The sequence below is a fragment of the Paenisporosarcina macmurdoensis genome (assembly GCF_042658845.1).
Taxonomy (GTDB): Bacteria; Bacillota; Bacilli; order Bacillales_A; family Planococcaceae; genus Paenisporosarcina; species Paenisporosarcina macmurdoensis.
Window position 1 is genome coordinate 56,640 of record NZ_JBHSRI010000009.1, and the last position, 47,710, is coordinate 104,349.

Sequence of the window (47,710 nt, forward strand, 5' to 3'; positions counted from 1 at the left end):
CCCAGTTCAAAGGTGTAGCTAAAAAAATATATACTTTCTTATATTTCGAAAAAAAGTGGCCTGCCATTTCTGGCAGACCACATATATTTAGTTTGAAAGTGCTGTTTCGAATTTCGATCTTTTCACCAACTGAGTTACAATCGGGAAAATAAAGAAAAATGCGATGGAATTCAATGCAACAGTGGGCAGTACAACACCGATTACTAGGCCGCCAAACGGTAAGTCTACACCGAGCACGAAAATCGCAACGGATAAGAAAATAACGCCTGAAAACAATGTGCCGATTGCTGTAAGTACTACTGCAACAGGAAGTTTAGTTGTTAAATGTTTCAACGCCACAACCACTGCAAAAAATACAAATGCTGTAATAAATTTATCGACGACGTTAGGAATAAATCCTGCTGGGAAAGTTGAAAACAGTCCAGATATAACGCCCGTAGTTATTGCTAATAAAAAGACATGTGACGCTTTTGGAAATAGTAAAATCCCGATAAACATCATCGTTAACATAAAGTCGGGTTTCATCCCACCATTAAAACCTGGGATAACTAGGTACAACGCAGCTCCTATACTAACTAATAGGGACATTAAAACTAAATTCTTTGTATTCATTTGCTCATCTCTCCTCAACTATTCTAATGTAATTTTTAGATTCTCCTGGCGTATCCTGTGATCGACAGCGAGAAACTTATTTATGATTTTACAGTCTTATATAGATAAATGCAAGATTACTTGCTTAGATTCAAGCGGATTTGTTCAGCATACTCAGCAAACATTTCACTCGTGTACTGTTTTTCTTTTGTTTGCCACGCAGCTTTAAATCCATCCGTTTGATCGTATCTTGGAATAAAATGAAGATGGAAATGGAAAACACTTTGTCCAGCAGGGGCACCGTTGTTATTTAGTAAATTTAAACCAACTGGTTGGAATGACGCTTTAAGGGAATCAGCAATTTTAGGTGCAACGGAAAATAGTTGTCCAGCCTCCTCCGAAGTCATGTCATAGACATTCTCATGATGTTTCTTGGGAATTAACAATGTATGACCTTTGGTTAGGGGCATAATATCCATAAAGGCTAACACATGTTCATCTTCATACACTTTTGTACTTGGAATCGAACCGTCTACAATTTTACAAAACAAACAATCATTCATTGCGGTCACGTCCTTTCATGATATGGTTCCAAGTTTATCATAAATTGAAGTAGCCAGTCATAAGCCAATCCGTGATTTTTTTGTTAAGATATAGAATAAAAGGGGTGCATCTGATGAACGTATTAGAAGTAAGTGGAGTTACAGGTGGTTATACACGTAAACCAATCATTCATGATTTATCTTTTTCCATTGCACCCGGTGAATTAGTCGGTCTCATTGGACTAAATGGGGCAGGGAAAAGTACAACAATCAAACATATCATCGGTTTAATGAATCCTAAAAATGGAGAGATCCGATTAAACGAAGTGACCATGGAAGAAGACATGGACGCTTACCGTTCTGCGTTTTCCTATATTCCTGAAACACCTGTATTGTATGATGAATTAACTTTAAAGGAACATTTGGAACTTACAGCTATGGCGTATGGTTTAGATGAAGCAACATTAGCTGCTCGCTCCGAAGTTCTATTAAAAGAGTTTCGTATGGAGAAACGCTTAAATTGGTTTCCCTCACACTTTTCAAAAGGAATGCGTCAAAAAGTTATGATCATGTGTGCATTCTTAGTAAATCCTTCTTTATATATAATCGATGAGCCATTTGTCGGACTTGATCCACTTGGAATTCAATCATTGCTTGATCAAATGAATGAAAAGAAACTCGCTGGAGCTTCCGTCCTCATGTCAACCCATATTTTATCAACGGCGGAACGGTATTGCGACCGCATTTTGTTATTGCACAATGGTCGAATTCGGGCACAAGGGACAATGAACGATTTACGAGTAGCATTTAACATGCCACTAGCTACTCTTGATGACTTGTACATCGCGATGACTAAGGAGCGAGACAATGAAGAACCTGCATGACGTATGGCGTATACGTTTTCTTCATTACGTAAACGAACTTCAAAAATACTTGAAATATGTATTCACCGGTCATCTTGCAATTGTCATTGTGTTCGTCCTTGGAGCAGGTGGCTATCAATATAGTGAATGGTTGAAAACAGTACCAAGTGATTTTCCAGGTACATGGTTAGTAGCGGCAATTATCGGCGTTTTTCTTGCGTTTAGTATACCTACAACTTTAATTCGTGAACCAGACCAAGTGTACCTACTTCCACTTGAAACGAAATTAATGACATATATGAAAAAAGCATTATCCTGGACGTTTTGGTCACAACTTTTTATCGTGGTCGTGCCATTTATTGTGGCACTCCCTTTATTGAGTCAAGTAAGTAAAGTTCAACCAAAAACACTAGGTTTTGTATTTATCCTTATATTGCTAATGAAATGGTGGAACGTGCAAGTCGAATTTGCATTTAGATGGGCCAATCGTGGACAAGGGATATGGGGCGATCGCATTGTTCGTACTTTAGTATCTATCGCTGTACTTGCTGGTGCGTTCACGATGAATCCGCTTTATATTGTGTTACTGATAATTCCTATTGTATTTTATTACATTTCGTGGACTCGTCAATTAAAAGGACAACCTTTTCCTTATGAACACTTTGTCGAAGTGGAACAAAATCGGATGTTACGTTTTTATCGATTCGCAAATTATTTTACTGATGTTCCTCATATTCAAGGAAGCATTCACCGTCGTGCTTGGCTTAATATCTTATACCGATTAGTGCCAAGTCATCAGAAAAATGCTCAAGACTATTTGGTGTTCAGAACTTTCGTGCGAACGGATGACACGTTTTACTTATGGTTGCGTTTAACTTTACTGTCAGCTTTAGGTGCAGCATTCATTGGTATTCCAATAGTTGTCATGATTTTTGTTGGTGCGTTGTCATTTGCTTCTGCAATTCAAATCAAGCAAGCACTGTCAGCATCCAGTGAATTCAGAATGGATATGCTTTTCCCAATTGATGAAAATGCTAGGAGTAAAGGTATTCTAAAACTGGTACGTGTTGTGCAAGTTTTGCAAGCTTTGATTGTACTAGTGACTGTCGTGATAGTAGGAGTAGAACAAGTGAGTTTATATGCATTGCCGATTGTTGTTTTAATTGTTAGTGAGATTACCTTAAAGATGAGTAAATAAGTAAATGGTCTCATACCCCTGTAGATTTAGGGTTATGAGACCATTTTTAATTGATGGCTTCAAAAAGGCAATAATTTTTCGAGCGGTCCATTTGGTTGGATAATTTCTTGAATGTCGAGGATGGGAATAGGGAAGTATGGGAATCCCCAAACGTATGGTGTAATTTCATACAGTTGGAAATAGATAACCAGTGAATGGTCGGCAAGGTAGAAATCTTGATCAGGTCTTATTGATGTAAACTCTCCAAGGAGTTGGATTTCCCAGTCTTTAATTTTCTGTTCAATAATGGACGATAAAACGGTGACATAATTACTGTCAGGCTTGAATAAGTCCTTTAATTCATACTGTTTGCCTGTTGTAACATCAAACGTTAAAGATTTAACAATGGTCATTCCGTGTGCGCCACCTGTAAAAGCATAAACAGTTAGGGTTAAGCTTAAAATATTTCTTTCATTTGTTTTGATTTCAAATTGTCCAACCATCTCTATAAGGCTTGAATCGTGATATCCAAGCTCAATCATTGTTTTATTTATCGTAGAAACTATAGCAGAGTTTATCTTCATTTCCGCCTGAGGATTAGCTAGACCTATTACAAATGGAAAATAAACGTTAACTTTTGGCTTTTGCTTTTGAAGTGATTTGTAGCCAATTGCAACTGGAAAGTCCATCAAAACATCCTTTCAACCAATTTTTACGTACCTTGATTTTTTGGAGCCTAATCCTTATCTTCCAAAACTTTAACTTCAAATGTACCTAGACCTGAAGAAGTAGAAAGTTGATTCGTTAACTGCTGAATATATTTTTCAGCTTTTTTTCGACTTGTATCGATTCCATGTAGAACGATCGTGAGTTCTTTTTCATCCATACTATAAATCGTGTAGGCAATACTGCCGGTAGGTTTATACCCCTCGTTTTTCAATTCAGTAATGAGCTCCTGTTGAAAGTTTGAATCAATCAGTTTGCTGGTGACAGTTTCAACCTCTTGCACATCACGAAGATAAAGATCCTGGTCAGATTCAGATGACAAAGACGATAGGATAAAAACCAATATGACAATGGCAAACAAGACGAAACCTATTAGTAATACTCCTTTATTAGCCCTTTGCATTTGCATCCCCCGATTACACAGTTGTTTTAAATAATATGCCTAAGTCCATCATTTATTCGGAAATCGATACGATGATTCATTATCCATAAAGAAAAAGCTACTTCTGCAATTGAGAAGTAGCTTAAATAGTAAAAAAACAAAACCCGACACCATATACAGGATGTCGGGTTAATTATTATTTTACTTCTTGATAATCGACAACTGCTGCACCTAACGTTTTCGCTGCGACTAACATAGCGCTTTCGTCAAAATCAAACTTTGGATGATGATGGGGGAAGACTTCGCCTTTAGGCTGTGCTCCTGTAAAGAAGAATGTGCCAGGCACCTTTTCTAAGTAGTAAGCAAAATCTTCGCCACCCATATGTTGTTCAGACTCCCGAACTTCGTTAATGCCTGGAACTTGTTCCGCTACTTCTTTAAGGAACTGTGTTTCAGCTTCATGGTTTACCACTGCGTTATAGCCGCGTTCGAATAAGAACTCATATGTGCAATCATTCGCAAGACATGTACCTTGAATAACACGATCCATTTCTTTTTCAATTAAGTCACGCACTTCAGGGTTGAATGTGCGAACGGTACCGATTAACTTCGCTGAATCTGCAATTACATTAAAGGCGTTTTGTGCTACGAATGATCCAACAGATAATACAGCCGATTCAACAGGACTAACTCTTCGAGATACAATTTGTTGTAAGCTTGTGACGAGCTGAGCACCAATAACGATGGAATCTTTTGTTTGGTGTGGACTAGCGCCGTGGCCACCGCGACCTTGAATGGTGATTTCGAATCGATCAGCTGCAGCCATAACAGGTCCAACGCGATATTCAATAGTTCCTGCAGGGGTTAATGACCACAAATGGGTTCCAAAAATGGCATCGACACCTTCTAAACAACCTGCTTCGATCATCGGTTTTGCCCCACCTGGAGCGTACTCTTCTGCATGTTGATGAATCAGAACATATTCACCAGAAAGTTGTTCTCGCATTTCATGCAATGTTTTTCCAAGCACCAATAACGTAGCGGTATGACCATCGTGCCCACATGCATGCATAACACCGGCAACCGTTGATTTGTACTCTACATCTTTTTCATCTTGGATGGGTAAGGCATCAAAATCTGCGCGCAACGCCACAGTTTTACCTGGTAAAGCACCTTTTACACGTGCAACTACACCATTTCCACCAACATTTGGAGTAAAATCAATGCCTAGTTGTGCGTAATAATCTTGTATATATTTTGCTGTATTGGTTTCTTGAAAGGATACTTCTGGATGCATATGTAGATATCTGCGAATGACTTGCATCTCCTCAAATGCCACATCCAGTTTTTCATATAATTGATTTTTCATAAAAATCTCCTTTCGAATGTCGAAATAGTTTGAATGTTTGTTATTATAACATTAGGAATTCTAGAGAACAATTGAAGTTTTAGAGATTCACAAAACTGAGCAAAATCCGTCTTCAGGCAGAGAACAAAACCACTTACTGAGAGACTGACAAGTTGGATCGTTAATGAAAAGTTCGGTTTAACTGATTTTGCTTCATAGGTTTAAGAGTACTAATACAATGGGATTTTAAGTGTAATACGATTGGAGGAGTGTCACAGGATGCCTATCATCATACTAGAAACTTACGTAAAAGCTCCAATCGGTATGTGTTTCGATTTTGCCCGCAATGTGGAAATACACATAAAAACGACATCTCAAACGCAGGAACGAGCAGTTGGCGGAATTACCACTGGGTTACTCAAGAAAGGTGATGAAGTTACGTGGGAGGCCATTCATTTTGGCGTGAGACAAAGATTAACAGCTAAGATTTCGGAGATGACAAAGCCACATGCATTTACGGATGTCATGGTAAAAGGGGCTTTTCATTCTTTTTCACATACACACGAATTTATTGAACATAGCAGAGGAACCATGATGAAGGATATCTTTGAGTATAAATCTCCATTGGGCATCATCGGACAACTAGCCGATAAGGTGTTTTTGGAAAAGTATATGAAAAATTTTTTAGTATCTCGTGCAAATGAATTGAAGAAAATAGCTGAAATTGAAGCTAATCGAATGTGAATCAATAATTTCCTATTAACTGTTATCCCGAATTGTTGTTTATCGTTCATTTGATCATGTAGCATGTTCCTCCTGAGCCTGTATTGAAAATATGGAAAAAATGATCAAAAGGGAATTGTTTTTGAGGAGTGTACAATTTTAAGACTAGCTTTATAAACAGCACGTGAATGGGAATAAATCACTCGCCAGTGAGAATAAATTAAAATAAATGGGAATACCTACACCCCACAATCCCATATTACAAACTTATAAAAGTAGGTCTCATTCTTCACGCTCATGCGGCATGCTAATCGCAAATGTACTTTTCGTTTGGTTTTAATATAATGAAGCAGAAAGAGGACGAAATAGTATCTTCGGCCGAATATATACTTAAAGAAAACTTCTATTCTCTAGTTAACCAAACTAAAGGTACTGTGTGCGTTCAGGTTGAAAGGGAGCGAAGGACGAATTCCCGCAGCAGGATGATCTATAAAAAGAGTTGGGTGAAGTGACGCAGTCACAAGCCCAACTCTTTTTTCTTTAGATTATTGTGCAGTAAGTAAAGCGTCCGAAGCGGACTGGAAACCGGTTATCCAAAATAATATAAAATAAGTTTTGGTTTGTAATTGTAGTGTTACTTACTTAAATTGAATGGTCCTGCTATTATCGTATATTTCCGCTTACTGCATGTTCTTAACAAGAATGAAAAACACATTACTTGCGAGGCTAAGGCTTGCGATCGCAGGAAGTGCGTTTTTAACCTTCGTTCCTTTGCTTGCAAGGTTTATTTAAAAGGACAATTCAACGAGTTGCCATGCATTCACAATTCTGTTTATTCTTCCATACACTAGGACTATTGATTAGAAGGAGTGTGACAGGAATGAATGATCAACCACAGCAATCGGTAGAGTACGTTAGCAGTTACGATCCATATGTGTATCAAACGTTAACGTCAATTATTGGAGAGAAAATTGTTGTACAGTTATCGAATAATAGTGTAGTGCAAGGGGTTCTTAGTCAGGTGTTGCCAGACCACATTGTGGTCGAAACGAATAAAACTCCATTTTTTATACGTACACAACAAATTATATGGGTATCTCCGTCAACTTATAAAGGTTAAATGATCATATACATTTAATTCCCTTCATAACTATGAAGGGTCAAATTTATTGAGCGATAATAAATGAGAGAAGGAGATTCCATGTTTAAGCGTATAAATAAGTTACAGATTGATCTGCCAATACCTGAGTATGGGGATGCAAATGCCGCTGCGGCGGTGCAGGAACTTCTTGGTGGTAAATTTGGTGAAATGTCGACATTAAATAACTATATGTATCAATCATTCAATTTCCGTCAAAAAACAAAATTTAAGCCCTTTTATGATTTAGTCGCAAGCATTACAGCGGAGGAATTTGGTCATGTCGAACTGGTTTCCAACACCATTAATATTTTGAACAGGGGCATCTCTTTTGCTGGTGATCCGAATGTAACTCCATTACAAAATGGCAAAGATTTACGCAATACGTATGCTCTCATAGCAACCGCACAAACTTCAATGGCGGGGGATTCCATGGGTAATCCTTGGCGCGGAGATCATGTGTTTTCCAGTGGAAACTTAGTGTTGGATCTATTGCATAATTTCTTTTTGGAATGTGGAGCAAGAACACATAAAATGCGTGTCTATGAAATGACCAGTCACGAAACAGCTAGAGAAATGATTGGGTATTTATTGGTACGGGGTGGTACACATGTCCTTGCTTATGCGAAGGCTATAGAAATGGCCACAGGCGTTGATTTGACAAAGATGCTCCCAATTCCAAATTTAGATAACCGTTCATTTGATCACGCACGAAAATTTGAAGATCAAGGTTTAGGCAACGTATTATTTACATGGAATGATGACGGGGAGTATAAAGATATTCGGTCCATCTGGAAAGGCGAAAATCCGAGTAACGGTCAGCCACTTGTGGTGCAAGATGGCACGCCTAAAGGTGGCCCGATTCCTGATCTCGATGATCTTCCAGAAGAATTCGCTCCAGGAATTGGACCAGATGAGTATCAACAAATTGCCAAACGTTTAATGGCGAATATGTAAGAAGGGGGTTGGCGTGAGCTGACCCTCTTTTTTTTCTACTATATAAAGAAAGCCGTGTGTCTCAAGAAGTTAACTTGTTTTTGAACCCTGTTTGAGCGATAAATAGTTCACAAACAAGAATGGAAAGAATTTTGCTTTATTCACACACTATATCCTTAATTAAAAAAGCGCCAATTCCTTTTAAGGAATGGCGCTTTGGCAATTAAAGAGTTTCTTCATTCTTTCGAACAGCCGTATACTTTGTTACATAAGAAGCACTAGAGAAAATATTTGGACGTTTGTCGATGCCTTCATCTGTCCCACGTTTTTCGTGGGCTTTGTTATAGGCTTGCGAAGTTTGCCAAGCTTCAAATGAACTGGATCCAGTCCATTCTGTCAAAATGACATACGTATCAGAATTAACTGGACGTAATACGCGAATGGCAATAAATCCTGGTTCATTTTCAATGGCACGTGCTCGATTATTAAAACGATGTTCAAATATTGGACGTCCTTCATCAGTTACTGGAATGTTGTTCAAGACAAAAAAGCCTTGATCACTAAATTCGCCTGACGAGTCGATCACTTCGTATTTACGTGGTGTTTGAAAAACAGTTTTTCCAGTTGTTTCGTGAAGGAGCGCTGCGTTGCCTTCTCCGTGAAGGACAATCATCTGTTCTCCTGCATGTTTTTCCTTTAAAGAATTCATGAATTCAGGTGTGCCTGATGTTAAGTAAATGTTCATGTATTTTCCCCTCCGTATCTATATGTACAGTATAATCTTCCCCAAGCATAAATGCTTGAAACAAATCTTTGTCAAAAGAGTGTCTCTCAATCTAGACAATTCTATGACATTTGCACCCGAAATCTATACAATAGTGTAGAGAACGTCTATATTTAGAACGAATATACAAGAGCGACAACAAAAATGTGAAGTTGAAGGGCAGGAAAGAAAATCATGACAAAGTTTAACGATACATTTCTACGCGCTGCACGTGGCGAGAAAGTAGATCACACACCGGTATGGTATATGCGTCAAGCAGGACGTTCACAACCGGAATACCGAAAAATCAAAGAGAAGTATTCATTAGAAGAAATCACACATCAACCTGAACTGTGCGCGTATGTTACTCGTTTACCAGTTGAAAATTACAATGTAGATGCAGCAATTCTATACAAAGACATAGTAACGCCACTTCCAGGTATAGGTGTGGATGTGAAAATTAAATCAGGTATCGGTCCTGTTATTTCAAATCCAATTCGCACGGTTCAAGATGTTGAAAAACTTGGAGAACTTTCACCACAAGATCATATCCCATTCGTTCTTGAGACTATCAAGATTTTGACTAAAGAACAATTGAATGTACCATTAATTGGTTTCTCAGGAGCTCCATTTACACTTGCTAGCTATATGATTGAAGGTGGACCTTCAAAAAATTACAATAAAACAAAAGCATTTATGGTATCAGAACCAAAAGCATGGTTTGCATTAATGGACAAGCTTGCAGATATGATCATCGTTTATACGACTGCACAAGTTGATGCAGGAGCAAAAGCTATCCAAATTTTCGATTCATGGGTTGGCGCATTAAATATAGAAGATTATCGTATCTTCATTAAACCGGTGATGACTCGAATCTTTACTGCTATCCAAGAGTTAGGTGTACCTGTAACGACATTTGGTGTGGGTGCGAGTCACTTAGCAAAAGAGTGGCATGACCTTCCAGTAGACGTAGTAGGATTAGATTGGCGTTTATCAATTAAAGATGCTCGTGCCATGGGCTTAACCAAAACACTTCAAGGTAACTTAGATCCGTCGTTATTACTTGCAGATTGGTCGGTAATTGAGGAACGTGCAAAAGACATTGTCGATCAAGGTCTTGCACATCCATCACACATTTTCAATTTAGGTCACGGAGTATTCCCTGAAGTAAACCCGGATATCTTAAAGAAATTGACTGAATTTGTACAAGATTATAGCCGAAAACAAATTAAAGCACATTCATAAGGCATTCATGTTCGCATCAATAAATTGAACATGGCAAAATGAAGAGTGTAAATAAATGAATGAGGTGTTGTAGTTGTCTAAGAAAACAATAGGGCTACTTGTCATGGCTTACGGTACGCCATACAAGGAAGAAGATTTAGAACGTTATTATACACATATTCGTCGTGGCCGTCCGCCAAGTCCAGAAGCTTTAATTGAGTTAAGAGACCGCTATCGTGCGATTGGTGGAATTTCTCCATTAGCTCAAATTACAGACGATCAAGCGTCAGGCTTACGAGACCGTTTGAACGAGGTTCAAGATGACATTGAATTTAAATTATATATTGGCCTAAAACATATCGAACCGTTCGTAGAAGATGCAGTGGAACAAATGCATAAAGATGGAATCACTGAAGCAGTTTCGATTGTATTAGCTCCTCATTTTTCTACGTTCTCTGTTAAATCTTATAATGGACGTGCGAAAGAAACGGCTGAAAAATTAGGCGGATTAGAAATTACTTCTGTTGAGAGTTGGTATGATGAACCTAAGTTCATTCAATATTGGACTGAAAAAGTTTCTGCAACCTTTAACTCAATGTCAGCTGAAGAACGTGCAAAAGCTTGCTTAATTGTTTCTGCGCATTCATTACCAGAAAAAATAATCGCAAATGGCGATCCTTATCCGGACCAGCTTAAAGAAACAGCTGATTTAATAGCACAAGCTGCAGGTGTGGAAAACTATGAAGTAGGTTGGCAAAGTGCTGGGCAAACTCCAGAGCCTTGGATTGGACCTGACGTGCAAGACTTGACTCGTGAATTACACGAACAAAAAGGCTACACTACATTTGTTTATACACCAGTTGGATTTGTAACAGATCACTTGGAAGTACTGTTTGATAATGACTATGAATGTAAAGTAGTTACAGATGAAATCGGGGCTAAGTATTACCGACCTGAAATGCCAAATACACAACCATTATTTATAGATGCTATGTCTGACGTTGTATTAAAACATTTGAATAAATAATAAGTAAACTGAAATCGAAAGTGATGATGACTGTGTCTCAAGAAAAACGAAAAGTAGCAATTATAGGTGGCGGAATTACTGGGTTAGCAGCTGCTTATTACATGCAAAAAGAAGCGAAAGAAAAAGGCTATCCTCTCGAAGTCGTGTTGATTGAAGCAACTCATCGTCTAGGTGGAAAGATTCAAACTGTACGAAAAGATGGATTTATTATAGAGCGTGGGCCAGATTCATTCTTAGCACGTAAAAAAAGCTTTGGCATATTAGCTGAAGACCTTGGCATTAGTGATCAACTTGTCAGTAATGCAACTGGGCAGGCTTATATACTGGTCAATGATGGCCTTTACCCAATTCCGGGAGGCTCTGTCATGGGGATTCCTACACAAATATCGCCTTTCGTTACTTCGGGACTGTTCTCATGGAGCGGTAAATTCCGCGCAGCTGGTGATTTCATTTTACCTAAGTCCTCGGTTAATGGAGATCAGTCGGTAGGACAATTTTTACGCAGACGTTTTGGTGGTGAAGTAGTTGAAAATTTAATTGAACCTTTATTATCAGGAATCTATTCAGGAGACATTGATAAAATGAGCCTCCAGGCAACGTTTCCCCAGTTTTATAAACTGGAACAGGAACATCGCAGTCTGATTATCGGTTCGAAAAAAACTGCTCCAAAACAACCCGTACAAAAGTCCAAAGAAGGTATTTTCCGTACTTTTAAAAATGGCTTAGAAACGATTGTGGAAGCAATAGAAGAACAGCTCGAACCAGGCTCCGTGATGAAAGGTGTCCGTGTAAAAAGGTTCGAACGAGTTGGGGGAAAAGTGAATCTATTCCTCAATAACGATTCTGAAATGCTTCTAGATCAATTGATTATTGCTACGCCACATCTTGCAGCTCTTCCGTTATTCGAAGAGCATGGCTTAATGACTGATTTCCAGGACATGCCTGCTACTTCGGTAGCGACTGTTGCCATGGCTTTTAAAGAAGAAGCGGTTACACAAGAAAGAGAAGGCACAGGATTTTTGGTGTCACGAAATAGTGATTATTCCATCACAGCCTGTACCTGGACTCATCGTAAGTGGCCAACGACCACTCCAGATGGACATGTGTTGATTCGTGGATTTGTGGGTCGACCAGGTGATGAGTCTGCAGTGGAATTATCCGATAGTGAGCTTGAAAAAGTCGTTCTCTCGGATTTGAGAAAAACCATAAAAATTGATCAAAACCCTATATTCTCGGTGGTCACTAGATGGAGAAATGCTTCTCCCCAATACGTGGTTGGGCATAAAGAAAAAGTGGCTAAGGCGAAAAAAGAAATTCAAGAACATTTTCCTATGATTAAACTTGCTGGAAGTTCTTATGAAGGTTTAGGATTACCGGATTGTGTCGATCAAGGTAAAGCCGCTGTAGGTCAAGTATTGGAAGAATTGTTTGTGAATCCAATTAAATAGTATGGTTAATCCAAGTCCCACCATGGGCTTGGATTTTTTTCTTTTTGATTAATAAATGATGTATATTTAAATTAAGATAAAATGAGTTTAGGAGTGAAGAATAGCATGTATGCCATATTAAAATTTTTAATTTTCATGATCTTAATATATGTATTTGATTATCTCTTGAAAATCACCATCTTCCATCCATTAGGTTTTGATGGAATCATGAGCCTTTTTGTGCGATCCATTATCGCAACGGCATTGGCTATTATTAGCTCGTATTATATTTTACGTATGATGGATGATTTATAAAGAAGAAAAGAATGATCCTATTTATTCTTGCATTGTATACACAAAACAAGTAATATAATGACTAAATGACCGATATGGTTTTTTGGTCATTTTTTATTGAAGTGAGGTGACATACTAATGGATCGACGACAGGAAATTTTAGAAGCTGCAACGAAATCATTTTCTTTATTTGGCTACAAAGCGACTACGATGGATCAAGTAGCAAAGCTTGCGAATGTTGGTAAAGGAACAATTTATACGTTTTTTGCCAATAAAGAAGAATTGTTTCATGAAATCGTCTTTGCGATGATTAATGAAATGAAAGTAGAAAAAGATGCGATCATTTCTGACCAGTTTTCGTTCCAGGAAAATGCCCATCTCGTGTTGATGAAAATGCTGGAATTCCGTGAACGACACGCCTTGTTAGCTAAATTGATTGCTGAAGAAAAAGATATGCAAACACCAATCGTTCAAGCTGTTCTTGTTAAAGTAGAACAGGAAATTGTAAGCTATATCGCAGAGCATATCGAACGAGCTACCGCTAAGGGAGAAATAAGACAAGTTGATGTCGAACTTGTTGCTTATTTATTATTTAAAGCTTATATGGCTTTTGCAGTAGATTGGCAAGTAACACATGACCATGCTTTATCAGAAGAAAAAATTGTAGCTGTATTTAGCGACACAATTTTTCGCAGTCTCATCAAATGAGACTCTTTTTTTGGAGTGATATGACCAATTGAACGTTTTGGTCAATGAGTTTTAAAGAGATTATATTAGGAGTGGATTTTAATGATAAAACAAGAATTCTTAAATATCTTTAAGAATAAAAAATTACTTATTCCGGTACTAGCTGTGCTTTTTATCCCCGTATTATATGCAGGAATGTTTTTGTGGGCGTTCTGGGATCCTTATGAACAGTTAAATGAGCTACCGGTAGCTATTGTTAATGAAGATGTAGGAGCAGAATTAGACGGTGAGCAATTGTCTGTAGGAAAAGATGTTACAAAGAAACTAATTGAAGGTAAACAATTTCACTTTGTAGAAGTATCAAAAGAGCAAGGTGAAGAAGCACTTGAAAATCAACAGTATTATATGGTGATAGAAATCCCTTCAAACTTTTCACAACACGCAACGACATTGCTCGATGAACATCCTGAAAAATTAATGATTGAATACAAACCAAATGAAGGCTTTAACTTCTTATCAGCACAAATTGGTGATACTGCAATGGAAAGAATTCGTGCAGAGGTAAATAAACAAGTCGTTGCAAGCTACTCAGAAAAACTCTTTGCCTCTATATCGGAAATGGGTGATGGTTACGAGGAAGCTGCAAACGGAGCTGGGAAATTAACTGATGGTGCACATGAAATATCTTCTGGTGCAACAGATTTAAAAGGATATTTAGAACAATTAGCTAGCGGTTCTGTAGATTTAGCAGATGGTTCTACTAAATTAGCGTCAGGTACCGTAAAGGCATCAAACGGAGCGGGTGAACTGAACACAGGGCTTGGCAAGTTAGTTTCAGGAGCAAGTCAACTTCAACAAGGCTCCAGTCATCTATCTACTGGAGCTGGTCAGTTACAAAAAGGTGTTACCACTTATACACAAGGAGTCGCACAAGTATCGTCCGGTATGGCTACTGCCAACGAAAAAGAGCAACAACTTGTAGCTGCGTTAAATCAACTTCAAGAAGGTGCAACCACTGCAAATCACTCAATAGGGCAACTAGCTGGAGGGGCATCCCAAGTAACATCTGGAATCGAAACATTATCACAACAAATGGCACCGATTTTAGCCACTTTACCTGAAGAACAACAAGTGGCTCTCAAAGGAGCATTCGCTCAACTACAACAAGGAAGTTCACAAGTTTCTGAAGGTTTAGGTGCACTTCAAGGTGGAACGGAACAGCTAAGTGGTGGCTTAAACCAAGCTTCGGTGGGAGCTGGGAAATTAGCGGCTGGCCATATAGAAGTAGCAAAAGGGCTTACGACATTAACTCAGTCTTCCTATACATTAAATGAAGGAGCTTCAGCCTTAGCAACTGGAAGTGGCACACTTACAAACAAATTAAGTGATTTTGAAAAAGGTGTACAAAGTGCATCTTCTGGAAGTCAAAAACTTTCTAGCGGTTTACAACAACTTGTAGAAGGATCAAACCAGCTAACTTCAGGTACTTCTGAACTTGCATTAAAGTCGGGTGAACTTGCAGTTGGATCAAGTAAGCTAGTAGATGGAACAGCAAAACTTGAGCAAGGCACAACCACTTTACAAGATAAACTGTCAGATGCTTCAATTAAAGCGAATGATGTAAATCCAACAGATGACACAATTGAGATGGCATCTTCTCCAGTTGAAGTTACAAAATCAGCTATTAATCACGTACCAAACTATGGTACAGGTTTTGCTCCTTACTTCTTGTCACTAGGGCTATTTGTAGGGGCGTTAATGATTTCAATTGTCTTCCCACTTGTCCAATCAGCAATTCCGCCAACCAGTGGATGGGCTTGGGCAACAAGTAAAATGGTCGTCTTAGGTATAGTTGGTGTGGCACAAGCATTGACCGCTGTTGCCATTTTACTATTCGGTTTAGGGTTGGAACCCGTCAATCTTGGGTGGTTTATCGCTACCGCCATCATGACAAGTTTTACGTACTTAGCGATTGTTCAATTACTCGTATCTGTTCTTGGTGATAGTGGGCGTTTCGCTACCATCTTAGTTCTCATCTTGCAGTTAACAACGAGTGCTGGTACATTCCCACTTGAATTGATTCCAAGACCGTTGCAAATCTTTAACCAATGGTTACCGATGACATATTCCGTTCAAGGATTCAAAGCAGCGATATCTTCCACCGATATCAGTTTTATTCAATGGAATGTGGGTATCTTATTTACATTCTTTATGGTCTCTGTAGCATGTACCATTTCTTACTTCCTTGTTCTATTTAAACGACGCTTTTCACATATTCAACAAGCATAAAAACAGCCGTTCAGGAGAAAATCCTGAACGGCTGTTTTTTACGGGTAATAACTTGAGTGGCGCTTTTGGCGTTACTTATAAGTGATTACATTTGTCGCACGTAGTACCATAGCACTCATGTTGCTCTTCGATTTTTTCTCCACATTGTGTACACTTTTTCGGCGGAAGATTTTTAAAAAATTCGATTACGTTTTCAAGCATGTCGTTAACCTCCTTTTTTGTACTGTACTAGTACTGTTATTCTTTATAGTATTGTATTATAACAGTCAGACATTTGTCAACACAAAAAGTGAATTATCATTTATAGTGTATGTAGCACGTTTAAAAGGAGCGATACTCTATGTATTTTATTGATAATAAAGGAATTACAGATCCTCGCATTAATTTAGCGATTGAAGAATACGCATTGAAAACAATGGACGTTGATAAAGATTCATTTTTTCTGTTCTATATCAATGAACCAGCCATTATTATCGGCAAAAACCAGAACTCGATAGAAGAAATAAATACTGACTTTGTCGACATCAATGGAATTCACGTGGTTCGTCGTTTATCTGGCGGAGGAGCAGTGTATCATGATCTTGGAAACTTGAATTTTAGTTTCATCACAAAGGATGATGGAGATAGCTTCCGTAACTTTAAAAAGTTCACACAACCAATTGTTGATGCATTGAAGGAAATGGGCGTTGACGCAGAATTATCTGGACGCAATGACATCTTAGCTGAAGGACGGAAAATTTCTGGTAATGCACAATTCACGACAAAAGGTCGTATGTTTAGCCATGGCACATTGATGTTTGATACTGAAATCGATGCTGTAGTATCTGCACTTAAAGTACGTAAAGATAAAATCGAATCAAAAGGTATCAAATCAATACGTAGCCGAGTTGCCAACATTACTGAGTTTTTGGAACAGAAATCAACAATTGAAGAATTCCGATTAACATTACTTAATTCGATTTTTGGTGGCGAAGAAAACATTAAAGAAATGGTATTAACTGAACAGGATTGGACAAATATTAAAGAATTATCAAAACAGCGTTACGGTAACTGGGATTGGAACTATGGAAAATCGCCAGCTTTTAATATGGCTCATTCTGAACGTTTCCCTACTGGAGGCATCGATGTTCGTTTACAAGTGAAAAATGGACTGATTGAGGATGCACATATTTATGGTGACTTCTTTGGCGTTGGTGACGTAGCCGACATCGAAAACCGTTTAGTAGGTGTGTCATATGAAAAAGCAGTGATTTCTGAAGCACTTGGGGATTTAGAAATTAGCACATATCTTGGTGGCATAACAAAAGAACAATTTCTTCAATTAATTTATTAAGAAAACCTTTATGAGTCTGACTTCGGTCAGGCTTTTTATTTAAAGATAAAGTAAATAATTTTAGTTCCATAAATCTAGTGTTTTAGGTGCTTTGGGCAAAAAAATGATTCATTAATAGTGTTGATTTCCGTTTCAAGCGGACGGTGAGCCTCCTCGGTCGCTTTGCGATCTGCGGGGTCTCACCTGTCCCACTGATCCCGCTGCAAAGATATTGGACGAACTGTCATTCGTCCGATATCTTTGCGACGAGTAAGCGCAGGAGCAGATGTTTTCACGCCGCATTCCACTACAATCCACGAATTGAGTAGTAACCAACAAGAAAATCTATCAATTGTTTATTGATAAGACACCAAAAAATGATTCTAAGTTAAGTACTAGAGATAGAACCAACCTATAATCGTAGTTGCCAGCTATATTAGTTAATTGAAGCGCAGGTGGCGACTTCTGAAGGAATAGCAGATGTTTTCTGCACCGAAAGCGAAGCGGCAGGTGCATGAACTGAAGACCCCGCATAAAAGATGCTGGCCAAGAGGCAGTATCTTTGCGACGAGTAACCGCAGGAGCAATCTTCTTTGCGACGAGTAACCGCAGGAGCACATGTTTTTGCAGTGACGAGGAGACTGAAGCCCTGCCCGCGAAAAGCGTCCACCGTAGCGGAAATCAACAGGCTACTATTGTTACTCTTCTTAAAAGAACCGGGCGAACTTTGCCTGGTTTTTCATATTGTCAGGTCCATTATGAGGTTGTAGCTGCCTAACTAACCGTAAGCCTTACTCCTTCGTAGTCGAGCAAGAGTGGCACTTTGAGCTTTTCTTAAGTACAATTAAGAAAAAGAGTAAAGGGTGATGAATAGATGTCGACACATCGAATTTATATTGTAGAAGATGATCGTAAAATCGCCTCACTACTTGCCGATACGTTACGTAAATATCATTATGAAGTGAAAACGGTTCAAGATTTCGATCTTATTTTAGAAGAGTTTGAAGCGTTTGATCCACACCTCATTTTGTTGGATATTAATTTACCTTCTTATGATGGGTACTACTGGTGCCGTCAGTTCCGAACAAAAACAACATGTCCAATTTTGTTTATTTCAGCACGATCAGGAGATATGGACCAAGTTTTCGGACTAGAAAATGGGGGGGATGATTTCATCACGAAACCTTTTCATTATGAAATCGTCTTAGCCAAAATAAGAAGTCATTTACGAAGAACTTACGGTGAGTATGCATTGAAACAAGAAGAACGTACCATCAAACTTGGCAAACTATGTTTATATTTAGAGCGCATGGAACTTCATTTTGTTTCTCTTGAAATTCCTCTGCAAAAAAGAGAGTGTACAATATTAGAGCTTTTGCTAAGCCAGTCACCGAAAGTTGTTACTCGCGAACAATTGCTCGAAGAACTATGGGACGACCAAGCTTTTGTTGATGAAAATACTTTAAACGTAAACATGACTCGTGTTCGTAAAAAGTTACAAGACTATGGCATAACTTCTACGATTGAAACTGTGCGAGGAGCAGGCTATCGTTTTGTAATAAGTGCGGAGGAGTCATGATGAGTTTTCGCTTGTTTTTAAAAGAACATGCTGCGTATGTGATATTTCAACTAATTATGGTGATCTTTATCATGTCATTATATTGGTTGGATGGCTTTCGAAATATCGATACCGGAATATATTCTTTTGTTATTAGCACATTATTAATTTTATCGTTCTTATTTGGACGATATGTGAAGCGCTATACTTTTTATCACAAAGTATTGTCTCAACCAAAACATATGGAAGCGGCACTGCAGCGCGATGGGAAGTCTCCCGAGCAGCTCCAAGTTGAAAAATATCTTCATGGGTTTTATCGTTTATATCAAAACGAAGTAGAAGCCTTGTACGCCAATCAAAATCGTCATTTGCAATTTATGAACCAATGGGTACATCAAATGAAAACACCATTATCAGTTGCTGAACTGCTTCTTCAAGAAGATGGGGATCTCGATAAAAAAAGTATGCAAGAAGAAATTGATCGACTAAAAAGAGGACTTGATTCTGTTTTGATCAATGCTCGCCTCGATACTTTTGAGCAAGATATGCAAATTGAACAAGTACAATTAAAAACATTAGTATCAGAAGTAGTGTCAGAAAATAAACGTTTATTTATTACACATCACGTATATCCCGTCATTTCGATTGATGAAAAATTCATCGTTCCAACGGATGCAAAATGGATGCGATTTGTCATCGGTCAGTTCATTACAAATGCTGTAAAATACACGTTTGAAGAAGGCAAAAAAGTACATATTCACGCAACCTGTCAACAAGGACAAGTACTACTGTCGATTCAAGATGAAGGAATCGGCATACCAGCAACTGATCTTCCTCGCGTCATGAAAGCATTTTTCACTGGTGAAAATGGACGAAAAACGGGTGAAAGTACGGGAATGGGTTTGTATTTAGCCAATGAAATTTGTGAGAAACTCGGTCATAAAATGAGCATTATGTCTGAGCAAGGCAAAGGAACGGTTGTTTCAGTACTGTTTCAACATCATGAAGTAACAGAGAGAGGTGAATCGGAAGATGACCATTTTGAAAATGGCTGAAGTGACCAAAGTGTACGAGGGAAAAGTGACGCATCGTGCGATTAATCAACTAAGTTTTGAAGTCAATAAAGGTGAGTTTGTCGCAGTGATGGGTCCTTCAGGAAGCGGTAAAACGACATTACTTAATCTGATCTCAACTATCGATTCGGCCACTTCTGGTACCATTACCATTGATGGACAACGCCCTGAAGAAATGACTAAAACCGAGTTGGCTCTTTTTCGTCGGAGACAACTCGGTTTTGTCTTTCAAGACTTTAATCTGCTACAAATGCTTACAGTAGAAGAAAATTTGGTGCTTCCTCTAACATTAGACGGAATCCCAATTGACGAAATGAAAAGAAGAATAAAGGAATTAGCTAAAAAATTAGACTTAGACCAAATTCTTGAAAAACGTCCTAATGAAATTTCTGGTGGACAAGCGCAACGTACGGCAATTGGTCGTGCACTTATCCACAAACCGAACTTTATTTTAGCAGATGAGCCCACAGGGAATTTGGATTCTAAGGCATCCCGTGATGTGCTTGAACTGTTAGCAAAAGTAAATCAAGAACAAAAAACAACCATTTTAATGGTTACGCACGATCCAATTGCAGCAAGTTATTGCGATCGTGTAATTTTTATTAAAGATGGCGAGTTTTTCAATGAGATCTATAGTGATGATCGCAGACAAACCTTTTTCCAACGCATTTTGAATGTGCTGTCCTTGCTAGGGGGCAATGTCAATGACCTTTCGACAATTCGCTTACCGTAACGTCATAAGAAATAGACGGATTTATGCAGCTTTTTTCATGGCGAGTATGTTTTCGGTGATGGTATTTTTCATGTATTCCATGTTGCTATTTCACCCCAAAATTGAAGATGAGTTTTTAAGGGAATTTGCAGCGTCCGGAATGATTGTAGCTGAAATCATTTTATATATCTTTACATTATTTTTCTTGTTCTATTCCATGAGCGCTTTCTTGCAAGCACGTTCCAAAGAGTTTGGTTTACTCCTTCAACTTGGAATGGAAAAGAAACAATTAAATCAATTGATTTTCTTAGAAACCATGTTGATTGGTGCTGTATCTGTTGCCACGGGCATCTTTTTTGGTTACGCTTTCTCTAAATTTTTCTTCATGATTGTTCGTGAATTATTACAATTAGAAAGCTTGCCGTTGTATGTTTCTTTTAAACCATTCGCTTTGACAGTAGGCGCATTTTTTAGCCTATTCGTCATTATTGCGATGACAAGCGTAGTATTTATCCGAGAACAAAAAATTATTGAACTTATTCGTGGATATTGGAAAACTGATGAGCTGCAAAACTATTCAACGGTGAAAGCCTATCTTGGGATTGGCATGTTGTTATTTGCTTACGGGGCAGCTGCTTTTACTTCGATGAATGTTGTGCTGGCACTAGCCATTGTCTTGCCACCTTTAGCAGCATTTGGGACCTATTTTTTCTTTACCCACAGTGTCTTGTTTTTGCTACATCAAATTAGAAAAAGAAAGTCACTTTATTGGCAACCATATCGCTTAATTGCTATATCGGAAGTAGCTGTGAAATTGCGTGAAAATGCTCAGATGTATTTTATCGTTACCATCGTTTCAACCGTTGCCTTTCTGTCTGTTGGGACGCTTACTTCTTTATCGTCCTATACAGGTCAATTTCGTCAGTTAAACCCATTATCACTTATTTATTCAAGTGAATTGACGAATCCGTATGAATCCGACCATATATCTTCATTACGAAAAGAATTAGAAGAGCAAGGCTTGTCCTATACTCTTGTGCCATTTTTAATTAAACAACAAACATCCTCTTTTTCGCAGAATTCAGTTGATGTATTGAGAGAGTCTGATGTAAATAGCTTGGCCATTGCCCTTGGATCACCCCTTATTGAGTTAGAAACGGGGGAGGCAATGTTTATACCGTATTCAGAGGAATCGGTCGATAGTTTAACCAATAAAGAAATACAAACAGTCCTTGAAGAAAGTAATGTCCCTATTCAAATTCGTGGTGTATATCCACAAATGTTGTTTCCTTCTATGATTATCGGGTCGAACATAATAGCTATTAGCGACGAAGATTATCAATTAATAGACGAACCGTTTAATGGGAAAACGAAAGAGGATTCTTCCTATAAATTTTTTGCATTTCACGTAGCTGAATGGGAACGGACAAAGTCAATCGGATTAGAAATAGATTCTCAAGTGACGGATACAATTTATGATGGTGGATTTGCTAATCTTCCGTTTTATTTTGAGAACCCAGGTTTGAATTATTCGGTTATACGCGCAACGTTTTCTTTATTGTTATTTACAGGTTTAATGGTTGCAGCTGTCTTGTTACTGGCAGCAGGGAGTTTTGTAAACTTCAAATTGTATACGGGCTTAGAGAGAGATAAACGGCAATTTGATTTATTAAAACGAATGGGGTTAACCGATCAAGAATTAATTAAAATCGTCAATCGTCAACTCATCCCGCAATTTTTCTTGCCCTGGGGAATTGCCATGTTGCATAGTGCATTCTCATTCTTATCATTGCAAGTTATCTGGAGGAATTTAGCTGAAGTTTCTATTTTAAGTGAGATGATCTTAGTATTGGTTGGATTTACCTTCATTCAAGTCATCTATTATTTCTTAATTCGTTGGCGCTATATTGCACATGTACGGGCATCGTGAAAATTCACGGTGCTTCTTGTATTGACAGAACATTTCTTATATAATGAAAGTATTGAATAATGAATGAGTATTCATTCAATACAAAGGGGAAATACATATGAATTTAGTGTCTAGTGTTCGTGAAACTGCTTTACAACAACCGAATAAAACGGCTTATCATTTTATGGGTAACGATACATCTTATGCAGAGTTTGATCAATCAATTGCACGCTTTGCTTCAGCTTTACGTGAATTGGGTGTAGAAAAAGGCGACCATGTTGCTTTTTTACTTGGGAATACTCCACATTTTTTAATTTCTCTTTATGCAACGATGCGTTTAGGGGCAACGGCGATTCCTATCAATCCAATTTATACACCTGATGAGATTTCTTATATTCTACAGAACAGCGATGCCAAAGCAGTAATTGCGCTAGATATGTTATTGCCATTGATCGAAAAAGTTGCTGACGCATTCCCATCTGTTCTAACTTATGTAATCTGTGAAACAACACCAGAGGTAGGGGAAAAGATTGCTGCTCTTCCTGAAGGCGTTCGCAAGAAAGTGAAAACGTTTACACAGCTAATTAAGTCATCTTCTTCTGACGTATTACCAGTCGATATTTCACCAGATGACAATGCAGTTATCTTATATACTTCTGGCACAACAGGACGTCCAAAAGGGGCAATGTTAACACATGAGAATTTATTCTCAAATGCGCGTGATACTGCGGATTATTTAGGATTTACTGGTTCAGATAAAGTGTTAGCTACATTGCCAGTATTCCATGTTTTTGCACTAACTGTTGTGGTAAATGCGCCACTCTTAAAAGGAGCAACGGTTTTACTTGTTCCACGTTTTACTCCTCAAGATGTCTTTGACATGGCGAAAAATCAGCAAGCTACGGTTTTTGCAGGGGTTCCAACTATGTATAATTTCTTATATCAATCTCCTCAAACGAATGTCGAAGATTTTTCAACGATACGTTTGGCAATTTCAGGAGGGTCTTCATTACCAGTAGCTTTGCTACATAACTTTGAAGATAAGTTTAAAGTACGAATTTCAGAAGGCTACGGGTTGTCGGAGGCCTCACCTGTTACTTGTTTCAATCCACTAGATCGCGATCGTAAACCAGGATCAATTGGTATGTCAATTCGCAATGTGGAAAACCGCATCGTAAATGAATTAGGCGACGATGTTGCAGTGGGTGAAGTGGGAGAGCTTATCGTACGTGGACCAAACGTTATGAAAGGCTATTACAAAATGCCCGAAGAAACAGCAGCAACGATTCGTGATGGCTGGTTATATACAGGGGATTTAGCAAAAATAGATGAAGATGGTTATTTCTATATAGTGGATCGTAAAAAAGATTTAGTTATTGTTGGAGGCTACAATGTCTATCCACGTGAAGTAGAGGAAGTATTATTCGCACATCCAGGAGTAGTAGAGGCAGCTGTAATTGGAATGCCAGATGAAAACTTCGGAGAGGCAGTTCACGCGTATGTAGTCGTAAAAGATGAAAGCATCACTGCTGAAGCATTAAATGCATATTGTGCAGAACACTTAGCGAAATATAAAGTTCCTCGCAACTTCGAGTTTTTAACTGAATTACCAAAGAACACGACCGGAAAAATTTTACGTCGTTCGTTAAAAGATCTAGCACATTCTAAATAATAGACTACCAGACACATTTGAGTGTCTGGTTTTTTTGTGCATATTATTGAAAAGTATTTCGTTGCAACTTTGTGGATTTCGTTGCAACTTTTTTGGTTTGGTTGCAACTTTTCAAATTTCGTTGCAACTTTTTCGTTTTGGTTGCAACTTTTCAAATTTCGTTGCAACTTTTTCGTTTTGGTTGCAACTATCCAAAAACCTCCTAATTATCTTCCGTAAATTCCCCTGAAACTCCAAACAAAAAACCACCCCACAGATGTGGAATGGTCTCTATTTAGTCACTTACAGCATTTTCTCTAATGCCATCTTCGCTTCTACAGCAGTTTTACCATCGACTACAATTTGATTGATGACTCGACCTTCCACAAGTTCTTCTAGCACCCATGTTAAATGAGGCAAGTCAATACGGTTCATCGTCAAACAAGGGCACATAAAGGGGTTAAGGGATACAATATCACGGTCAGGATAAGTTGCGATTAAGCGGTTAACTAAATTCATCTCTGTTCCAATTGCCCATTTTGACCCAACTTCTGATGCTGCAATCATATCGATAATGTATTTCGTCGACCCTGCAAAATCAGATGCATGTACGACTTCATACGTGCATTCAGGATGTACGAGAATATGACGATCTGGTTCTTTGACCCGCAAATTAGCCACATGTTTAGGTAAGAAATTCATGTGTACTGAACAATGACCTTTCCACAAAATCACTCGGACATCTTCTACATCACATTGACGTTCTAACTTTTGTTTAATCGGATCCCAGATCGCCATCTGCTCTAAAGGAATCCCTAGTTTTACCGCTGTGTTTCGTCCCAAATGTTGATCAGGTAAAAATAGCATACGTTGTTTTTGTGTTAAAGCCCATTCGACCATTTCTTGTGCGTTGGAAGACGTAACAGTTGCGCCTCCATTGCGGCCAACGAATGCTTTTATTGCAGCGGTCGAATTAACATAAGTTAACGGGACGATTGTGTCTCCAAAATCTTTTTGTAATTCTATCCAAGCACGTTCTGTTTGATCAATATTCGCCATATCGGCCATCGAACACCCAGCACGCATATCTGGAAGGATGACAGCTTGTTTAGCAGTCGTTAAAATGTCTGCAGTTTCTGCCATAAAATGAACTCCACAAAAAATAATGTAGTCTGCTGTTTGTTTAGATGCGATCTGAGAAAGTTGTAAAGAGTCGCCAGTTACATCTGCATACATAATCACTTCGTCTTTTTGATAGTGGTGTCCTAGAATATACAAACGCTCACCAAGGAGGTTTTTTGCGTGTCGCGCACGCTGATGAAGTTCTTCTGTTGAAGTGTGTAAATAGTGAGTAGGCATCGCGTCAGCAAGCTGTAGTTCTTCTAATAATGATGTCATGAAAACAAAGCCTCCTTACTAGAAACAGATAAATTCATACTAATATCTATATTTGAAACACTATGTGTTAACGCGCCAATGGAAATAACATCAACACCTGTATGTCGATATGACTCCAACTTATATAAAACTATGCCGCCTGAAGCTTCAGTGCGAATAGAAGGAGGGACTAGTTTTGCCCAACGAGTCATCGTTTCAGGTGTTTGATTATCAAACATAATGACATGGGGTTGCGCTGCAATTGCTTCATGTAATTGTTGTTCCGTTTCCACTTCAACTTCAATCATAACCATATGTCCTAGCGATGCTCGAACTTTTTCTACGGCTTGTGTGATTGATCCTGCCGCTGCAATGTGATTATCTTTCAACATCACCGCGTCGTATAAACCAATGCGATGATTGTAGCCGCCGCCCATACGCACTGCATATTTTTCAAACATTCGAAGACCAGGTGTTGTTTTACGGGTATCGACTATACGTGTATGCGAAGAACCTAAAGTATTTACGCATGCGGCTGTTAATGTCGCGATAGCACTCATTCGTTGCACTAAATTTAACAACACACGCTCACCAGAAAGTAATGAAGCGACAGGGCCATATAATCGGACAATGGCTTCACCAGAAGTTACATAATCACCATCTGATTTTAATAATTCTACTTTTACCCCTTCATCTAGTATGCCGTACCCCCATTTAAAACAGTTCAGGCCAGCAACAACCCCGTTATCTTTAAAACGAACAATTGCTTCGCCTATATCCGTTTCACGGAATAAGACTGAAGACACGTCACGGTCTCCTATATCTTCAATTAAGAAATGTTTCAACGCTTCTTCTACTTTCAAACGGTTCATTTTACTGTCTCCTTACGTTCAATTTTGCGTGTACTAATCGACACTCCATAGATGGATTGTTCAATGACCTTTCCTGTCCATTCGTCACAAGAGGTAGGATAATCATGACGATAATGCCCACCTCTGCTCTCTGTTCTAAGCAAAGCGGATTTTGCTATTAAGCTACCCGCTGTATAACGGTGGATATAATCTATTTCTTGATTCGTATAATCGGTAAGATTTAGCGGATGGAGAGGGAAATCGTTAACGAATGCATGTAAGCTGGCCCCAGTCCGTATAATCCCAACTTGTTCGGTCATTCGAAGTTGCATGACATTGAAATGGCAAGTATTCATCAACTTTGAATAAACCTGTATGGAATGTTTGAAACCTTGAGGGGTCACTTTTTCTTGTAATCTTTTAGCTAATCTCTGGGCAAAAACAAGACCTTCTAATAGTGAATTACTTGCCAAGCGATTGGCGCCATGAACCCCAGTTGAAGCAACTTCACCAATGGCATATAACTGGGAAACGGATGTTTCACCGACATCATTCGTTTGTACTCCACCCATATGAAAGTGGGCACCTGGTCGTACGGGCAATAAATCTTGGACAGGATTAACACCATGACTCATGCAGTTTGCATAAATGGATGGGAATTTTTGATCAAAGCGATAAATGTGTCGTGCATCTAAAAACACAGGATCCCCTTTTTGCCAGTGCCACTCAATTACGCGGGCCACAATATCCCGTGGTGCAAGCTCTAGTAAAGGATGAACATCTTGCATGACACGTTCTCCATCTTGGTTAACGAGAAATGCGCCTTCGCCTCTAACTGCTTCGGAAATAAGACCGCATGATTTTCCATTCAACGTAAAAATAGTGGGATGAAATTGAACAAATTCTAAATCCTCTAAAATAGCACCCGCATGATAGGCTAGCGATAACCCGTCCCCAGTGGCAACAGATGAATTGGAAGTTTGACTGTAAAGCTGGCCAATTCCTCCCGTGGCAAGTATCACATGTCGCGCTTGTATGAAATGTCTATGACCATGTTCGTCACTTACTATTACTCCAGTACAGCGACCTTCATTAATTTGTAATTGCAAGACGGCGTGAAAAGGCAGACGCGTTACTTTTTCTTGAGTTTGTTTAAGCAGATATTGCATCAGCATCTTTCCAGTTTGATCGCCGCCAGCATGCAAAATCCTTCTTTGGGTGTGTGCAGCCTCTTGTCCGAGATTTGGATTTCCATTTGTGGTCGTGTCATAAGGAAGACCTTGTGACATGAGCTTCTCGACGAGCATTTTTCCTTCTTGAACAAGAATGTCAACTCGTTCGGAGTGTGCATGATTTGCAGTGGCAAGCATCGTATCAACGGCATGTCTCGAAGGTGAATCATAGGTAGCTAGGGAAGCTGCAATCCCGCCTTGAGCAAGAGCAGTATTACTAGTAAAAGGATCTTCTTTTGTGAGGATGGCAATAGACATAGAAGAGGGAAGAGAATGGGCTAGCATCAACCCTGCGACACCACCACCAATTATGCAAATATCAAACATTCTTTACACCAACTTTACTGGAAGTTTACAAGTGTCTTGACACTATTAATGACATAAAGATACAGTGATTACAAGAAGAAAATCATTTTTGGGAAGGAATTTGGTGAAAAGATGATGATTTACTTAGATTCCGCCGCTACATCGCCAATGAGAAAAGAAGCATTGGATGCCTATATAGAAGCAGCTACAACAGCTTTTGGAAACACTCAAAGTTTACATGATGCTGGTTCTACTGCAGCTGACTATGTAGCTTCGTGTAGACAAATGTGGGGACGTTTTTTTAATGGACGTGCTGAGGGAGTTTACTTTACGGCGAATGCTTCAGAAGGAAATCAATTAACGATTCGATCTCTATTAAGAGGAAGACCACCGGAGCTCAAGGACATTGTAACGACAAAATTAGAGCATGCCTCTGTCTTAACCACGATGCACGAATTAGAAAAAGAGGGATACCGCATTCATTACATTCCGGTAGATTCATATGGAGTTTTAGATATGCTAGCATTTGAACATACTGTAAGTCATGGAACCGCGTTAGTCGTCATGCAATTAGTTAACTCGGAAATGGGTGCCATTCAACCTGTTGCAGCGTGTGCCGAATATGCAAAGCTTGTAGGCGTTCCAATTCATTGTGATGTCGTTCAAGCGTTGGGAAAAATTCCTCTTGATGTGACTGAATTGGGCGTAACATCAGCTGTTTGCTCAGCGCATAAAATTGGTGGACCAAAAGGAGTTGGGATTGTTTATATTGATCCCTCCGTGCACTGGGAATCCGTATATGAAGGCACTACACATCAGCATGGATTTCGAGCAGGTACAGTCGATGTTCCAGCAATAGTAGCAGCTACAATTGCTGCTAAATATGCATTGGCTGATCAACCTCAAGCTTTTCAACAGGCATTGCGATTGCAAGCCCTTGTGTCAGAGCTATTACCTGAAGGCGTGCAAATGGTGGGGAGTAATTCCTCGAAATCCCCGTTTATTCAAGGACTAATTATGCCTCACGTTGAAGGGCAATGGATGATGCTTGAATGTAATCGTCAGCAAATTGCCATTTCCACAGGTACCGCTTGTAAAATCGGCTATGGCGAAGCGATGTCTGCAATGAGTGCGATGGATTATGAGAGTGATGTGGCAAGAAAATTTGTACGTATTTCGTTTAATCATCAGACAACATGTGGAGAAGTAGAAGCATTTTTAAAAGTCATAGAACAATCACTGATTCAAAACAAATTAAAAGCCACCCAATGAGTAGGTGGCTTTAGACGTTATAAGACATCTTGATAGTCGTTGTTACTTTCCAACACGTTTTTAGCAAATAGACATTCAGGAATGATTGTCTTATTTTCAGTTCGCGCATGTTCAGCGACTTTATTGACTAGTTGTTCTCCTAATCCTTGTTCTCTAAGTTCGTCTGAAACAAACGTATGATTAATCGTTATGCTTGAATCACTCGTTAAAATAAATGTGATTTCTGCTTGAGGCTGGTCTTCACTTTCTCCTACATAAAACTTTTGGTTGCCATGTTTGATTTCAGTCATCTGTAAACTCCTCTCATGCACTGCTAATATATTTCGCACCATTTCTGCCGTCACCGTATTCAGTGTAATAATATTAACTTGTCCATCTATTGGAGAAGAATACTATCGAGATTCTTACATCCAAACAGCAAGTTGAAGTGCAAGTTTATAACCAAGCAATTGATGGGTAATAGGTTGGGGTAAACTAAAGCTGAACCGATGAAGAGTCCATCACTTTAATTTAATGAAACTGAAACGACAGCACCTGCGTATTATACATATATAAGATTCGAGGGAAGGGAGAGAGTCAAATTGAATTTAGGTGATATCGTCTTTACGATCATTGTTTTTATTATTCCTCTACTCATCATAGGATTACTTATCTTTATGTTAATTTCAATGAAAAAACGCAAAGATCAGCTCAACCGGATAGAACAATCACTATCAGACGGCTTGTCCAAAAAGCAAATTAAATAAAAAAAGCAGGAACGACTTGAAATAAATCAAGTTGTTCCTGCTTTTTAATTAGTTTAGTGCAACAAATGATCCAGGTTGAATGCTTGTGATTCTTGGAATTTGATTGTCTGCATGTGTTGGTACTTGTTTTGCAAAACCAAAAATAATTATTGCTGCGAATAACATTACTATTAATTTTTTCTTCATTATAATTCCTCCAAATAAGTAATAGATTTTTGTGAAAATTGATATTCTAAGGCTTTTTGATACATTAAAGATGAATTTTTATACTTCCGGTGATAAATATATAAATCAGCTAATTTAATAGCATATTTATTAGCGTATCGAAAATCCATGGAACTTTCGAAATAATTAATTGTTGACTTAAAGAGGGACTCATTTTTTAAATCATTATTGTGCATCACGCTGTAAATATGAAAGTGATAATAATAAGAATTATTTTTTTCGGATGAGTTTAATTTTAACAATTCGAAACCTTTGTTGCACCATTCATTAATCTTGGTAATGTTTTTTTGTTTTGAGTATTCTTTGATTATAGAAAATATTGTTAATAAGTAACCTTCTGTATTATTAGGGCTATTTAAACTTACAATATAATACTCTATCGCTTTTAAATGGTTATTTTGTTGAGAATATAAATACCCTAAATTTTGGGTTATTATTCCTTCATATTGTTTATAGTTGAAATCCGTTGAAAGCTTTTTTGCAAATAAATAACTTTCTTCTGCGCTTTTATACTTGGCGGTTGAAGCTTGTGCTATTCCTTTGACTATATAACAATCAATCGCTCTTTTAAAAATTAAATTATCTTTATAAAAATTAAGAGCTTTAGTTGAGTATTCGATAGTATTCAATAAATGATTATTGGAGAGGTAAGAGATACTTAAAGCATTATAGAAATCAGCAATTTCCCATTCATCTAAATGAAATTTATTTATTAATTCCAAAGAAATTTCAAGGTGATTAAGTGAATCTTTGTATTGTTGATCCAAATAGAATAATAGTCCAGCATTCGTGTTAAATAAAAAATTTTGTCGATCGTCGAACTTTTCTTGCATTTGCTCCAATGCATTCATCAGATGTTTAACTGTATCAATATCAGTCTCTGTAATTAAATATAGTCGAAATAAATAGAGATTATACGTAAAAAAATTACTTTCATCTACAAAAAGAAAATTTTTCTTGTTATACGTTGTTAACTTTTCTACTACCTCGCTTTTATTTCTTTCAATAATTGCTTCTTTATAGAGCAAATAAAGTTCAGATAAAAATTTTAATTCTTGTTCAGTAGAAAGATCTTCATAATCTAATTCCAGTCTTTCCAATAGAAGCTGTAGGACATCTTCACTAGGTATGGTTTGGTTATTCTCAATCTTACTTAAGTAGGATGTGGAACATATACCCTTGGCTAGACTAACTTGTTTCATATTCTGTTGGATACGGGACATTTTAATAAGTAAACCGATATTATTCATATATCCACCTTTTATACTACTAGAGTAATTGAGTAATATCTACTATGCGATGTTGGGAAACATAATAGGAATACCTATAAAAAAACGAGTGTTTTGGAAAAAAGTTTCCCAACTTGTTTTTCTTCCTTATTCTATCTTAACGAATTATGATTATATTGTAACTAGTTAATCTATTAGTATTTCTTCAAATTCTACGTTTATTAAGAATATTTAGCAATTAATAACTTTCTACAAGCAAAAACATCATTTAAAAGGGAGCTGTTCACTATGTTTACAGGAAGAATGTACAAATTTGATCGATTTGAAGATGATTTAGCAGTTCTTTTGGAATTCCCTAATGAGTCTAATGTATTAGTGGTTCCAACAGATGATTTAAAGCGTGATATGAAAGTGGGCGACGTATTATTAGTAGATATTAAAGAAGAAGGATTTACTATTTCCAAGGTAAACAAGCGTACTGCGAATAAACAGAAGAATGCAGAATCACTTTGTTCATCTCAGAAAATTAACAGTTACTATATCGACTATGAACATGGTTGTTTAGTGTATACCACTGCAAGTTAACCTTCGCGTTCAAAGACATTTTCGCCAATGTCTCTGACATATACAGAAAAGCCTGTAACTATTTCCCCCGACCTCGGGAAATAGTTACAGGCTTTTTGCATTTTATAAATCTTCCCAATGGGAAATTTTCTGTTTTTTGAACATGTTTTCGTTTGAATAGGAAAAGTATTTTGCTGCATTCTTGTATTTGTTCTTTTCTTGATAAAAATTACCTAATAAGAGGGAGTATTTCTCAGCATGACGATAGTCTTTTATTTCTTTAAAATAGTTATATGCATCTATTGTTGCTTTTTCAAATAAAATTGCATCGGTTTCTTTAGCTAAATATACTGTTAAGTGGTGTTCGTATGTTCGGTGGCCATTGCTCTGAATTGCATTAATTATGGAAAGCCCAAATTCAGCCCATTTTATGATTTGTCTGGAGTTCTTTAATTTTGAGTATTCTTTTACTAATGAATAAATTGTAGGTAGTTTTTTTTCATTGTCTTCTTCTCTTGAATCAATGCTTTCTAAAAAGTATTCTATAGCTTTTTCTGAGTTACCTTTTACAGAAAATTTATTTCCTAAATTTTGTGTAATTAAGGGAAAATGTTCTTTTAAATTAAGCTGAGATGCAATCTTTTGAGCAAGTAATAAATTTTGATGAGATTCTTCATGTAAATATGATTCATCTTGAGCGATAGCTAACAATAGATAAGATTCAACAGTGCGCGAATTGTAAAACCCACTCTTGAAAAACTCTAAAGATTTTTGAAGGTATTCAATTGAGATCACCCATCGCTGTTGTGTTATATAACAATGCCCTAATAAATATTGAAAATCAGCTTCTTCCCATTTTTCAATATTAATTCGTTTAAAGTACTCAGTAGCTTTTTCATATGCTTGATTTGTTGAATTATAGTCCAACATAAATGAGTAATAGCTGCCTACGCATGAGTGAAATAAAAACATTTGGTAGTCATTAAAATCACTTGAAAGCTCAGATAAAGCCATAATTAACTCGCTTGTGTCATTTTGAATATCTTGCACAATCAGAGTCAATCGTAGGATCATTAGTTGATATGTGTAATAGTTGGTTGAGTCACTGAACAAATAGCGCTCATTATTAATTTCTTTCAATTGTTGAGCTGCAAGTTCACGGTCTTTATTCATAACAGCATTAAAATAGATCTCGCGTATATGTGCTAAATAGGTCTCATCATCTAAGTTTTTGTTTTGGGTAATAGAAAGTTCTAATCGATTTAGTAGTAAATCGATTACTTCTTGACTTGGAACAATTGAATTGTTTTCGATTTTACTGAGGTAAGAAGGCGTACAAATTCCTTGAGCAAGTGAAATTTGCTTCATATTCTTTCTGATTCTCTCAAGTTTGATGACGTGTCCAAAATTGTTCATGGGCGAAGTCTCCTCAGTTACTGCATTTTACTATGCCAATCTTTATCCTACTATACGTGGAAAGATCTTTAAACAAGTTAACGCAAGAAATTTATTTCATATATTTACTCTTATTATGCTCTAAATGTGAAAACATTCCCAACTTTTTCGACATTTTTCGACGTTTTTTTCAAGTATACTAATACTAAAGAAAGAAACGAACGACAATTCGACTGAATAGGGAAGGTGAGACGTCATGAAATATAGTGCACAAGTGTTTAAGGAGATGACAATTGATTGGATGCTTAATCGCATTCAGAGAATTTTAACCAAGCCCATTCACATTATTTCTTTCACATTTTTTGTGGTGTTTTTATTCTATGCCTTAACGTCCTTACTTCCTATTCTTGGAGAAGGTGTCATTGAAGTAAAGAAGCATATGAACACAGACGTATTTCATTTTTAACATAAGCTTTGTTAAAAAATTCTTTTGATACAAAAGAGTTCATTTACGCCTAAATCAAATGTGCGATAATTAACATTAAGTTTAACAGAACCTTAATATAAAATAAAAAATCCTCTTTAGCTTCTTCCAAGCTAAAGAGGATTTTTTAAGGTTTCAAGACAAACTTAATGCTTTCATCTTCATGATCATTAAATAACCGGTAAGCTTCCCTTGCTTTAGCGAGTGGAACAGTGTGTGTAATAATTTCAGTTGGGTCGAATTCACCTTTTGTAATTTTATCAAATAGCAGCGGCATGTAATGGATAACAGGAGCTTGTCCCATTTTTAATGTGATATTGCGTTCGAAAATATTTCCAAGTGGGAACATATTATATAAAGAACCATATACACCTGTCATTTGGATTGTCCCAAATTTCCGTACCGAATTCATAGCTATATTAATGGCACTAAGTGTGCCACCCTGGAGTTTGAGTTTCTGTTCAACTTTTTCAACAACCGATTTCTTACCATCCATGCCAACGCAATCGATTACTACATCTACGCCACCATGGGTAATTTCTTTAATATGGCTACCCATATCTTCATAATCATCAAAATTGAACGTTTCTACCTTATTCATCTTCACTGCGTGCTTTAATCGATAAGGCAAATGGTCAACTGCGATTACCCGCTTTGCACCTTTCATCCATGCAAATTTCTGAACCATTAAACCGATTGGACCCGACCCTAACACTGCAACTGTATCTCCAGCCTTCATGCCCGAATTTTCAACACTCCAGTAAGCGGTCGGTAATACGTCTGACAAAAAGAGCAGAGATTCATCTTCGAGTTCACACGATTCAGGAATAACGAAAGGCATGAAATTCCCGTATGGTACCCGTAAAAACTCTGCTTGTCCTCCAGAATAATCGCCATAACGTTCAGTAAAACCAAAGTATCCTCCAGTATCCACTTTTGGATTGTCGTTAGAATTATCACATTGGCTTTCCATCTCGTGGTTGCAATAGTAGCAGTCCCCACAAGAAACATTGAAAGGCAGGACGACACGATCACCTTTTTTAACCTTTGTCACTTCTGAGCCTACTTCTTCGACAATGCCCATTGGCTCATGTCCGATCACATAATCTTTTCTAGCTGGGAGTGCCCCTTGATAAATGTGTAGATCTGAACCGCAAATGGCTGTTGACGTAATGCGGACGATAATATCATCTCGTTTTTCAAGTAGGGGATCTGGAACTTCTTTCACTTGGATATCTTTCGTACCTTGAAATGTAACTGCCTTCATACATCATCCTCCTCGATAGTCCATCAAATGCGAGTGTTCTTCTTCATGACAAGTTATTTAGATTGAAAGTTCTTTTAAATTTAAAACATAAAAAGGCAAGTAGCTTTATGTAAGCTACTTGCCAGTGTGGACGTTTTTTATACTTTTAATACAATTATCGTATATGTTTCCTTGGCGTATCTTGTTTTATCAATGAGATTGACTAAGTAAATAGACGACTATTTACGTTCTAAAGGTTTTACGGCTGGCCCTTCTAATACTTCTCCTTTGTATGAGAAGCGGGAGCCGTGGCATGGACAATCCCATGAACGTTCCCCATCATTCCAATGAACGTCACAACCCAAATGTGTGCAAGTAGGTTTAACTAAATGCAGTTGGCCGTTTTTATCCTTATATGCACCCGTTTTGTGATGATCAATCATCACGATGCGTCCTTCATCATTTTGTAAATCGTCTACTGAATCACTTGGCCGGTCGAATTTGCCAGTTACTAATTCTTTTGCGACGTTGGCGTTCATTTTCACAAAATGTGTAAGGTCTTCCTTTTTAAGTTTACTGCGAGTAGGTGAATATAAATCTTTAAGTGGATTAAATTTATTTTGCGCAAGATCTGCAAGCAATAATCCAGCAGCTGTTCCATTCGTCATACCCCATTTGGAAAAACCGGTTGCTAAAAATACATTTTTCGAGCCAGTCGTCATTTCCCCAATGTAGGGAAGGTGATCGAGTGTCTCATAATCTTGAGCAGACCAATGCGTATCGATCGACTCAACCGGGAAATGTTGTTTAGCAAATTGAGTGAGTGTTTCATATCGCTGAACACTGGATTCTTCATGAGTTGAGTCGTCATGTTGTCCTGTTTTATGTCCTTCTCCGCCGACAATGACATAGCTTTCACCTTTGTCTCCTTTTGCTGTACGAATAGACCTGCTTGGCTTTTCTACATTGATGTACATTCCTGTCATTTGTTCACTCGGCACCTTGACACAAACTGCATAGGACCGTTGAGGAGACAATTTCGAAAAATAGAATCCTTCTTTATCGTTAAAAGGAAAGTGGCTAGTTACTAATGCATGCTTGGCCTTAATTAGATGACCTTCCATCGTTTCGATGACAACATCGTCGCCTTCTCTAAGCGATTTTGCACGGGTATCTTCATAAAAAGTCACACCGAGTTTCTGTGCTTCCTTAACTAAGCCATTAATATATTTGACTGGATGGAATTGAGCTTGATCAGGTAATGTTAACGTTTCGCTAACAGGAAAAGGTAGCTCGTTTTTAGAAGTAGACAGTTCTCCCAGGATACCTAATTTATCATAGGCTGCTTTCTCTATATGTAATTGTTCAACACCTTTAGGAGTTTGTGCATAGAGAACTGCGTGACGAGCTTCAAAGTCACAATCAATGGAAAGTGAATCTATCCACTTTTTAATTTGCTCACGTGCTTTTTGATTGGCATCGAAGTATTGCTTTGCTTCATTTACTCCAAATGTCTGTATCAATTCATCATAAATAACCCCGTGCTGTGCAGTTATTTTAGCTGTTGTAAAGCCAGTAGTGCCACTGACGATTTTACTTCCTTCTATTACAGATACCGTTAAGCCTTCTTTTGCGAGCACATATGCAGCTGTTACCCCAGTAATTCCTGCCCCAATAATACACACATCTGTAGTAAGATTTTCTGTTAAAGCTGGGTACGTTTTATTGGATCTTTCTTTTCTCCAATAGGATTTTGTGAATTTCGGTAGTTCAAGTGGACACATAAGAATCCCTCCCGTGAGTAGTTTCTTCATTATTACCCATTTCCAGAAAATACAATCATACTGCTCTGTATTTAATGTTTTTAGGAATACAAATCACTTCCTGAATAATCGATGGGAAATATTATGCTACATAATTAGAGGAAAACTCTTACGGTTGTCGAAATAGGTTATATACGACAACATAGGGAGGAATTATCATGACAAAACGCAAATTAACAATTGAAGATTTAAGTAAGTTGGTTTCAGTTACTCAACCTACTTTGGCGCCAAATCAACAAGAAGCAGTTTTTGTACAAACGAAAATTAATGACAAAGACAATACATATCAAGCGAACTTATGGCATGTGGATTTGAATACAATGAAATTGACTCAATGGACACATGGCAAAGAAAAAATTTCTAGCCCAAGCTATTCGCTAGATGGAACCCAGTTGGCGTTTCTATCCACGCGTGAAGAAAAAAATCAGTTATATATTTTATCCACAAAAGGTGGAGAAGCGCGAAAAGTTACTTCATATGAAAAAGGTGTTAGTAGTTTCTTATGGTCTCCTTGTGGAAAAAAGATTTGGTTTTTAGCTTCTGTAAAAGAAGGAAAGAACTTTACTGATGAGCCAGAGAAAGAAGAAAAGAAAAATCCTGAACCTTATGTAGTAAATAAAATGAAATACAAATTGGACGGAGCGGGTTTACTTCCTCAAGGCACCTATAAGCATATTGGTGTCATTGATCTTGAAACTGAGGAAGTGACACAATTTACTCAAGGTAATCATGTGTATGATTTACAAGCTATTTCTCACAATGGGGAGAAAATGGTGTTCAGTGTAAATCGTTCTGAAAATCAAGATTTCGAATTCCGACAATCTTTGTTTTTGGTAGATATTAAATCAAAAGAAGAGAAGACCATTATTGAAGAAGATGGTTACTTTGGTGGAGTCGCGTTTTCATTTGATGATACAAAACTAGCATTTGTCGGAAGTGATTCTGCATTCAAGAATGCGACGCATACGGAACTTTATGTCTATGATCTTGAAACAGGAGCTCGTCAGATTTTGACGGAAGGCATCGATGCACCAGTAGGAGATTATGTTGTTGCAGACAGTCAACAAGGAGCAGATGCACCTAGCGTGGTATGGACACAGGATAATCATATATACTTCCAACTTTCCACAATGGGTGACGTGCGTTTATACGTTGCTACGTTAGAAGGAGAAATGTATCCAGCTACTGGTGACAATGAACATATATATGGCTATGATGTTGCGAAATCTGGAGAGTTTGCGCTTGTCACCGTTTCAAACTCCACGGAAATCGGAGAGCTGTATGTTCAAACAATAGCTACTGGTGAACGTCAAGCGTTAACGTCATTCAACGAGTCATTTGAACATGAAGTGGAACTTGTTCAACCCGAAGCCATTATGTTCCAAGGTGCCAAAGATTGGGCTGTTCATGGGTGGTTGATGAAACCTGCAGGCTATGTGGAAGGGCAGAAATATCCGTTAATTGTTGAAATTCATGGCGGTCCTCACGCGATGTTTGCCAATACGTTTTTCCATGAGCTTCAACTTCTAGCAGCACAAGGATATGGGGTTCTATATATTAACCCTCGTGGAAGTCACGGCTACAGTCAGCAGTTTGTCGACGCAGTACGAGGCGATTACGGTGGTGGTGACTATGAAGACATTATGGCAGCCGTTGACTCAGTACTAGCTGATAATGACTGGATTGATGAAAATCGTCTTGGTGTAACTGGGGGGAGTTATGGTGGCTTTATGACGAACTGGATTGTTGGTCATTCGAATCGTTTCAAGGCAGCAGTTACGCAACGCTCGATTTCGAACTGGGTTAGTTTCTTTGGTGTTTCTGATATCGGTTATTATTTTAATGAATGGCAAATAGGGGCAGATATGACAGACGTAGAAAAATTATGGAACCATTCTCCCTTAAAATATGCACAACATATTGAAACACCGTTACTCATTTTACACAGTGAAAAAGATTTCCGCTGTCCTATTGAACAAGCAGAACAACTGTATATCACGTTAAAACAAATGAAAAAAGAAACAGGCTTTGTGCGTTTTCCAGATGCCGACCATAACTTATCACGTACGGGCCATCCAAATCTCCGCTATGCACGACTTGAACAAATTACCGGTTGGTTTAAAAAGTATTTATGAGGTGAATTCCCTTGAGTAAGCTATCAACACAGGTCCATTTGCGGCCATTCTATGAAGATGATTTATGTGCACTGTGGGAAATGAGTGCAAAAGAAGAGAATCCGGAATGGAAGAAATGGGATGCACCTTATTATCCATACAAACCACAAACATTAGAAAAATTTCTATCAAATAAAGATCGTTATCTTCGAAAAGAAAATCTTTACGGGATAGAAATCGATGATGAACTCGTCGGCATGGTTTCGTACTACTGGGAACATGAACCTTCTTTATGGCTTGAGATGGGAATTGTCATTTTTAAGCCTGAATATTGGAGCGGGGGCTATGGCACAGAAGCGATTAAACAATGGGTGAATCGATTGTTTAAAAAAATGCCTCTCGTCCGCGTTGGATTTACAACCTGGTCTGGCAATAATCGGATGATTCGCGTCGGTGAAAAGCTAGGAATGACAATGGAAGCTCGCATCCGTAAAGTTCGTTATTATGAAGGTGAATATTATGACTCCATTCGCATGGGTATTCTGCGTGAAGAATGGGAAGCCCTCAAAATCTAAAGAAAATGCCCCTTTCGTTAAATGCGAAAGGGGTCTTTTGGGATTTGAGAGTAGAAAAAACGATAAATCTATGTTATAAATAAGTCTGTTAACCTAATGCCAAGTAAACAGGTTGGAATAATATATAACTAAAAGGAGAATTTACTATGGGGCGTGAATTCGTAGAAATTTTTGATAAATGGGTAGACTCTTATGATGCATCAGTTTCAGGACAAGATCCTGAATATCGTGATGTATTTGAAAAATATGATGAGATACTTTCTGCTGTTGCCAAAAAATCTTTTGGTACGGTTGTTGAATTTGGAACAGGAACTGGCAACTTAACGGCGAAGTTAGTAGAAGCGGGTCATTCGGTTATAGGGATCGAGCCAAACGAAGCGATGCGCACTGTAACAGCTAAGCGTTTTCCTGACTTAGTACTAATAGATGGTGACTTATTAGCATTTGAGACACCACAAAAGGTTGATACGTTCGTAAGTTCGTATGTATTTCACCATTTAAAAGACCATGACAAAGAAAAAGCTTTATCCACATATGCTAAGTTATTGCCAGTTGGTGGTAAAATTGTATTTGCAGATACCATTTTTACATCAGAAGTAGCAAAACAAGCACAGATTTCAAAAGAACGTGCACGGGGATATAACAACGTGGCAGACGATTTGGAGCGTGAGTACTACACAACGATTCCTATTTTGACACAAGCATTTGAAAAAGCTGGATTCGACGTGCATTTTGAACAGATGAATGATTTCGTGTGGTTAATGGACGCAACGAAAAAATAAGGAGTTGGAAAAGATGAAACAAATGAATGTTGAGAGTTTTAACTTAGACCATACGAAAGTAATTGCACCTTATGTTCGATTAGCTGGACGTAAAATGGGCGCAAATGGCGACGAAATTTTAAAGTATGATATACGTTTTAAACAACCGAATAAAGAACATATGGAAATGGCTGGACTGCATTCTATTGAGCATTTAATGGCTGAGAACATTCGCAACCATACAGATCAAGTGGTAGACATGAGTCCTATGGGATGCCAAACTGGATTCTATTTAGCTGTTATCAATCATGATAACTTCGAAGAAATATTAACGATTTTAGAAAAAACGCTTGAAGATGTCATACAAGCAACCGAAGTTCCAGCTTGTAATGTAGTGCAATGTGGCTGGGCTGCTAATCATAGTTTAGAAGGTGCCAAAGAGATTGCACGTGAGATGCTGTCTAAGAAAGATGAATGGCGCACGGTATTCGCGGAGGAAGCATAATGAATGTTTACGGTAGTGTGCATGAATTGATTGGCAATACACCAGTCGTGGAAATTAACAATATCGACATTCCGAATAATTGCCGTATTTTTGCTAAGCTTGAGTTTATGAATCCAGGTGGTAGTGTGAAGGATCGTCTAGGCGTATCTTTACTAAAAGACGCCGTAGAATCTGGAAAGCTACAACCAGGTGGTACCATCATCGAACCAACAGCTGGCAATACAGGAATCGGAGTCGCTTTAGCAGCAATTGGCAAAGGCTACACGGTGAAATTTGTTGTGCCACAAAAATTCAGTATGGAAAAGCAAACCTTGATGCGCGCACTCGGTGCTGAAATTGTCAATACACCTACTGAACTTGGAATGAAAGGTGCCATAGCAAAAGCGGAGGAGCTTGTAAAAGAAACTCCCGGTGCTTTTTCACCTTCCCAGTTTTCAAATCCTGCAAATCCAGAAACGTATGTACACACATTAGGACCTGAATTATGGCGCGATTTAGATGGTAGAATCAACGTCTTTGTAGCAGGTGCTGGCTCAGGTGGAACATTTATGGGAACGGCAAAGTATTTAAAAGGACAAAATGCAGATATTAAAACCGTAATCGTTGAACCACAAGGCTCGATTTTAAATGGTGGTGAAGCCGGTTCGCATTACACTGAAGGTATCGGTATGGAATTTTTACCAGGCTATATGGATAAAACGTATTTTAACGCTATTCATACAGTTACGGATAAAAATGCTTTTGATAAAATGCGTATTTTGGCTAAAGAAGAAGGCCTTCTTGTCGGTAGTTCTTCAGGTGCCGCTTTTTATGCAGCACTTGAAGAAGCGAAAGAGGCAGAACCAGGAAGCCATATTGTGACTATTTTTGCGGATTCAAGCGAACGTTATTTAAGTCAAAATGTGTATGATTTATTGAAGGAGGATGAAGTACAGTGAGACCAAAAACAAAATTAATTCACGCGGGAATCGTTGGAGACGAAACGACAGGTGCTGTTTCCACACCGATTTACCAAGTAAGCACATATAAACAAGATGCAGTGGGGGACTTCCGTGGATACGAATATTCACGTACAGGTAATCCAACTCGTCATGCACTTGAAGTTTTAATTAGTGATTTAGAAGATGGTCATGCTGGCTTTGCTTTTGGCTCAGGAATGGCAGCAATCAGTTCAGTTATGATGCTTTTTAATGCGGGTGACCATGTCGTTATGACTGACGATGTTTACGGTGGTACATACCGTGTCATGACAAAAGTATTAAATCGTTTCGGTATTGAATCAACATTTGTAGATTCTTCAAACGCGGCTGAATTTGAAGCGGCAATTCAAAAAAATACAAAAGCAGTCTTTATCGAATCCCCAACCAATCCATTATTAAAAGTAACGGATATTGCGGAAATCGCAAAATTAGCAAAAGCAAAAGGTTTATTAACGATTGTGGATAACACATTTATGACACCTTACTTGCAACAACCATTGTCCCTGGGTGCAGACATCGTTTTGCATAGTGCAACAAAGTATATCGGAGGCCATAGTGACGTGGTTGCTGGTTTAGTTGTTGTAGCGACGGAACAGTTAGCGAAAGACTTACACTTCGTTCAAAACTCAGTAGGGGCGATTTTAGGGCCTCAAGATTCATGGTTACTAATTCGTGGATTAAAAACACTTGGCATTCGTATGGATGAAACGAATTCTAGTGCACAACGTATTGCTGAATTCTTAGTTGCACACGAAGCGGTAGGGAAAGTGTACTACCCAGGATTAGAAACTCACGCGGGACACGACATTATGAAAAAACAAACGACCGGCTTTGGTGGGATGATCTCATTTGACGTAGGCAGCACTGAAAAAGCCGATCAGTTGCTCAAGAAATTGAAATACTTTACACTTGCGGAAAGTCTGGGAGCAGTGGAAAGTTTGATTTCTGTCCCTGCAAGAATGACGCACGCTTCAATTCCGACAGAACGCCGCCAAGAACTTGGTATTCTAGATGGATTGGTACGTATCTCAGTTGGTATTGAAGACGTTGAAGACTTACTTGAAGATTTAGAGCAAGCTTTAGCTTAATGCCATTAATCACTCCATAGTAATATGGGCCACTGAAAAGTACACATAGATTATCAAAACCACCCAATCTTGATTTATCGAGATTGGGTGGCTTTTCTTTTTAATTGCCCTGTAAAAACGACTTAGTAGATTTTCGTTACAGCGTAACTTCATGTTTCGAAGCTAGCGTAGCGATGCAGAAACAGGCGGACGCTTTCCGCGGGCGGTCCGCGAGCCTCCTCGTCGCAAGCGACTGCGGGGTCTCACCTGGACGCGCTTTTTCCGCTGGAAAGATATTGGACGAACAGTAATTCGTCCAATATCTTTGCGACGAGTAACCGCAGGAGCACATGTTTTCTCGCCGCCTTTCACTACAATCAAGTAAATGTGTTCAAATCAATCATAATACTCCAAGGCAATGTGTATGCGACATGAAAATAGAAGGCATCTTTCGAAAAAAGTAGCATAAGAGCTCCCAAAATTGTATCTTCGGGAGCTTGTTTTATGAGTATGACAACTTCTATATCTCGCGTTATCAAAATAGGTACAAATCTATTTTCTGAAATTGGACGAGAGAGAAGGACAGACAAAAGCCTGGAAAATGAATGGGCGTAACGAACGTGACGCCCCTCAATAATGCCCCGGCTATAATATGTAGCAATAGTCCGTCCAAATACCTCCGAAAACGAAATAAAACAGGTTTTGAACTTAAAGGGTACTTTGCGCTTTTCTTATATATGTGTATAAGTTTTTTCTAGATAGACCTTCGAAATTGGAGAAGCTATGTCTAGCTCCAATTACTATTAGAGGTAATCTTTCGGCTCAGTTGCATTCAATGTTCCCCTATAACCTACGGGCAAATGGTTTGTTATTTTGTTTTACTAGAGAATCGTAATTTACCAGTAGCCGAGCATACTATTACGGCTACTACCGTGTGCCTTCTTTAACGAGCCCCGCAAGAGAGGAGAGGATTGATAAGTGCCACAACTTGAATGTCAATTGTTTCTGAATCTGCCACCGTTTATTTTTCCATTGGAGAAAGTTTCACATTAAGTAAAAGTGCTCAACAAAATAAAATAAGCAGAAAAAAGCCGAAATAGTATCTTCGGCTGAATATCTACTTATAGATAGTATTTATTGTTTAGTAAACCAAACGATCTTAACTGTGCGCGTCTAGGTTACAAGGGAGCGAAGGACGCACGCCAGCCGCAGAATGATCTAAAAAAAGAGGGTGGGCGAAGTGACGCAGTCACAAGCCCATCCACTATGTTCTATAGAACATAGTGCGGCAGGTTAAGTGGTCCGAAGCGGACTAGAAACCTTTTTTGCATCAGTAGGCATTCAGTGCACCTACCTTTCTTTGTTCTGTAAACTATTAAAAATAAACTTATACTATTTATCACCTATCGAAACATATTCTAAAGTACGGGAAGGAGTGCTGGGCATTGAAAAAGTTTAGTCTATGGCTATGTGTGTTGTTGGTAATTTTCTGTGCACTCATCGGTTTTCGTTACGGTCATATATTAACGAAAGATGAGGGAACGATTAGGCTCATTGTCTCAACCTTCATCCTCGATACTACTTCCCGTGACTTTGTGAAGTTCGATGAAACAATTTCTGTTACACGGTACGTTTCTAAAAATAGTGGTGAATCGAGATATGATATCATCAAAAAAGTCTTGAGCGATTTAGGATGGTCATACAAAACGCAAGAAGGAGCGGCTCTCTTCTTTCAAAAAGATAAAGACATAGTCGTTGTAGAAACAAAGTTAGTAACGGAGGATTATTTTATATGGGACGTGCCGATAGAAGCGAGGGAGTAGGTATTTCTAAAATAAAAAGCGATTGTAGATGAGCTCAGCTCTACAATCGCTTTTTGTTATTTCCCTTTAAACATCGGTTTGCGTTTTTCACCGAAAGCTATAAGTGCTTCGACGCGATCTTCTGTTGGGATTGTTATTTCATACGCTTTACGTTCAATGTTTAATCCTGTATGTAAGTCAGCATTCATGCCTTGTTTAATGGCAAACTTCGCTTGTTGCAACGCAATCGGCCCGTTCGCAAGCATTAAATCAGCAAACTTCCCAGTCTCTTCTAATAATCTTTCTTGAGAAACCACTTTTGTTAACATGCCATAAGCCAATGCTTCGTCTGCTTTCAAACGGCGGGCAGTTAAAATTAATTCTAATGCCTTTGCTTCACCGATTAAGCGTGGCAAGCGCTGCGTTCCGCCAGCTCCTGGAATAATGGCTAAGCTCGTTTCAGTTAAACCGAGTACAATATTGTCAGCCGCTATTCGGAAATCACATGCAAGAGCAAGTTCCATGCCGCCGCCAAATGCGTAGCCGTTCATCATGGCTATCGTAGGTTGTGGTAAATTTTCAATCGTTGAAAACACTTCACCTATTTTGTAAATGTTACGTTTTACTTGTTGTTCTGTTAGTGTTTTGCGTTCTTTCAAATCAGCACCCACGCTAAATGCTTTTTCCCCAGCCCCAGTGAAAATAACGACACGAATGTCTGGGTTAATACGAATGGACTCCGCTATTTGCCCAAGTTCACGCAACATATCATAGTTAAAGGCGTTCATCGAGTCAGGACGATCTAATGTGACAATACCTAAATTGCCGTTTTGTTCGTAACGAATGGCTTCCATGGTAAATCCCCCTTAGAATGTTCACAATTCAAAAGTTTTTCTCTTACAAAACATATCACTATTTGGACGTTGTTACCATCACTCCTTATAATGGAGTTCAGAGGAGGCGCTTGAAATGGATCGTTTAGCAATTTATCGGATATACCGCATTGTGTGGATGTCCGTAAAGTTTTTTTCACAAGTAACACTTTTTCAGCGCCGTTACAAAGGCCGATGGACACCAGTAATAAACGATAAATGGGAACGACTTGTTACGAAACAAGCAAAAGAATATAAACGTACCGCGCTCAAACTAGGCGGGTTAATGATTAAGATGGGACAATTTCTATCGACACGTGCGGACATTATGCCGCCGTCATTTATTGCGGAGTTAGACGGGTTAACAGATCGAGTTCCTGCGGTTCCAAGAAAAGAAGCAATTGCCCTGCTAGAAGAAGAATGGAACACATCACATAGCGACTATGTCGAAAACCTATCTGATAAACCGGTCGCTTCGGCTTCTATCGGGGAAGTTTATAAAGGGACACTAAAAGACGGCACAGCTGTAGCTGTTAAAATTCAACGCCCAGGTATAGACCGCATTTTACGTGCTGATTTTCGCGCAATGAAAATCGTTATTTGGTTAGTAAAACGCTTTACGGCTTTTGGTAAACAAATCGATTTTAATTTATTGTATAGCGAAATGGTGGATACCATTGGTGCAGAGCTTAATTTTTTACAAGAATTACGTAATGGGCGCAGTTTTGCAGATCGTTTTGAAGAAATGCCGGGTGTTCGTTTTCCTGTATATTACGATGAATTCTCTACACGCCGTGTCCTTGTAATGGAGTGGATTGAAGGCGCCCGTATTACCGATCTCGCTTTTATTGATGCGAATGGCTTAAACCGTCGCGACTTATCTGAGCGATTGTTCAGGTTATTTTTAGAACAAGTATTAGACGGTGGACAATTCCACGCTGATCCGCACGGTGGAAACATATTAATCAAACCAGATGGCACCATCGTATTGATTGATTTCGGAATGGTTGGGTCCATTAGTAAGGAAGAAGCACGTTCAGTATTGAAGGTTGTAGAAGGAATCATATTTAAACAATACGATCAAGTAATCGATGGCTTAGAGGAGTTGCGATTCTTGTTGCCACATGCAGATCGTCGATTACTTGCGGACGCGATTTCTCGAGTTGTGGCAGCATATGAGTCACAAGAGTTAACCCAAATGGATAGCTTTGTTGTGGATCGATTGTTAGCTGATATAAAAAGAATCGTTCGCACACAACCCGTGCAGCTTCCTGCAGAGTTTGCCTTCTTCGGACGGGCTGTTTCCACTTTCGTGGGCGTTCTCCATGTGTTGGATCCAAAAGTGGATTTACTGGCGATTGCACGTCCTCGTGTTTTAGAGTGGGCAGCGATGCAAAAAGATGGAGAAAAATCATTTTCAAAAGATGATGCACTGCGCATTGCCTTAAATGCAATTGGGCCATTACGTGCCATTCCACAAAAAATACTAACCTATCTTGATGAACCAACTCGTATGAGAGAATACATGCAAATACGAGATGCTGGAATGGAAGTAGAGCGCTCGAGACTACAAACGCGTATGTTTGCGGGAATTGTTTCAGTGTTATCTTTAGCAACCACATTCTTTGGCGTGTGGAATGAACATATTCCGCTAATCGCCACATCCGGATTTTTCTTTATCGTATCAGCCTTTGTTTTTAAAGGGAAATCACCAAAATAATACTAAGCCATCTCATGGTGAGGTGGTTTTTTTGAAAGATAAGTATATAATTTTAGTTCCATAAATCCAGTATTTTAGGTATTTTGGACAAAAAGATTGATTCATTAATAGTGTTGATTTCCGTTTCAGGCGGACGCTTTCCGCGGGGCGGGCGGTGAGCCTCCTCGGTCGCTTCGCGATCTGCGGGGTCTCACCTGTCCCGCTGATCCCGC

The 47,710-nt window shown here is 38.5% G+C and carries 46 protein-coding genes and 1 pseudogene; 29 read left to right on the forward strand and 18 right to left on the reverse strand.

Annotated features, from left to right (window positions below):
* Positions 1 to 87: 87 nt before the first annotated feature.
* Together ACFPYN_RS07890 and ACFPYN_RS07895 are read right to left on the reverse strand one after the other, a co-directional pair.
* Positions 88 to 612: a tryptophan transporter gene (locus tag ACFPYN_RS07890; protein ID WP_377733418.1), complete on the reverse strand. Its 525-nt coding sequence runs from the start codon at positions 610 to 612 to the stop codon at positions 88 to 90.
* Between the two features lie 116 nt (positions 613 to 728).
* Positions 729 to 1,154, reverse strand: coding sequence for an HIT family protein (locus ACFPYN_RS07895; RefSeq protein WP_377733419.1), 426 nt, complete (start codon positions 1,152 to 1,154; stop codon positions 729 to 731).
* A gap of 113 nt (positions 1,155 to 1,267) precedes the next feature.
* Between ACFPYN_RS07895 and ACFPYN_RS07900 the strand changes: the two genes are divergently transcribed.
* Both ACFPYN_RS07900 and ACFPYN_RS07905 read left to right on the forward strand, forming a co-directional pair.
* Complete coding sequence (locus ACFPYN_RS07900) at positions 1,268 to 2,017, forward strand: ABC transporter ATP-binding protein (RefSeq protein WP_377733420.1); 750 nt, start codon at positions 1,268 to 1,270, stop codon at positions 2,015 to 2,017.
* Positions 2,001 to 3,194 (forward strand): ABC transporter permease, encoded by a 1,194-nt coding sequence (locus tag ACFPYN_RS07905; protein ID WP_377733421.1) that lies wholly within the window; start codon positions 2,001 to 2,003, stop codon positions 3,192 to 3,194. Before ACFPYN_RS07900 ends, ACFPYN_RS07905 begins: the two co-directional genes overlap by 17 nt.
* A 59-nt stretch (positions 3,195 to 3,253) precedes the next feature.
* Here ACFPYN_RS07905 and ACFPYN_RS07910 read toward each other — a convergent pair whose 3' ends face one another.
* The 3 genes from ACFPYN_RS07910 to ACFPYN_RS07920 form a co-directional block, all read right to left on the reverse strand.
* A complete protein-coding gene (locus ACFPYN_RS07910) occupies positions 3,254 to 3,862 on the reverse strand; it encodes a DUF3298 and DUF4163 domain-containing protein (RefSeq protein ID WP_377733422.1) in 609 nt (202 codons plus the stop codon).
* 47 nt (positions 3,863 to 3,909) lie between these two features.
* The gene (locus tag ACFPYN_RS07915; RefSeq protein ID WP_377733423.1) at positions 3,910 to 4,302 is read right to left on the reverse strand and encodes a hypothetical protein; all 393 of its coding nucleotides are present in this window, start codon (positions 4,300 to 4,302) and stop codon (positions 3,910 to 3,912) included.
* Positions 4,303 to 4,477: 175 nt separating this feature from the next.
* Complete coding sequence (locus ACFPYN_RS07920; RefSeq protein ID WP_377733424.1) at positions 4,478 to 5,650, reverse strand: M20 family metallopeptidase; 1,173 nt, start codon at positions 5,648 to 5,650, stop codon at positions 4,478 to 4,480.
* Positions 5,651 to 5,908: 258 nt separating this feature from the next.
* Here ACFPYN_RS07920 and ACFPYN_RS07925 point away from each other — a divergent pair, with 258 nt between their 5' ends.
* From ACFPYN_RS07925 to ACFPYN_RS07935, 3 genes are all read left to right on the forward strand, one after another.
* Positions 5,909 to 6,373, forward strand: coding sequence for an SRPBCC family protein (locus ACFPYN_RS07925; protein WP_377733425.1), 465 nt, complete (start codon positions 5,909 to 5,911; stop codon positions 6,371 to 6,373).
* Positions 6,374 to 7,232: 859 nt separating this feature from the next.
* A complete protein-coding gene (locus tag ACFPYN_RS07930; protein WP_377733426.1) occupies positions 7,233 to 7,472 on the forward strand; it encodes a YuzF family protein in 240 nt (79 codons plus the stop codon).
* 81 nt (positions 7,473 to 7,553) lie between these two features.
* Complete coding sequence (locus ACFPYN_RS07935; protein WP_377733427.1) at positions 7,554 to 8,447, forward strand: manganese catalase family protein; 894 nt, start codon at positions 7,554 to 7,556, stop codon at positions 8,445 to 8,447.
* A 202-nt stretch (positions 8,448 to 8,649) separates the two neighbouring features.
* On the opposite strand, the gene ACFPYN_RS07940 is transcribed toward ACFPYN_RS07935, so the two are convergent.
* Positions 8,650 to 9,171: an antibiotic biosynthesis monooxygenase family protein gene (locus ACFPYN_RS07940; protein WP_377733428.1), complete on the reverse strand. Its 522-nt coding sequence runs from the start codon at positions 9,169 to 9,171 to the stop codon at positions 8,650 to 8,652.
* 213 nt (positions 9,172 to 9,384) lie between these two features.
* On the opposite strand from ACFPYN_RS07940, the gene hemE reads away from it, so the two are divergent.
* The 6 genes from hemE to ACFPYN_RS07970 all read left to right on the forward strand — a co-directional run bounded on the left by hemE (position 9,385) and on the right by ACFPYN_RS07970 (position 16,137).
* Positions 9,385 to 10,434, forward strand: a complete 1,050-nt coding sequence (hemE, locus tag ACFPYN_RS07945) for a uroporphyrinogen decarboxylase (protein ID WP_377733429.1) — start codon at positions 9,385 to 9,387, stop codon at positions 10,432 to 10,434.
* A gap of 73 nt (positions 10,435 to 10,507) precedes the next feature.
* On the forward strand, positions 10,508 to 11,440 hold the full coding sequence (gene hemH / locus ACFPYN_RS07950) for a ferrochelatase (protein ID WP_377733430.1): 933 nt from the start codon (positions 10,508 to 10,510) through the stop codon (positions 11,438 to 11,440).
* A gap of 32 nt (positions 11,441 to 11,472) precedes the next feature.
* On the forward strand, positions 11,473 to 12,888 hold the full coding sequence (gene hemY / locus ACFPYN_RS07955; RefSeq protein ID WP_377733431.1) for a protoporphyrinogen oxidase: 1,416 nt from the start codon (positions 11,473 to 11,475) through the stop codon (positions 12,886 to 12,888).
* 105 nt (positions 12,889 to 12,993) lie between these two features.
* Entirely contained in the window at positions 12,994 to 13,182 is a 189-nt protein-coding gene (locus tag ACFPYN_RS07960; RefSeq protein WP_377733432.1) for a hypothetical protein, read from the forward strand.
* A gap of 117 nt (positions 13,183 to 13,299) precedes the next feature.
* A complete protein-coding gene (locus ACFPYN_RS07965; RefSeq protein ID WP_377733433.1) occupies positions 13,300 to 13,869 on the forward strand; it encodes a TetR/AcrR family transcriptional regulator in 570 nt (189 codons plus the stop codon).
* 81 nt (positions 13,870 to 13,950) lie between these two features.
* Entirely contained in the window at positions 13,951 to 16,137 is a 2,187-nt protein-coding gene (locus ACFPYN_RS07970; protein ID WP_377733434.1) for a YhgE/Pip family protein, read from the forward strand.
* 75 nt (positions 16,138 to 16,212) lie between these two features.
* On the opposite strand, the gene yhfH is transcribed toward ACFPYN_RS07970, so the two are convergent.
* Positions 16,213 to 16,338 carry a protein YhfH gene (gene yhfH / locus ACFPYN_RS07975; protein WP_377733435.1) on the reverse strand — a complete coding sequence of 42 codons (126 nt, stop codon included), beginning with the start codon at positions 16,336 to 16,338 and terminating at the stop codon, positions 16,213 to 16,215.
* A gap of 139 nt (positions 16,339 to 16,477) precedes the next feature.
* On the opposite strand from yhfH, the gene ACFPYN_RS07980 reads away from it, so the two are divergent.
* From ACFPYN_RS07980 to ACFPYN_RS08005, 6 genes are all read left to right on the forward strand, one after another.
* Positions 16,478 to 17,470, forward strand: a complete 993-nt coding sequence (locus tag ACFPYN_RS07980) for a lipoate--protein ligase (RefSeq protein ID WP_377733436.1) — start codon at positions 16,478 to 16,480, stop codon at positions 17,468 to 17,470.
* 853 nt (positions 17,471 to 18,323) lie between these two features.
* The gene (locus ACFPYN_RS07985) at positions 18,324 to 19,028 is read left to right on the forward strand and encodes a winged helix-turn-helix domain-containing protein (protein WP_377733437.1); all 705 of its coding nucleotides are present in this window, start codon (positions 18,324 to 18,326) and stop codon (positions 19,026 to 19,028) included.
* A complete protein-coding gene (locus ACFPYN_RS07990; RefSeq protein WP_377733438.1) occupies positions 19,028 to 20,062 on the forward strand; it encodes a sensor histidine kinase in 1,035 nt (344 codons plus the stop codon). The genes ACFPYN_RS07985 and ACFPYN_RS07990 overlap by 1 nt, the downstream gene beginning before the upstream one ends.
* Positions 20,040 to 20,813 (forward strand): ABC transporter ATP-binding protein, encoded by a 774-nt coding sequence (locus ACFPYN_RS07995; protein ID WP_377733439.1) that lies wholly within the window; start codon positions 20,040 to 20,042, stop codon positions 20,811 to 20,813. The genes ACFPYN_RS07990 and ACFPYN_RS07995 overlap by 23 nt, the downstream gene beginning before the upstream one ends.
* Positions 20,785 to 22,722, forward strand: coding sequence for an FtsX-like permease family protein (locus ACFPYN_RS08000; RefSeq protein ID WP_377733440.1), 1,938 nt, complete (start codon positions 20,785 to 20,787; stop codon positions 22,720 to 22,722). Before ACFPYN_RS07995 ends, ACFPYN_RS08000 begins: the two co-directional genes overlap by 29 nt.
* Positions 22,723 to 22,819: 97 nt before the next feature.
* Positions 22,820 to 24,373, forward strand: coding sequence for a fatty acid--CoA ligase family protein (locus ACFPYN_RS08005; RefSeq protein WP_377733441.1), 1,554 nt, complete (start codon positions 22,820 to 22,822; stop codon positions 24,371 to 24,373).
* Between the two features lie 282 nt (positions 24,374 to 24,655).
* Here the strand turns inward: ACFPYN_RS08005 and nadA are convergent, their stop codons facing one another.
* Genes nadA through nadB form a run of 3 tightly spaced genes read right to left on the reverse strand, consistent with a single transcriptional unit; the run spans position 24,656 to position 28,139 of the window.
* On the reverse strand, positions 24,656 to 25,750 hold the full coding sequence (gene nadA / locus ACFPYN_RS08010) for a quinolinate synthase NadA (protein ID WP_377733442.1): 1,095 nt from the start codon (positions 25,748 to 25,750) through the stop codon (positions 24,656 to 24,658).
* Complete coding sequence (gene nadC / locus ACFPYN_RS08015; RefSeq protein ID WP_377733443.1) at positions 25,747 to 26,601, reverse strand: carboxylating nicotinate-nucleotide diphosphorylase; 855 nt, start codon at positions 26,599 to 26,601, stop codon at positions 25,747 to 25,749. The genes nadA and nadC overlap by 4 nt, the downstream gene beginning before the upstream one ends.
* Positions 26,598 to 28,139, reverse strand: coding sequence for an L-aspartate oxidase (gene nadB / locus ACFPYN_RS08020; protein ID WP_377733444.1), 1,542 nt, complete (start codon positions 28,137 to 28,139; stop codon positions 26,598 to 26,600). Before nadB ends, nadC begins: the two co-directional genes overlap by 4 nt.
* Positions 28,140 to 28,253: 114 nt before the next feature.
* On the opposite strand from nadB, the gene ACFPYN_RS08025 reads away from it, so the two are divergent.
* Positions 28,254 to 29,390, forward strand: a complete 1,137-nt coding sequence (locus ACFPYN_RS08025; protein WP_377733445.1) for an IscS subfamily cysteine desulfurase — start codon at positions 28,254 to 28,256, stop codon at positions 29,388 to 29,390.
* A 17-nt stretch (positions 29,391 to 29,407) separates the two neighbouring features.
* Here ACFPYN_RS08025 and ACFPYN_RS08030 read toward each other — a convergent pair whose 3' ends face one another.
* Positions 29,408 to 29,734: a GNAT family N-acetyltransferase gene (locus ACFPYN_RS08030; protein ID WP_377733446.1), complete on the reverse strand. Its 327-nt coding sequence runs from the start codon at positions 29,732 to 29,734 to the stop codon at positions 29,408 to 29,410.
* A 237-nt stretch (positions 29,735 to 29,971) separates the two neighbouring features.
* Here ACFPYN_RS08030 and ACFPYN_RS08035 point away from each other — a divergent pair, with 237 nt between their 5' ends.
* Positions 29,972 to 30,136: a hypothetical protein gene (locus ACFPYN_RS08035; RefSeq protein ID WP_377733447.1), complete on the forward strand. Its 165-nt coding sequence runs from the start codon at positions 29,972 to 29,974 to the stop codon at positions 30,134 to 30,136.
* A 48-nt stretch (positions 30,137 to 30,184) separates the two neighbouring features.
* Here ACFPYN_RS08035 and ACFPYN_RS08040 read toward each other — a convergent pair whose 3' ends face one another.
* Positions 30,185 to 30,322 (reverse strand): hypothetical protein, encoded by a 138-nt coding sequence (locus tag ACFPYN_RS08040; RefSeq protein WP_377733448.1) that lies wholly within the window; start codon positions 30,320 to 30,322, stop codon positions 30,185 to 30,187.
* Positions 30,322 to 31,611 (reverse strand): helix-turn-helix domain-containing protein, encoded by a 1,290-nt coding sequence (locus ACFPYN_RS08045; RefSeq protein ID WP_377733449.1) that lies wholly within the window; start codon positions 31,609 to 31,611, stop codon positions 30,322 to 30,324. The genes ACFPYN_RS08040 and ACFPYN_RS08045 overlap by 1 nt, the downstream gene beginning before the upstream one ends.
* A gap of 267 nt (positions 31,612 to 31,878) precedes the next feature.
* Between ACFPYN_RS08045 and ACFPYN_RS08050 the strand changes: the two genes are divergently transcribed.
* Positions 31,879 to 32,175 (forward strand): DUF3006 domain-containing protein, encoded by a 297-nt coding sequence (locus tag ACFPYN_RS08050; RefSeq protein ID WP_377733450.1) that lies wholly within the window; start codon positions 31,879 to 31,881, stop codon positions 32,173 to 32,175.
* 102 nt (positions 32,176 to 32,277) lie between these two features.
* On the opposite strand, the gene ACFPYN_RS08055 is transcribed toward ACFPYN_RS08050, so the two are convergent.
* A complete protein-coding gene (locus tag ACFPYN_RS08055) occupies positions 32,278 to 33,570 on the reverse strand; it encodes a helix-turn-helix domain-containing protein (RefSeq protein ID WP_377733451.1) in 1,293 nt (430 codons plus the stop codon).
* Positions 33,571 to 33,805: 235 nt separating this feature from the next.
* Between ACFPYN_RS08055 and ACFPYN_RS08060 the strand changes: the two genes are divergently transcribed.
* Positions 33,806 to 34,015 carry a hypothetical protein gene (locus tag ACFPYN_RS08060; RefSeq protein WP_377733452.1) on the forward strand — a complete coding sequence of 70 codons (210 nt, stop codon included), beginning with the start codon at positions 33,806 to 33,808 and terminating at the stop codon, positions 34,013 to 34,015.
* Positions 34,016 to 34,160: 145 nt separating this feature from the next.
* On the opposite strand, the gene ACFPYN_RS08065 is transcribed toward ACFPYN_RS08060, so the two are convergent.
* Positions 34,161 to 35,300, reverse strand: coding sequence for a zinc-dependent alcohol dehydrogenase (locus tag ACFPYN_RS08065; protein ID WP_377733453.1), 1,140 nt, complete (start codon positions 35,298 to 35,300; stop codon positions 34,161 to 34,163).
* A gap of 218 nt (positions 35,301 to 35,518) precedes the next feature.
* Entirely contained in the window at positions 35,519 to 37,063 is a 1,545-nt protein-coding gene (locus tag ACFPYN_RS08070) for an FAD-dependent oxidoreductase (RefSeq protein ID WP_377733454.1), read from the reverse strand.
* A gap of 197 nt (positions 37,064 to 37,260) precedes the next feature.
* Here ACFPYN_RS08070 and ACFPYN_RS08075 point away from each other — a divergent pair, with 197 nt between their 5' ends.
* From ACFPYN_RS08075 to ACFPYN_RS08105, 7 genes are all read left to right on the forward strand, one after another.
* Entirely contained in the window at positions 37,261 to 39,237 is a 1,977-nt protein-coding gene (locus ACFPYN_RS08075; RefSeq protein WP_377733455.1) for a S9 family peptidase, read from the forward strand.
* An 11-nt stretch (positions 39,238 to 39,248) separates the two neighbouring features.
* Positions 39,249 to 39,791: a GNAT family N-acetyltransferase gene (locus ACFPYN_RS08080; protein ID WP_377733456.1), complete on the forward strand. Its 543-nt coding sequence runs from the start codon at positions 39,249 to 39,251 to the stop codon at positions 39,789 to 39,791.
* Between the two features lie 146 nt (positions 39,792 to 39,937).
* Complete coding sequence (locus tag ACFPYN_RS08085) at positions 39,938 to 40,573, forward strand: class I SAM-dependent methyltransferase (protein WP_377733457.1); 636 nt, start codon at positions 39,938 to 39,940, stop codon at positions 40,571 to 40,573.
* A gap of 13 nt (positions 40,574 to 40,586) precedes the next feature.
* A complete protein-coding gene (locus tag ACFPYN_RS08090; RefSeq protein ID WP_377733458.1) occupies positions 40,587 to 41,057 on the forward strand; it encodes an S-ribosylhomocysteine lyase in 471 nt (156 codons plus the stop codon).
* Complete coding sequence (locus ACFPYN_RS08095) at positions 41,057 to 41,995, forward strand: PLP-dependent cysteine synthase family protein (protein ID WP_377733459.1); 939 nt, start codon at positions 41,057 to 41,059, stop codon at positions 41,993 to 41,995. The genes ACFPYN_RS08090 and ACFPYN_RS08095 overlap by 1 nt, the downstream gene beginning before the upstream one ends.
* A complete protein-coding gene (locus ACFPYN_RS08100) occupies positions 41,992 to 43,125 on the forward strand; it encodes a bifunctional cystathionine gamma-lyase/homocysteine desulfhydrase (RefSeq protein ID WP_377733460.1) in 1,134 nt (377 codons plus the stop codon). Before ACFPYN_RS08095 ends, ACFPYN_RS08100 begins: the two co-directional genes overlap by 4 nt.
* Before the next feature lie 1,424 nt (positions 43,126 to 44,549).
* Positions 44,550 to 44,927 (forward strand): hypothetical protein, encoded by a 378-nt coding sequence (locus ACFPYN_RS08105; protein WP_377733461.1) that lies wholly within the window; start codon positions 44,550 to 44,552, stop codon positions 44,925 to 44,927.
* Between the two features lie 56 nt (positions 44,928 to 44,983).
* Here ACFPYN_RS08105 and ACFPYN_RS08110 read toward each other — a convergent pair whose 3' ends face one another.
* Positions 44,984 to 45,760 carry an enoyl-CoA hydratase-related protein gene (locus ACFPYN_RS08110; protein WP_377733462.1) on the reverse strand — a complete coding sequence of 259 codons (777 nt, stop codon included), beginning with the start codon at positions 45,758 to 45,760 and terminating at the stop codon, positions 44,984 to 44,986.
* 115 nt (positions 45,761 to 45,875) lie between these two features.
* Here ACFPYN_RS08110 and ACFPYN_RS08115 point away from each other — a divergent pair, with 115 nt between their 5' ends.
* Positions 45,876 to 47,498 carry an ABC1 kinase family protein gene (locus ACFPYN_RS08115; RefSeq protein WP_377733463.1) on the forward strand — a complete coding sequence of 541 codons (1,623 nt, stop codon included), beginning with the start codon at positions 45,876 to 45,878 and terminating at the stop codon, positions 47,496 to 47,498.
* Between the two features lie 12 nt (positions 47,499 to 47,510).
* On the opposite strand, the pseudogene ACFPYN_RS08120 reads toward ACFPYN_RS08115, so the two are convergent.
* A pseudogene (locus ACFPYN_RS08120) lies at positions 47,511 to 47,710 on the reverse strand (hypothetical protein); the annotation flags it as partial.

Coding starts and splice junctions, on each gene's coding strand:
- ACFPYN_RS07890 (WP_377733418.1), bottom strand. CDS start 612: ATGAATACAAAGAATTTAGTTTTAATGTCCCTATTAGTTAGTATAGGA.
- ACFPYN_RS07895 (WP_377733419.1), bottom strand. CDS start 1,154: ATGAATGATTGTTTGTTTTGTAAAATTGTAGACGGTTCGATTCCAAGT.
- ACFPYN_RS07900 (WP_377733420.1), top strand. CDS start 1,268: ATGAACGTATTAGAAGTAAGTGGAGTTACAGGTGGTTATACACGTAAA.
- ACFPYN_RS07905 (WP_377733421.1), top strand. CDS start 2,001: ATGAAGAACCTGCATGACGTATGGCGTATACGTTTTCTTCATTACGTA.
- ACFPYN_RS07910 (WP_377733422.1), bottom strand. CDS start 3,862: ATGGACTTTCCAGTTGCAATTGGCTACAAATCACTTCAAAAGCAAAAG.
- ACFPYN_RS07915 (WP_377733423.1), bottom strand. CDS start 4,302: ATGCAAAGGGCTAATAAAGGAGTATTACTAATAGGTTTCGTCTTGTTT.
- ACFPYN_RS07920 (WP_377733424.1), bottom strand. CDS start 5,650: ATGAAAAATCAATTATATGAAAAACTGGATGTGGCATTTGAGGAGATG.
- ACFPYN_RS07925 (WP_377733425.1), top strand. CDS start 5,909: ATGCCTATCATCATACTAGAAACTTACGTAAAAGCTCCAATCGGTATG.
- ACFPYN_RS07930 (WP_377733426.1), top strand. CDS start 7,233: ATGAATGATCAACCACAGCAATCGGTAGAGTACGTTAGCAGTTACGAT.
- ACFPYN_RS07935 (WP_377733427.1), top strand. CDS start 7,554: ATGTTTAAGCGTATAAATAAGTTACAGATTGATCTGCCAATACCTGAG.
- ACFPYN_RS07940 (WP_377733428.1), bottom strand. CDS start 9,171: ATGAACATTTACTTAACATCAGGCACACCTGAATTCATGAATTCTTTA.
- hemE (WP_377733429.1), top strand. CDS start 9,385: ATGACAAAGTTTAACGATACATTTCTACGCGCTGCACGTGGCGAGAAA.
- ACFPYN_RS07960 (WP_377733432.1), top strand. CDS start 12,994: ATGTATGCCATATTAAAATTTTTAATTTTCATGATCTTAATATATGTA.
- ACFPYN_RS07965 (WP_377733433.1), top strand. CDS start 13,300: ATGGATCGACGACAGGAAATTTTAGAAGCTGCAACGAAATCATTTTCT.
- ACFPYN_RS07970 (WP_377733434.1), top strand. CDS start 13,951: ATGATAAAACAAGAATTCTTAAATATCTTTAAGAATAAAAAATTACTT.
- yhfH (WP_377733435.1), bottom strand. CDS start 16,338: ATGCTTGAAAACGTAATCGAATTTTTTAAAAATCTTCCGCCGAAAAAG.
- ACFPYN_RS07980 (WP_377733436.1), top strand. CDS start 16,478: ATGTATTTTATTGATAATAAAGGAATTACAGATCCTCGCATTAATTTA.
- ACFPYN_RS07985 (WP_377733437.1), top strand. CDS start 18,324: ATGTCGACACATCGAATTTATATTGTAGAAGATGATCGTAAAATCGCC.
- ACFPYN_RS07990 (WP_377733438.1), top strand. CDS start 19,028: ATGAGTTTTCGCTTGTTTTTAAAAGAACATGCTGCGTATGTGATATTT.
- ACFPYN_RS07995 (WP_377733439.1), top strand. CDS start 20,040: ATGACCATTTTGAAAATGGCTGAAGTGACCAAAGTGTACGAGGGAAAA.
- ACFPYN_RS08000 (WP_377733440.1), top strand. CDS start 20,785: ATGACCTTTCGACAATTCGCTTACCGTAACGTCATAAGAAATAGACGG.
- ACFPYN_RS08005 (WP_377733441.1), top strand. CDS start 22,820: ATGAATTTAGTGTCTAGTGTTCGTGAAACTGCTTTACAACAACCGAAT.
- nadA (WP_377733442.1), bottom strand. CDS start 25,750: ATGACATCATTATTAGAAGAACTACAGCTTGCTGACGCGATGCCTACT.
- nadC (WP_377733443.1), bottom strand. CDS start 26,601: ATGAACCGTTTGAAAGTAGAAGAAGCGTTGAAACATTTCTTAATTGAA.
- nadB (WP_377733444.1), bottom strand. CDS start 28,139: ATGTTTGATATTTGCATAATTGGTGGTGGTGTCGCAGGGTTGATGCTA.
- ACFPYN_RS08025 (WP_377733445.1), top strand. CDS start 28,254: ATGATTTACTTAGATTCCGCCGCTACATCGCCAATGAGAAAAGAAGCA.
- ACFPYN_RS08040 (WP_377733448.1), bottom strand. CDS start 30,322: ATGAAGAAAAAATTAATAGTAATGTTATTCGCAGCAATAATTATTTTT.
- ACFPYN_RS08045 (WP_377733449.1), bottom strand. CDS start 31,611: ATGAATAATATCGGTTTACTTATTAAAATGTCCCGTATCCAACAGAAT.
- ACFPYN_RS08050 (WP_377733450.1), top strand. CDS start 31,879: ATGTTTACAGGAAGAATGTACAAATTTGATCGATTTGAAGATGATTTA.
- ACFPYN_RS08055 (WP_377733451.1), bottom strand. CDS start 33,570: ATGAACAATTTTGGACACGTCATCAAACTTGAGAGAATCAGAAAGAAT.
- ACFPYN_RS08060 (WP_377733452.1), top strand. CDS start 33,806: ATGAAATATAGTGCACAAGTGTTTAAGGAGATGACAATTGATTGGATG.
- ACFPYN_RS08065 (WP_377733453.1), bottom strand. CDS start 35,300: ATGAAGGCAGTTACATTTCAAGGTACGAAAGATATCCAAGTGAAAGAA.
- ACFPYN_RS08070 (WP_377733454.1), bottom strand. CDS start 37,063: ATGTGTCCACTTGAACTACCGAAATTCACAAAATCCTATTGGAGAAAA.
- ACFPYN_RS08075 (WP_377733455.1), top strand. CDS start 37,261: ATGACAAAACGCAAATTAACAATTGAAGATTTAAGTAAGTTGGTTTCA.
- ACFPYN_RS08085 (WP_377733457.1), top strand. CDS start 39,938: ATGGGGCGTGAATTCGTAGAAATTTTTGATAAATGGGTAGACTCTTAT.
- ACFPYN_RS08090 (WP_377733458.1), top strand. CDS start 40,587: ATGAAACAAATGAATGTTGAGAGTTTTAACTTAGACCATACGAAAGTA.
- ACFPYN_RS08095 (WP_377733459.1), top strand. CDS start 41,057: ATGAATGTTTACGGTAGTGTGCATGAATTGATTGGCAATACACCAGTC.
- ACFPYN_RS08110 (WP_377733462.1), bottom strand. CDS start 45,760: ATGGAAGCCATTCGTTACGAACAAAACGGCAATTTAGGTATTGTCACA.
- ACFPYN_RS08115 (WP_377733463.1), top strand. CDS start 45,876: ATGGATCGTTTAGCAATTTATCGGATATACCGCATTGTGTGGATGTCC.